The sequence below is a fragment of the Nonomuraea sp. NPDC049028 genome (assembly GCF_043197735.1).
Taxonomy (GTDB): Bacteria; Actinomycetota; Actinomycetes; order Streptosporangiales; family Streptosporangiaceae; genus Nonomuraea.
In genome coordinates this window covers 333,672-391,342 of sequence record NZ_JBICTR010000005.1, presented here as the reverse complement: position 1 = coordinate 391,342, position 57,671 = coordinate 333,672, and the positions used below count along the sequence as shown (strand labels likewise).

General features: G+C 69.7%; 48 protein-coding genes (2 of these 48 cut by a window edge). 27 read left to right on the top strand and 21 right to left on the bottom strand.

Annotated features, from left to right (window positions below; genetic code table 11):
- From ACGFJ2_RS21345 to ACGFJ2_RS21330, 4 genes are all read left to right on the top strand, one after another.
- Positions 1-1,622 carry the 3' portion of a transglycosylase domain-containing protein gene (locus ACGFJ2_RS21345; protein WP_393470679.1) on the top strand. Its footprint begins 532 nt before the window's first position, so 1,622 of the gene's 2,154 nt are visible here — the last part of the coding sequence; its start codon lies off the left edge, out of view; its stop codon occupies positions 1,620-1,622.
- Positions 1,623-1,797: 175 nt separating this feature from the next.
- Entirely contained in the window at positions 1,798-2,769 is a 972-nt protein-coding gene (locus ACGFJ2_RS21340; RefSeq protein ID WP_357938959.1) for a LacI family DNA-binding transcriptional regulator, read from the top strand.
- Positions 2,756-4,213, top strand: coding sequence for a protein kinase (locus ACGFJ2_RS21335; RefSeq protein ID WP_393470675.1), 1,458 nt, complete (start codon positions 2,756-2,758; stop codon positions 4,211-4,213). The genes ACGFJ2_RS21340 and ACGFJ2_RS21335 overlap by 14 nt, the downstream gene beginning before the upstream one ends.
- Positions 4,214-4,344: 131 nt before the next feature.
- A complete protein-coding gene (locus ACGFJ2_RS21330) occupies positions 4,345-5,301 on the top strand; it encodes a Dyp-type peroxidase (protein ID WP_393470672.1) in 957 nt (318 codons plus the stop codon).
- Between the two features lie 35 nt (positions 5,302-5,336).
- On the opposite strand, the gene ACGFJ2_RS21325 is transcribed toward ACGFJ2_RS21330, so the two are convergent.
- From ACGFJ2_RS21325 to ACGFJ2_RS21275, 11 genes are all read right to left on the bottom strand, one after another.
- On the bottom strand, positions 5,337-6,623 hold the full coding sequence (locus tag ACGFJ2_RS21325; protein WP_393470669.1) for an amidohydrolase: 1,287 nt from the start codon (positions 6,621-6,623) through the stop codon (positions 5,337-5,339).
- Positions 6,620-7,717, bottom strand: a complete 1,098-nt coding sequence (locus ACGFJ2_RS21320) for a tartrate dehydrogenase (protein ID WP_393470666.1) — start codon at positions 7,715-7,717, stop codon at positions 6,620-6,622. Before ACGFJ2_RS21320 ends, ACGFJ2_RS21325 begins: the two co-directional genes overlap by 4 nt.
- Positions 7,714-9,243 carry an ABC transporter substrate-binding protein gene (locus ACGFJ2_RS21315; RefSeq protein WP_393470663.1) on the bottom strand — a complete coding sequence of 510 codons (1,530 nt, stop codon included), beginning with the start codon at positions 9,241-9,243 and terminating at the stop codon, positions 7,714-7,716. The genes ACGFJ2_RS21320 and ACGFJ2_RS21315 overlap by 4 nt, the downstream gene beginning before the upstream one ends.
- Positions 9,244-9,371: 128 nt before the next feature.
- Positions 9,372-10,859, bottom strand: coding sequence for an aldehyde dehydrogenase family protein (locus tag ACGFJ2_RS21310; RefSeq protein WP_393470660.1), 1,488 nt, complete (start codon positions 10,857-10,859; stop codon positions 9,372-9,374).
- On the bottom strand, positions 10,856-11,872 hold the full coding sequence (locus ACGFJ2_RS21305; RefSeq protein ID WP_393470657.1) for an oligopeptide/dipeptide ABC transporter ATP-binding protein: 1,017 nt from the start codon (positions 11,870-11,872) through the stop codon (positions 10,856-10,858). Before ACGFJ2_RS21305 ends, ACGFJ2_RS21310 begins: the two co-directional genes overlap by 4 nt.
- On the bottom strand, positions 11,869-12,873 hold the full coding sequence (locus ACGFJ2_RS21300) for an ABC transporter ATP-binding protein (RefSeq protein ID WP_357938943.1): 1,005 nt from the start codon (positions 12,871-12,873) through the stop codon (positions 11,869-11,871). The genes ACGFJ2_RS21305 and ACGFJ2_RS21300 overlap by 4 nt, the downstream gene beginning before the upstream one ends.
- On the bottom strand, positions 12,870-13,685 hold the full coding sequence (locus tag ACGFJ2_RS21295) for a GntR family transcriptional regulator (protein WP_357938941.1): 816 nt from the start codon (positions 13,683-13,685) through the stop codon (positions 12,870-12,872). Before ACGFJ2_RS21295 ends, ACGFJ2_RS21300 begins: the two co-directional genes overlap by 4 nt.
- 113 nt (positions 13,686-13,798) lie before the next feature.
- Positions 13,799-14,719, bottom strand: coding sequence for an ABC transporter permease (locus ACGFJ2_RS21290; RefSeq protein ID WP_393470653.1), 921 nt, complete (start codon positions 14,717-14,719; stop codon positions 13,799-13,801).
- On the bottom strand, positions 14,706-15,641 hold the full coding sequence (locus ACGFJ2_RS21285; RefSeq protein WP_357938937.1) for an ABC transporter permease: 936 nt from the start codon (positions 15,639-15,641) through the stop codon (positions 14,706-14,708). The genes ACGFJ2_RS21290 and ACGFJ2_RS21285 overlap by 14 nt, the downstream gene beginning before the upstream one ends.
- Positions 15,642-15,688: 47 nt before the next feature.
- A complete protein-coding gene (locus tag ACGFJ2_RS21280; RefSeq protein ID WP_358176123.1) occupies positions 15,689-16,963 on the bottom strand; it encodes an FAD-binding oxidoreductase in 1,275 nt (424 codons plus the stop codon).
- A gap of 37 nt (positions 16,964-17,000) precedes the next feature.
- Positions 17,001-17,675: a haloacid dehalogenase type II gene (locus tag ACGFJ2_RS21275; protein WP_357938933.1), complete on the bottom strand. Its 675-nt coding sequence runs from the start codon at positions 17,673-17,675 to the stop codon at positions 17,001-17,003.
- 455 nt (positions 17,676-18,130) lie between these two features.
- On the opposite strand from ACGFJ2_RS21275, the gene ACGFJ2_RS21270 reads away from it, so the two are divergent.
- From ACGFJ2_RS21270 to solA, 6 genes are all read left to right on the top strand, one after another.
- On the top strand, positions 18,131-19,423 hold the full coding sequence (locus ACGFJ2_RS21270; RefSeq protein ID WP_393470649.1) for a cation diffusion facilitator family transporter: 1,293 nt from the start codon (positions 18,131-18,133) through the stop codon (positions 19,421-19,423).
- Between the two features lie 5 nt (positions 19,424-19,428).
- Entirely contained in the window at positions 19,429-19,971 is a 543-nt protein-coding gene (locus tag ACGFJ2_RS21265) for a GNAT family N-acetyltransferase (protein WP_357938929.1), read from the top strand.
- A gap of 54 nt (positions 19,972-20,025) precedes the next feature.
- On the top strand, positions 20,026-20,439 hold the full coding sequence (locus ACGFJ2_RS21260) for a hypothetical protein (RefSeq protein ID WP_357938927.1): 414 nt from the start codon (positions 20,026-20,028) through the stop codon (positions 20,437-20,439).
- Between the two features lie 59 nt (positions 20,440-20,498).
- Positions 20,499-21,761, top strand: coding sequence for an aspartate aminotransferase family protein (locus tag ACGFJ2_RS21255; RefSeq protein WP_393470645.1), 1,263 nt, complete (start codon positions 20,499-20,501; stop codon positions 21,759-21,761).
- 64 nt (positions 21,762-21,825) lie between these two features.
- On the top strand, positions 21,826-23,256 hold the full coding sequence (locus ACGFJ2_RS21250; protein ID WP_393471416.1) for an NAD-dependent succinate-semialdehyde dehydrogenase: 1,431 nt from the start codon (positions 21,826-21,828) through the stop codon (positions 23,254-23,256).
- Positions 23,253-24,443 carry an N-methyl-L-tryptophan oxidase gene (gene solA / locus ACGFJ2_RS21245; protein WP_393470642.1) on the top strand — a complete coding sequence of 397 codons (1,191 nt, stop codon included), beginning with the start codon at positions 23,253-23,255 and terminating at the stop codon, positions 24,441-24,443. The genes ACGFJ2_RS21250 and solA overlap by 4 nt, the downstream gene beginning before the upstream one ends.
- Before the next feature lie 101 nt (positions 24,444-24,544).
- Here solA and ACGFJ2_RS21240 read toward each other — a convergent pair whose 3' ends face one another.
- Positions 24,545-25,930, bottom strand: coding sequence for a cellulose binding domain-containing protein (locus tag ACGFJ2_RS21240; protein ID WP_393470639.1), 1,386 nt, complete (start codon positions 25,928-25,930; stop codon positions 24,545-24,547).
- 259 nt (positions 25,931-26,189) lie between these two features.
- Between ACGFJ2_RS21240 and ACGFJ2_RS21235 the strand changes: the two genes are divergently transcribed.
- Positions 26,190-27,251, top strand: a complete 1,062-nt coding sequence (locus tag ACGFJ2_RS21235) for a lytic polysaccharide monooxygenase (RefSeq protein ID WP_357938916.1) — start codon at positions 26,190-26,192, stop codon at positions 27,249-27,251.
- A 21-nt stretch (positions 27,252-27,272) separates the two neighbouring features.
- Positions 27,273-27,797 (top strand): hypothetical protein, encoded by a 525-nt coding sequence (locus ACGFJ2_RS21230; RefSeq protein ID WP_357938914.1) that lies wholly within the window; start codon positions 27,273-27,275, stop codon positions 27,795-27,797.
- Between the two features lie 313 nt (positions 27,798-28,110).
- Here ACGFJ2_RS21230 and ACGFJ2_RS21225 read toward each other — a convergent pair whose 3' ends face one another.
- Positions 28,111-29,691, bottom strand: coding sequence for a cellulase family glycosylhydrolase (locus ACGFJ2_RS21225; protein ID WP_393470636.1), 1,581 nt, complete (start codon positions 29,689-29,691; stop codon positions 28,111-28,113).
- Positions 29,692-29,766: 75 nt separating this feature from the next.
- Positions 29,767-32,694, bottom strand: coding sequence for a glycoside hydrolase family 48 protein (locus tag ACGFJ2_RS21220; RefSeq protein WP_393470633.1), 2,928 nt, complete (start codon positions 32,692-32,694; stop codon positions 29,767-29,769).
- A gap of 272 nt (positions 32,695-32,966) precedes the next feature.
- Here ACGFJ2_RS21220 and ACGFJ2_RS21215 point away from each other — a divergent pair, with 272 nt between their 5' ends.
- A complete protein-coding gene (locus ACGFJ2_RS21215; RefSeq protein WP_393470630.1) occupies positions 32,967-35,315 on the top strand; it encodes a glycoside hydrolase family 6 protein in 2,349 nt (782 codons plus the stop codon).
- Positions 35,316-35,560: 245 nt separating this feature from the next.
- On the opposite strand, the gene ACGFJ2_RS21210 is transcribed toward ACGFJ2_RS21215, so the two are convergent.
- Entirely contained in the window at positions 35,561-36,190 is a 630-nt protein-coding gene (locus tag ACGFJ2_RS21210) for a PRC-barrel domain-containing protein (protein ID WP_357939749.1), read from the bottom strand.
- A 306-nt stretch (positions 36,191-36,496) separates the two neighbouring features.
- On the opposite strand from ACGFJ2_RS21210, the gene ACGFJ2_RS21205 reads away from it, so the two are divergent.
- Positions 36,497-36,901 (top strand): STAS domain-containing protein, encoded by a 405-nt coding sequence (locus ACGFJ2_RS21205; RefSeq protein WP_357938906.1) that lies wholly within the window; start codon positions 36,497-36,499, stop codon positions 36,899-36,901.
- A 4-nt stretch (positions 36,902-36,905) separates the two neighbouring features.
- On the opposite strand, the gene ACGFJ2_RS21200 is transcribed toward ACGFJ2_RS21205, so the two are convergent.
- On the bottom strand, positions 36,906-37,733 hold the full coding sequence (locus ACGFJ2_RS21200) for a hypothetical protein (RefSeq protein ID WP_357938904.1): 828 nt from the start codon (positions 37,731-37,733) through the stop codon (positions 36,906-36,908).
- Between the two features lie 141 nt (positions 37,734-37,874).
- Positions 37,875-38,354 carry an ATP-binding protein gene (locus tag ACGFJ2_RS21195; RefSeq protein WP_358176135.1) on the bottom strand — a complete coding sequence of 160 codons (480 nt, stop codon included), beginning with the start codon at positions 38,352-38,354 and terminating at the stop codon, positions 37,875-37,877.
- Between the two features lie 301 nt (positions 38,355-38,655).
- Between ACGFJ2_RS21195 and ACGFJ2_RS21190 the strand changes: the two genes are divergently transcribed.
- Genes ACGFJ2_RS21190 through ACGFJ2_RS21170 form a run of 5 tightly spaced genes read left to right on the top strand, consistent with a single transcriptional unit; the run spans position 38,656 to position 45,696 of the window.
- Positions 38,656-39,705 (top strand): polyprenyl synthetase family protein, encoded by a 1,050-nt coding sequence (locus tag ACGFJ2_RS21190; RefSeq protein WP_357938900.1) that lies wholly within the window; start codon positions 38,656-38,658, stop codon positions 39,703-39,705.
- 11 nt (positions 39,706-39,716) lie between these two features.
- Positions 39,717-40,658 (top strand): 4-hydroxy-3-methylbut-2-enyl diphosphate reductase, encoded by a 942-nt coding sequence (locus ACGFJ2_RS21185; RefSeq protein WP_393470625.1) that lies wholly within the window; start codon positions 39,717-39,719, stop codon positions 40,656-40,658.
- A 28-nt stretch (positions 40,659-40,686) separates the two neighbouring features.
- Complete coding sequence (locus tag ACGFJ2_RS21180; RefSeq protein ID WP_393470622.1) at positions 40,687-42,084, top strand: family 2B encapsulin nanocompartment shell protein; 1,398 nt, start codon at positions 40,687-40,689, stop codon at positions 42,082-42,084.
- Positions 42,085-42,136: 52 nt separating this feature from the next.
- On the top strand, positions 42,137-43,510 hold the full coding sequence (locus ACGFJ2_RS21175) for a family 2B encapsulin nanocompartment shell protein (RefSeq protein WP_393471413.1): 1,374 nt from the start codon (positions 42,137-42,139) through the stop codon (positions 43,508-43,510).
- A complete protein-coding gene (locus ACGFJ2_RS21170) occupies positions 43,510-45,696 on the top strand; it encodes a germacradienol/geosmin synthase (protein WP_393470619.1) in 2,187 nt (728 codons plus the stop codon). Before ACGFJ2_RS21175 ends, ACGFJ2_RS21170 begins: the two co-directional genes overlap by 1 nt.
- A 49-nt stretch (positions 45,697-45,745) precedes the next feature.
- On the opposite strand, the gene ACGFJ2_RS21165 is transcribed toward ACGFJ2_RS21170, so the two are convergent.
- Entirely contained in the window at positions 45,746-46,081 is a 336-nt protein-coding gene (locus tag ACGFJ2_RS21165; RefSeq protein WP_357938890.1) for an STAS domain-containing protein, read from the bottom strand.
- A 571-nt stretch (positions 46,082-46,652) separates the two neighbouring features.
- Here ACGFJ2_RS21165 and ACGFJ2_RS21160 point away from each other — a divergent pair.
- Positions 46,653-47,654 carry a C40 family peptidase gene (locus ACGFJ2_RS21160; RefSeq protein ID WP_393470615.1) on the top strand — a complete coding sequence of 334 codons (1,002 nt, stop codon included), beginning with the start codon at positions 46,653-46,655 and terminating at the stop codon, positions 47,652-47,654.
- Positions 47,655-47,884: 230 nt separating this feature from the next.
- Here the strand turns inward: ACGFJ2_RS21160 and ACGFJ2_RS21155 are convergent, their stop codons facing one another.
- Positions 47,885-48,121, bottom strand: coding sequence for a hypothetical protein (locus ACGFJ2_RS21155; protein ID WP_358176144.1), 237 nt, complete (start codon positions 48,119-48,121; stop codon positions 47,885-47,887).
- A 403-nt stretch (positions 48,122-48,524) separates the two neighbouring features.
- Here ACGFJ2_RS21155 and ACGFJ2_RS21150 point away from each other — a divergent pair, with 403 nt between their 5' ends.
- From ACGFJ2_RS21150 to ACGFJ2_RS21135, 4 genes are all read left to right on the top strand, one after another.
- Positions 48,525-49,013 carry a hypothetical protein gene (locus tag ACGFJ2_RS21150; protein ID WP_393470612.1) on the top strand — a complete coding sequence of 163 codons (489 nt, stop codon included), beginning with the start codon at positions 48,525-48,527 and terminating at the stop codon, positions 49,011-49,013.
- Positions 49,014-49,124: 111 nt separating this feature from the next.
- Positions 49,125-49,694 carry an O-methyltransferase gene (locus ACGFJ2_RS21145; RefSeq protein ID WP_393470609.1) on the top strand — a complete coding sequence of 190 codons (570 nt, stop codon included), beginning with the start codon at positions 49,125-49,127 and terminating at the stop codon, positions 49,692-49,694.
- Positions 49,695-49,827: 133 nt separating this feature from the next.
- The gene (locus ACGFJ2_RS21140; RefSeq protein WP_393470606.1) at positions 49,828-51,168 is read left to right on the top strand and encodes an NERD domain-containing protein; all 1,341 of its coding nucleotides are present in this window, start codon (positions 49,828-49,830) and stop codon (positions 51,166-51,168) included.
- The gene (locus tag ACGFJ2_RS21135) at positions 51,165-51,683 is read left to right on the top strand and encodes a GNAT family N-acetyltransferase (protein ID WP_393470603.1); all 519 of its coding nucleotides are present in this window, start codon (positions 51,165-51,167) and stop codon (positions 51,681-51,683) included. Before ACGFJ2_RS21140 ends, ACGFJ2_RS21135 begins: the two co-directional genes overlap by 4 nt.
- On the opposite strand, the gene ACGFJ2_RS21130 is transcribed toward ACGFJ2_RS21135, so the two are convergent.
- On the bottom strand, positions 51,680-54,319 hold the full coding sequence (locus tag ACGFJ2_RS21130) for a BTAD domain-containing putative transcriptional regulator (RefSeq protein WP_358176153.1): 2,640 nt from the start codon (positions 54,317-54,319) through the stop codon (positions 51,680-51,682). The two genes, ACGFJ2_RS21135 and ACGFJ2_RS21130, sit on opposite strands and share 4 nt — an antisense overlap.
- Before the next feature lie 99 nt (positions 54,320-54,418).
- On the opposite strand from ACGFJ2_RS21130, the gene ACGFJ2_RS21125 reads away from it, so the two are divergent.
- Positions 54,419-54,556, top strand: a complete 138-nt coding sequence (locus ACGFJ2_RS21125) for a hypothetical protein (RefSeq protein WP_357938874.1) — start codon at positions 54,419-54,421, stop codon at positions 54,554-54,556.
- 32 nt (positions 54,557-54,588) lie between these two features.
- On the top strand, positions 54,589-56,013 hold the full coding sequence (locus ACGFJ2_RS21120; protein WP_357938872.1) for an N-acetylmuramoyl-L-alanine amidase: 1,425 nt from the start codon (positions 54,589-54,591) through the stop codon (positions 56,011-56,013).
- A 55-nt stretch (positions 56,014-56,068) separates the two neighbouring features.
- On the opposite strand, the gene ACGFJ2_RS21115 is transcribed toward ACGFJ2_RS21120, so the two are convergent.
- Positions 56,069-56,869, bottom strand: coding sequence for an FKBP-type peptidyl-prolyl cis-trans isomerase (locus tag ACGFJ2_RS21115; RefSeq protein WP_393470598.1), 801 nt, complete (start codon positions 56,867-56,869; stop codon positions 56,069-56,071).
- Between the two features lie 103 nt (positions 56,870-56,972).
- Here ACGFJ2_RS21115 and ACGFJ2_RS21110 point away from each other — a divergent pair, with 103 nt between their 5' ends.
- Positions 56,973-57,671: the 5' portion of a DUF2293 domain-containing protein gene (locus ACGFJ2_RS21110; RefSeq protein ID WP_357938868.1), read on the top strand. The gene runs 345 nt beyond the window's last position; the window shows 699 of its 1,044 coding nt (coding positions 1-699); the start codon lies at positions 56,973-56,975; its stop codon lies off the right edge, out of view.

Sequence of the window (57,671 nt, the reverse complement as noted above, 5' to 3'; positions counted from 1 at the left end):
ACCAGATCCTCGAGAAATATCTGAACATCGCCTACTTCGGCGCGAGTGCCTACGGGGTGGAGGCCGCGGCCCTGCGGTTCTTCGGCGTACACGCCTCCGAGCTCAGCCTGGCGCAGGCGGCCACTCTGGCGGGCGCGGTGCAGGACCCCAACGCGACCGACCCCAATCTCGGCAGGAAGTTCCGGGAGCGCCTGGTGACCCGCCGCGACACCGTACTCAACCGGATGGCCGAACTCGGCAAGATCACCCCGGCGGAGGCCGCGGCGGCCAAGGCCAAGAAGCTCGGCTACAAGGGCACCCCGCTGCCCGGCGGCTGCGAGTCCAGCAAATACCCATACTTCTGCGTGTACGTACGCAACGAGATCACCAAGAGCAAACTCTTCGGCAAGACGCCGAAGATCCGCGCCGCGCTGCTCAGCCGGGGCGGCCTGAAGGTCAAGACCACGCTCGACCCCAAGATGCAGGCGGCGGCCGACAAGGCCATCAAGAAGCACGTCTTCGTCACCGACAACCCGATCGCCAGCGAGGCCCTGATCCAGCCGGGCACCGGGGCGATCAAGGCGATGGCGGTCAGCAGGCCATACGGCACGTCCAAGCGGAAGCACCAACTGTCGCTCAACGTGGCGGCCGACGCGGCCCACGGCGGCGGCACCGGCTTCCAGCCCGGCTCGACCTTCAAGACGTTCACGCTGATCACCGCCCTCAAGGAGGGCATGAAGATCAACGACGGCTTCACCGTGGGCAGCACCTATACAGCCCCTTACTACTCCTCCTTCAAGAACTGCAAGGGCGAGAACATCGGTGACCCGACACACGCCGTCAGCAACGACGAGGGCGGTGGCGGCTTCAAGTCGCTGCAGACCGGCACCTGGGGCTCGGTCAACACCTTCTTCCTGACGCTGGAGCAGCGCGTCGGCCTCTGCGACACCGTCAAGACCGCCCAGTCGCTCGGCATCAAGCGGGCCGACGGCGGCAGGCTGCAGGAGTACGAGACCTTCACGCTCGGCATCAACGAGATGGACCCGATCACGGTCGCCAACGCCTACGCCGCCATCGCGGCGCGCGGCAAGTACTGCACGCCAATGGCCATCACCCAGATCACCGACCGCGACGGCAAGGTCACCAAGTACAACCCCAACTGCCACCAGGCGGCCGGCCTCGACCCCGAGGTCGCGGACGCTGCGGCGAACGTCCTGAGCGGGGTGTTCACCAAGGGCACGATGTCAAAGGTCGGCGGCATCGGCCGGGACGCCGCGGGCAAGACCGGCACCACCGACAACCAGGCCACCGCCTGGTTCGCCGGGTTCACACCCGACCTGGCCGGCGCGGTGAGCATCGGCGACATCCGGGGCTCCCAGAAATACAAGCTCAACAACATCACCATCGGTGGCCAGTACTTCCCGGAAGTGTTCGGCGCGAGCGTGCCTGGGCCGATCTGGAAGGACACCATGCTGGCGGCGCTGAAGGACATCGAGCCCACCTCGTTCACGCCGATCAACTCCGCCCGCTTCGGCGGCTGCGGCCAGGGCTGTGCTCCCGTACGGACGCCGACCGACGACGAGAAGAACGACACGGGCCCCAACGACGACGAGCCCATCATCGACAACACGCTCCCCCACTAGCCGGTCCAGCGTCCCGCGTTCCGAGACCGACCAGCCGGTCCAGCGTTCCGAGACCCGCGAGCACGGCGTGCTCGCGGGTCTCGTGCTGACAACACTGTCAAATCGCCCTGTTAACAGCGGCGAAACATTGGTAACGTGGGAGCGCTCCCAGGATCTTTTTCCGCGAGGTGCTCCCATGTCTGAGCAGCCCACACTGGCACAGGTAGCGGCCGAAGCGGGGGTCTCGCCCGCGACCGCCTCCAGGGTCCTCACCGGCTCCGTACGGGTCAGCACCTCGACCCGCCGGCAGGTCTACGACGCGGTGTCCCGCATGGGATACGTACGTCATCGCGCACCCAGGGGAACGGGGGCCAAAGGACCGGCCGCCGGGGTGACGGCGGTGGTCTGTGACCATCTGCCCCGATTATTCTCCGAGCCCTACTACGCCAGGCTGCTGTCGGCCGCCGGTGCCGTACTGGCCGAGCACGGCACGCAGCTCATGGTGACGACGGTGACCCCGACCGCCTCAGTGCTTCCCGAGTTAGGCGGCGCGGTGCTCCTCATCGGCGCCCGCGAACGCCATCCCCTGGCCATCAAGCTCTGCACATCGGGCGTGCCCGTGCGGAACGTCGGCCGCCCCCCGCACGACCTCAAACTCCCGTACGTGGACGTGGACAACCACGACGGCGGCCGGCAGGCCGCCGAGCACCTGCTGCTGTCGGGCCGCCGGACGATCGCCGCCATCGGCGGCCCGCCGTCCCTGCCAGGGGCGCGAGACCGGCTCGACGGTCTGGTGCGTACGCTGCGCACCGCCGGAGCGACGGAGGTGCCCGTCGCCTACGGCGACTTCACGGCCGCCTCCGGCACGCACGCCATGCAGTGGCTGCTGCGGCACGCCCCCGGGCTCGACGCGGTCTTCGCCGCCTCCGACCTGATGGCCGCCGGCGCGGTCCAGGCCCTGCGCCGCGCCGGTCGCCGGGTCCCCGCGGACGTCGCGGTGATCGGCTTCGATGACGCACCCGTCGCCCGGCGTACCGTCCCGGCGCTGACCACGATCCGGCAGCCGGTCGAGGAGCTCGCGATGGTCGCCACCCGATTACTGCTCGCCGGTACGACCGGCATCGACCCAGTCCTCCCCACGGAACTGGTCATCCGTGAGTCGGCTTGACCCGGGTGACGTCCTGGCCCGCAGATACCTGCTGCTGGATCCCCTCGCCCGCGGCGGCATGTCGATGATCTGGCGGGCCTTCGACCAGTCACTGCACCGGCTGGTCGCGGTCAAGGTGCTGACCGCCTCGCTCCAGGCCGGGCTCGGCGAGCGCGTCCGCGTACGCAGCGAGGCCCGCGCCGCCGCCCGGTTCCTCCACCCGGACGTGATCGACATCTACGACTATGGCGAAACCGTGACGGAGGACGGCGAGGTGGCGGCCTACGTGGTGATGCCGCTGCTCGACGGCTCCACCCTTGGCGAGCGCATCGCCGAGGGGCCGCTGCCCTGGACCGAGGCCGCGGCCATCGCCCTGCGGCTGGCGCGGGCGCTGCGCGACGGGCACGCCCGCGGCGTGGTCCATCGGGACGTCACCGCCGACAACGTGCTGCTCACCGCGTCCGGCCCGAAGCTGCTCGACTTCGGGATCGCGGCCGCCTCCGGCGACCCCGACGACGACCGGGGCACCCCTCCCTACGTCGCCCCCGAACGGCTGGCCGGCGCCCCCACCCATCCGGCGGTCGACGTGTACGCGCTCGGGGTGCTCCTGTTCGCCATGCTCACCGGCCGTACGCCCTATCCGGAGACCACCTGGGAGCAGATCGAAGCCGCCCACCGCACCTCGCCGCCGCCCCGGGTGACCGGCGTGCCGCACGGCATCGCCTCACTGTGCCGGAACTGCCTCGCGCACGACCCCGCGCGGCGCCCCACGGCGGCGGAGATCGCGGACTCGCTGGCCGCCACACTCAGGGGGGCCGCTCTCGGCCGGCGGGTACGGCATGGCCTGGCCGTCGCCGGGACGGGTGTGATGATGCTGTCCTCGGTGCTGTGGCTCAACCGCCCGGTCGACCACTTCCCCATCTCGCCCTCGCCCCCCGCCGGCACCACGGCCACGCCCCGAGCGTCCAGCGAGACCCCTGGCGCCACCACCCCGCCGCACGCGTCCGACACCATCCCCGGCACGCGAGCGCCCGGCGATACGGCCGTACCGCGCGCATCCGGCGATGGCGCCGTCACGGCCGGGCCGTCCGCGAGCCCTGCCGTGTTGCCGTCGGCCACCGCGGACCCGGCTCGCACCAAAGGACCGGCTGTCACCGAGGGGTCGTCCACCCACACCGTCCAGCGGTCGGCCGGCCAGGAGCGTACGGCCCGGCAGGCGCTGGCCGGGTTCCACGGAACACTGTCAGGCGCCGCGGCGTGCGAGGCCATCGATCACGACGTCACGCTGGACCTCCAGCAGGTCCTGCAGGGCGTGCTCGACACCCCCGGCCCCATCGAGCCCGGCATGGCGGAGCTGAGGCGCAAGCTGGCCGACCGCGAACGCGAAGGCCGCCTCACACCGTCCTGCCGCACACAGCTCCAGGCCCGTCTCGACGAGATCGCCACCGCGCTGGGCCCCCAATAGGGGTACGACCGGACGCACTCGAGCAGATCGTGTGCACGGCCGCCGCCACGACGCCGGAAAGCCCTGCCCAGGTCACAGTCGTCGGTGCTGAGCAGGGCTACGATGAACGCGAACGCTTGAGGAGGAGCGGCATGGCGGAACCCACGGACGCGCTCCCCCAACAGGTGCTGAGCCCGCTGACCAGAGCGGCGATCTTCATCGTGGCGACGATCGATCCGGGTGGCGGACCGGCGGTCCGAGACCTCCTCTCCGACCTGGACGCGCTGCAGCGGGCCATCGGCTTCCGGGCGCCGGACAGCACACTCAGCTGCGTCGCCGCCATCGGCTCGCACGCCTGGGACCGGCTGTTCGCCGGGCCTCGCCCCGCCGAGCTCCACCCCTTCCGCGAACTTGCCGGAAGCCGGCATCGTGCCGTGTCCACACCCGGTGACCTGCTGTTCCACATCCGGGCGCAGCGCCTCGACCTGTGCTTCGCGCTGGCATCGGAGATCATGGACCGGCTCTACGGCGCGGTGACCGTCCGCGACGAGGTGCACGGGTTCAAGTACTTCGACGTACGTGACCTGCTCGGCTTCGTCGACGGAACGGAGAACCCCATCGGTGCCGATGCGCACAAAGCGGTCCTGATCGGCGACGAGGATCCCGCGTTCGCCGGCGGGAGCTACGTCATCGTGCAGAAGTACCTGCACGACCTGCGAGCGTGGAACGCGCTGACGGTCGAGGCGCAGGAGAAAGTGATAGGCCGCAGAAAGCTGACCGACATCGAACTGGACGACGACAGCAAACCGGCCGACTCGCATGTCGCCCTGACCACGATCGTCGACGCCGACGGTACCGAGCGGCAGATCCTGCGCGACAACATGCCCTTCGGCGCCGTGGGGCGTGGCGAGTTCGGCACGTACTTCATCGGCTACGCCCGCACCCCCACGGTCACCGAGCGGATGCTCGAAAGGATGTTCCTCGGCGCCCCGCCGGCCGGCCACGACCGGATCCTCGACTTCTCGACGGCCGTGACCGGCACGCTCTTCTTCGTCCCGAGCGCCGACTTCCTCCAGGACCTGCCTGATCCGCCGAACAGCGAAGCCTGACCGGACGCGGGCCCCTTCCCCGCGCCTGACATCCCTCAAGGATCCTCCAGGGATCGGATGAGCGTGGCCAGGAGGTCGGCGGCTGGGGTCAGCACGGCCTCGTCCAGGTCGAAGGTCGGCGAGTGATGCGGTCCGTATGTTCCGGCACCCATGAGCAGGTATCCGGCCAGTCCGTCGTGTTCCTGGACGTGCCGCATGAACAGCGTCGCGTCGTCGCTCGCGCGCAAGGGACGCGGCGGCAGTAGACGCAGACCGCAGTTCGGGGCGAGGGTTTCGACCCTGGCGAGGATCGCGCCGTCGGTGGTCGCGCTGGTCGCCCAGCCGGTTCTGGTGATGTCCACGGTGACACCGTGCATGGCGGCCGCGCCGTGGAGGACAGCGCGGGCACGCCGCTCCAGGTCGTCGTGTTCGGCGGCGGCGTCTGCCCGGACCTCGGCGTCGAGGACGGCATGGGCGTTGACGATGTTCGCCGCACCGGGTGCGTGCAGCGCCCCGACGTTGACGCGGGTCGTCGCCGTCGCGTAGCGGGGCAGAGCGTGCAGGCCCAGAACGGCGGACGCCGCCGCCACCAACGCACTGCGGCCCTGTTCGGGCGCTCCGCTGGCGTGGGCGGCGACCCCGGTGAACTCCGCGCGCAGCTTCGAGGTCCCGTACAGCTCGGTCGCCGCCGCGACGCACCCGTCCGGGGTGCCGAAACCGAGGTGGACGGCCAGCAGGACGTCGACGTCGTCGACCAGCCCGGCGGCCACCATGGGAGCGGCGCCGCGGACACCCTCCTCGGCGGGCTGGAACAGCAGCCGTACGGTGCCGGCGAACCGCCTGTCGGACAGCAGGGCCGCGGCCCGCAACGCGATGGCCACGTGCCCGTCGTGTCCGCAGGCGTGCATGGCACCGTCGATGGTCGAGTCGAAACCCTGGGCCGCCGGGTCGTGGCCGCGGTGGCGGCTCTCCTGGATCGGCAGGGCGTCCATGTCCACCCGCAGGGCGATCAGCGGACCCGGGCGGGCGCCCCGCAACTCCGCGACGAAGGCGGTGTTTCCGTCACTGAAGCGCTGCACCGATGACTCCGGCACACCCTGCGTGGTGGCCCGCTGGGCGGCGGCGTCGAGCTCGTCGCGGCTCGGCAGACCAGGGTGATCGTGTACGTCGACGAGGTCGCCGCCGCCGCGTAGCCGCCAGCCCAGATCGGAGAGGATGTTCCAGGCCAGGTCCGCGGTCTCGATCTCGAGGAAGCCGATCTCGGGCCGCCGGTGCAGATGACGCCGGACGGCGATCGCGTCCAGTGGATCCGGCCGGGCCTCGGCTCGCGGGCGCGTGTTCACCGCGTTCCCCCGGCGATGGCGTGGACGACGGCGGTCGTGAACTGCTCGGTGCTCGCCGTACCGCCGAGATCGGGTGTGGCGGTCCCCGCACGGAGGACGTGCTCGAAGGCGGACACGAGCCTGGCCGCGGCCGCGGCTTCGCCGAGATGGTCCAGCATCATGGCCGCCGCCCAGAGAGTGCCGACCGGATTGGCGATGCCCATGCCGGCGATGTCGGGTGCCGATCCGTGCACTGGCTCGAACATCGACGGGTACGTCTTGGTGGGGTCGAGGTTGGCGCTGGGCGCGACCCCGATCGACCCGGCCAGGGCACCGGCGAGGTCGGACAGGATGTCGCCGAACAGATTGGAGGCGACGATGACGTCGACGGACTCCGGCCGCAGCACGAGGCGGGCGGCCAAGGCGTCGATGAGGACCTTCTCCAGCTCCACCCCGCTGCCGTCGGCCACCTCGGCCACCACCTCGTCCCAGAACGGCATCGTGTGAATGATGCCGTTCGACTTCGTCGCCGAGATCAGCCGGCCCGAGCGTCGCCGGGCCAGGTCGGCGGCGAAACGTGCGACCCGCTCGATGCCGGTCCGGGTGAACACCGCCTCCTGGACAGCGAACTCGCCGGGCCGGCCGCGGTTGACCCGGCCGCCGACCTCGCTGTATTCGCCTTCGACGTTCTCGCGTACGACGACCAGGTCGATCGGGACATTCGACCGCAACGGCGTGCGGATTCCGGGCAGGGATCGGACCGGCCGCAGATTGACGTACTGCACGAACTCCCGGCGGATGGGGATGAGCAGACCCCACAGGGTGGTGTCATCGGGGATGTCCGGCGCTCCGACGGCGCCCAGCAGGATGGCGTCGGCGGAGGCCAGTTGTTCGAGGCCGTCGACGGGCATCATGCGCCCGTGCGCCCGGTGGTGGTCGCAGCCCCACGCGCGGTCGCGCCACTCGATGGTGAACCCGAAGGTTCCGGCCAGGTGGTCGACGCAGCGGACGGCGGCGGGAACGACCTCGGTGCCTATGCCGTCCCCCGGGACTACGTCGACGACATAGCGCCGTGTCGTCCCGAGGCCTGCGTGTTCGGGGGTGGTCGTGGTCACGACAGCTTCGTGTCCTTCGTCAGCAGGGTTCGCTCCATCGGGTCGGTCGGCAGGCCCTTGACGGCGGCCGCCACACCCATGGTCAGGCTCTCGTGGACGAGCGGGATGAAGGCCACGTCGCCGGCCAGCTGGGTGGCGATCTGACCGTAGAGGGCGTGGCGCTTGGTCATGTCGCCCGTGCTCCCGGCCTCCTTGACCAGCCCGTCGACCTTCGGGCTGCAGTATCCGGCGAGGTTGAAACTGCCCTTGCAGGTCTCGTCCGAGCGCAGCATGCTGATGGGCTCGGGCATGTCGATGAGGTGGTTGCGGGACAGCAGGGTCGCCTGGAACTTGCCGCTCATGAGGTCGTCCTCGACCGAGGCGTAGTCGCCGGTGCGGATCTTCACGGTGATGCCGGCCTCGGCCAGTTGCGCCTGGATCACCTGGGCGAGGTCGGCGAACTCGGGCCGGTCGGAGTAGGCGATGAGCTCGAAGCCGAGGGAGCCGGGGTCGATTCCGGCGGCGGCCATGGCGGCCTTGGCCGCCGCGGCGTCTCCCTGCACCGGCTTCAGTTCGGCCGGCGTCCAGGGCTCGTCGGGGGTGAACGGGCCGGCCGCCGGGGTGGCGGTGCCCTCGTAAACCCCCTTGACGATGGCGTCGAGTCCGATGGCCTTCTGGATCGCGCGGCGGGCCTCGACGTTGTCGAAGGGGGCTTTGCGGGTGTTGAGGTAGAGGCCGGTGGTGCGGGGCAGTGAAGTCTGCTGAAGGGCGATCTTGTTGTCGCCCTTCAGGGTCGTGAGGGTGGTGACGGGGAGGTTGGCGGCCACCGAGACCTCACCGGTACGGAGCTGTGTGGCGCGGGTGGAGCCGCTCTCGGCGTAGCGGATTTCGGCGCTGCCGAGGGCGACGTCCCCGCCCCAGTAGTCGGCGTTGGCGGTCAGCGCCAGCGACTGCCCCGTTCCGGTGCTGGTGATCTTGAACGGCCCGGTGCAGGTGCCGACCGGGTTGGTGGTGGTGCCGGAGAACGCCTCGGGGGCGAGGATCCCGGTGTTGGGCACGCTGACCCGTAGCGGCAGGAAGTGGTCCTCTTCCGGTGTGTCGATCCGTACGGTCCGGTCGTCGACGGCGGTGACCGCGGAGATGACGCTGGGAGAGAAGCTGCGCGGCGGTGCCGTGGCCTTCAGCAGCCGGTTGAGATCGTCGGCGACGACCTTGGCGGTGAGCGCGGTGCCGTTCTGGAACTTGGTCTCACGGATGGTGAACGTCCAGGACGTGGGCGCCGCCTGCTTCCATTCCGTCGCCAGAGCGGGCTGGGCCTGGTTGTCCTTGTCCACGACCACCAAGGTCTCCAGGCAGCCGGCGCGGGTGAGAGTGAAGGCGTCGTCGGTCTCCAGGGCGTACCCGGAGTCGGGCGCCCACAGGTCGGCGATCACCAGCTTGGAGGTGCCGCTCGTGGTGGCGTCGGGGCTTCCTGAGTCGAACGAGCAGCCGGCGAGCAGGACGAGGCCTGTCGACAATCCGGCGAGGGTATTGAAGGTGCGGGCCATGCTGGTGTTCCTCCGGAACATCGTTGGGGGGAGAGCAAGGGGAAATGGGCACCACGACATGACCCGGTGAGGGCTGTTCGTCCCGGTCGGGCTGGCAGAGCCGATGGATATTTGTCGGTTAGAAGAACTCAGCTGATGGAGGTCAGCCGGGCCGCGATGACCTTGGGTGCGGTCATCGCCACGACGGCGCTGGTGACGCCTTCCCGGCCGATACCGCTGCGGTGGAAACCGCCGAACGGCATGGCGTCGATGCGGAAGTCGGACGTGTCGTTGATCATTACCGCGCCGACTCGTAGCAGGCGGGCCGTGCGCAGGGCCGAGGTGGTGTCGCGGGTGAAGACACCGGCCTGCAGACCGGTGGCCGCGCGGTTGGCCTGGGTCACGGCGTCGTCGAGATCGGCCACGGGCAGCACACTGACCACGGGGCCGAAGATCTCGTCGGTGATGATGGGATCGTCGGGGGCGAGGTCGGTGAGGATGGTCGGCTGATACGTGGCTTCCTGACGCACCGCTCCCGCGCGTACGACCGCGCCGCGGGCGACGGCCTCCTCGACCCGGCGCTCCACACGCCGCGCGGCCGCCGTGTCGATCAGCGAGCCGATGTCGGTGCTCTCGTCGTGCTTGCTGCCGACGCTCAGGTGAGCGGTCGTCCGGGTCAGGTGGCTGAGCAGTTCGTCGTAGTGCTCGGCGACCACGTAGACCCGCTGCACCGACAGGCAGTTCTGCCCCGCGCACCCGAACGCCCCTTCGGCTATGGCCCGCGCGGCTGCCGCCAGGTCCACGCCATGGTCGACGATGACCGGGTTGGATCCGCCCAGCTCCATCAGCAGGGTCCGGGCGCCGGCCAGCCGGGCCACCTCGTCGGCGGTGCGGACCCCGCCGGTGAAGGAGACGACGTCGATGCCGGGATGCGACACCAGCTCCCGCCCGGCGGCCGGGCCGCCCGGCAGCACGGCGATCCGGTCACCGGGAACGCCGGCCTCAAGGAGCAACTCGGCGAGGGCGAGCGCGGACAGCGGCGTCGCCTCGTGCGGCTTGACCGCGATGACGTTGCCGGCCAGCAGTGCCGGGCCGACCTTGTGCGCCACGAGGTTCAGCGGGTCGTTGAACGGGGTGATGGCGGCGACGACCCCGAGCGGTTCCCTGCTGCTCCACCCGAGCCGGTCCGCGCCACGGGAGGTGTCCTCGAACGGCACGCTGGTGCCCTGCAGGGCGTGCCCCGCACCGGCGGAAAGCTGCAAGGTCTCCGCTGCCCTGGCCACCTCCCGGCGGGCATCTCTGATGGTCTTGCATCCCTCGGAGCTCACGATGGCGGTGAACCGCCCGGCGTGCTGCCTCAGCAGTTCGGCGGCGCGGTGCAGGGCCTCCCGGCGTTGCCACAGCGGCCAGTCGGTACGGTCGGCGGTGCCGGCCCGAAAGGTGTCCACCAGCGCGTCGACGGCCTCGCGTACCTCCGCGGCGGTGCTGTCGGCGACCTCGCCGAGGAACTCGCCGGTTTCGGGGTCGGTGATGGTGGTGTGCCGTTCCGTTTCCCGCCAGCGTCCACCGGCGTACGCGTTGCCGGGCAAGGTCCAGCGAGTGGCCGCCGTGGCGGCGCGTCCGGTCATGAGGCTCATACGGGGAGCTCCTCAACTGTCAGCCGGCTCCGGGTCTCCGCCGAGCGGTGACAGCGGACCTGGTGGCCGTCTCCGATGTCGACGAGATCGGGTTGCTCGGTGCGGCATTGGTCGGTGGCCAGCGGACAGCGGGTGTTGAAGCGGCAGCCGGAAGGCGGGGAGACGGGGCTGGGTGGTTCGCCCTTCAGCTGATCCGCCGCACCGGCGTTGACGCGGTGTCCACGACCGGAATGCAGCAGTGCCAGGGTGTAGGGGTGCAGGGCGTCGGTGAAGATGCCTTCGTGCGTGGCCGTCTCCACGACCTGCCCGAGATACAGAACCGCCACCCGGTCGGCGAGGAACTTGACCACCTTCAGGTCGTGAGAGATGAACAGCATGCTCAGCCCCCGCGAGCGACGCAGATCGACCAGCAGGTTCAGGATGGTCGCCTGCACCGAGGCGTCCAGGGCCGACACCGGCTCGTCGCAGACGAGCAGTTTGGGTTCCAGCAGGAGAGCTCTGGCGATGACCACCCGCTGCAGCTGCCCACCGGAGCAGTCGCCCGGCCGGCGCTCCAGGAAACCGTCGTCCAGGCCCACCTCCGCCAGCGCGGTGGCGACTCGCCGCAGGCGCTCCGGCGGCGTACCGATGCGGTGTTGTTGCAGGGGGGCGAGCAGCGATTCCCGCAGCGTCATGCGCGGGTCCAGCGCGGAGTGCGGGTCCTGGAAGACCAGCTGCGCCGACCGGCGCAGCTGCCGCAGTCGGGCGCCGCGCAGCTTGCCGACCCTCAGCCGGTCGACGTCGATCAGTCCGGCGTCGGCTGGTACGAGGCCGAGCAAGAGCCGAGCCAGGGTGCTCTTGCCCGAGCCGGACTCACCGACCAGCCCCAGCACCTCCCCCTCCCGGATGCGCAGGGACACGTCGTCGACGGAGTGCACGTGCGGCCGGCGGCCGAAACCGGTCCGCGACAACGGATAGTGCTTGCTGACATGGTCGAGGACGGCGATGTCGGAGTTCGGGGCGAGGTCGTTCATGCCGGAACCTGTCGTCGGGTGTCGATGGTGACCCAGCAGCGTGAGTTGCGATGGGTGCCGCAGCAGGTGAGGTCGGGTTCCTCGCTGTCACAGTGGGAGCTCAGTTTCGCGTCGCCGTCCGCGACGGCGCAGCGTGGGCGGAATCGGCAGCCGTTGCCGGCGGCGCGTGCCGAGGTGGCGTTGCCGGGGATGACGTGCAGATGACCGGTGTCGTCGGTCTGCAGGGTGGAGCAGCGCAACAAGGCCTGGGTATAAGGGTGCTCGGCGGCGGTGATGACCTCGTCGGCCGGTCCGTCCTCGACGATGCGGCCCGCGTACATGACGGCGATGCGGTCGGCGATGGAGGCGACGGTGGTGACGTCGTGGGAGATGAACAGGACCGACATTCCGGTCTCGGCCTGCAATGCGGCGATGAGACGGAGAATCTGCGCTTGGACGGTGACGTCCAGGGCGGTGGTGGGTTCGTCGGCGATGAGGACGTCCGGGTGAGTGGCCAGGGCCATGGCGATCATGACGCGCTGGGCCATGCCGCCGGACATCTGGTGCGGATGGTCACCGGCGCGGCGTTCGGGATCGGGGATCCCGACGTCGGCGAGCAACTCCACGACCCGGCGGCGGGCGGCCTGCCGGCTCATGCCGAGATGGCGGCGCAGTGGCTCGGCGACCTGGCTGCCGATCGTCGCGGTCGGGTCGAGCATGCGCTTGGGCTGCTGGTAGAGCATGGAGATGCGCTGGCCGCGGATGCCGTCCAACGCCCGTGAGGAGGCGGCGAGCAGGTCCAGGTCGCCCAGCCGCAGCGCCTCAGCGTGCATGTGCAACCCGGTCGGCAGCATGCGCAGCATCGAGTGGGCGGCCATGCTCTTGCCCGATCCTGATTCACCGACCAGGGCCAGCACCTCGCCGGGGTCCAGGGTCAGGCTGACGCGATCGAGGATGGGCGGGGCTTGTCCAGGCCGACCGGCGTGAACGGTCAGGTCACGGACCTCCAGGCGTGCGCTCATGGCTGCTCCCGGGGTTGCGGTGGGGCTTTGTGGTCGTCTCCGTGGCGGTAGCCGTCGGCGTGTTCGTGAAAGATCTGTTCATGCGCCAACGGATCCTGGTGGTGATGCGGCTGCGGTCGAAGGTGGTGCTTGTGCGGCTTGCCCGATGTCGCCGCCTGAAGTTCGCCGACCTCGGCGAAGTGCCGGTCCAGAAGTGCCAGGGCGGCGGACTTGTCACCGCTGGCGATGACGTGCAGCAGTTGCTCGTGCTCGGCCGGCAGCTCGGAACGATCGCTGTAGCTGTCGACGATCAACCGGAAGCACAGCTGCATCTCGTTGGAGATGAGTCCGTACAGCCGATCCAGCCGGGTGCTGCCGGCACCGCTGACCAGCCGGCGGTGAAAGGCGAGGTCCAGGGCGGCCAGTGCGCTCCTGTCCGGGCCGCCGGCGGCGTCCTTCATCCGCGCGACGATCACTTCGAGGTCGGCGACCAGGCCCGCGGAGACCCCTCGGGCGGTGACCCGGCGCAGCGCCTCCCGCTCGATCGCCTGGCGGGCGACGAAGATGTCCTCCAGGTCCTCAATGGTCAAGGTGGGGACAAAGACCCCGTGACGGGGGTAGCTGACCAGCAGACCTTCCTGTACCAGGCGCTGCATCGCCTCGCGCAACGGGCCGCGGGAGACCTCGAAGGAGGCCGCGAGCTCGACTTCGTTCATCTGGGTTCCGGGCGGGAACTCCCCGCTGAGGATGCGGTTACGCAGCAGCCCGGTGACCACCTCCGTCAGCGTGCGCTTCGAGGTCTTGGCCGCCGGGGCCGGGGTCTGAGCGCTCATGGGTGTGCTTCTCCGGGTTTGTGTGCCGTTTCCGCCACTCACAGTCCGCAGGCGCAGGAGGGCGTGAGCGTTTCCAGTCTGATCGCCGCGCGGGTGCAGCGGCGCTCCGCTCATCATGAGGACCCGCCTGTCCGGGCCCGGCGCGTCTCCAGGCCGCGGCCGGCGAGTGTGACGCTGAGGGCGGCCAAGAAGATCGCGGCACCGGGCGCCAGGACCAGCATCGGCAGGCGGTCGAGGTACGGGGTGGCCTCGGACAGCATCGAACCCCAGTCGGAGGACGGCGGCTGGACGCCGAGTCCCAGGAAGGACAGGGCGCCGACGGTGATGAGCTTGTGGCCGAAGCGCAGTGCCGTGTGGGCCAGCAACGGGGGCATGGCGTTGGGAAGCAGGTGGCGGCGGATGATGAACCACCCCGAGCAGCCCAGGGCCTGAGCCGCTTCGATGAAGTCGCGGCCGTTGAGTTCCAGGGCGACACCACGGGCCAGCCGGCAGAACGGGGTCCACCCGCCGATGGTCAGGGCGAGCAGCAGCGTCAGGTCACCGGTGCCGAGGACCGCGACGAGGAAGAGCGCGACCACCATCTCGGGGAAGGCCAGCAGGATGTCGGTGACGCGCATGACGAGGGTGTCGAGCAGGCCGCCCCGCCGTGCGGCGAGGAACCCCACGAGAGTGCCGGTGACGGCGCAGATCACCAGCGTGACCGAGGCGACGGCAAGAGAGAACCGGCCCCCGTCCAGCAGCCTGCTGAGCACGTCACGGCCCAGGTGGTCGGTGCCCAGCAGGTGGGCCGCGGAGATGCCTTCCAGACGGGCGGCGAGGTTCTGCTGAGCCGGCGGATAGGGCGACAGCCACGGTGCCAGCAGCAGGAGCAGGGCGATCACACCGAACATGATGGACCCGGCCAGCAACGCCGGTGGCCAGCTTCCGCGCCTGCGGGGGGCCGGGGCGGTGGTGGCTCCGGCCGGTGACGGCGGATGCTCAGCACCGGAATTGTCGCGACGGGTGTTGTCGCCGAAGACGTCAAGCACGGACACGGCTCGTCCTCGCAGTCGGGTTGATGACGGTGTAAAGCACATCGGTGAGGGTGGTGATGATCACGGCGAGGCCGACGACCGCCACGACCCCACCTTGGATGAGCGGGACGTCGTTGTTGATGACCGCGTCGTACATCTGCCGCCCCACCCCGGGCACAGCGAAGATCACCTCGACGACGACGGACCCGCCGAGCAGGCCGGCCAGCCAGACCGCGAACAGGGTCAGGACCGGCAGGACGGAATTGCGCAGCCCGTGACGCAGCATGGTCTGGGCGAAGCTCAGCCCGCGACCGCGGGCGGCGGTGATGTAGGGCGCCTCGATTACCTCGACCATCGACGAGCGGGCGACCTGGGTGAAGTAGCTCATCGGCCGCAGCGCCAGGGTCAGGCAGGGAAGCACCAGCGACGACGGCCCCTGCCAGCCGGAGGAGGGCAGCACGCCGAGCTGCAGGGCGAACACCAGCACCAGGACCGGGGCGAGCCAGTACTCCGGGACGGCCACGAATGCCTGCGTGATGCCGGTGATCGCCCCGTCGAGCTTGGTTCCACGCCGTATCGCGCAGAGGGCTCCCAGCGGAACCGCGACCAACAGGGCGAGCAGGAGCGCGAGAACGGCGATCGAGGCGGTGACCGACAACGCCCGCATCAGCTGAGGAAGAACCTCCGTGCCATTGGTGAACGACCGGCCGAGATCGCCCTGCAGTGCCGAGCCCAGCCAGGACAGGTACTGCTGGAGCAGCGGCCGGTCCAGCCCGTACTCGAGCCGGAGGCGGGCCAGCGTCGCCGGGTCCTGGACCAGGTCGCCCACCCGGGCGCGCAGGATCCGCGCGGCCGGATCCCCGGAGGTGACGTAGGGGATGAGGAACACCAGGAAAGAGGCGACCAGCAGGGTCGTCACGAGGACGGCGAACCGCCTCAGCATGTACAACACTCGGGATACCTCCGGGTCGTCACACGTTCTCGGATCGATCAGCGCACGGCGTCGAGTGCGCGGTAGAACGCCCCGGCGGCCGGCAGGAACCATGGCGGCCCGAAGTGACCGGGAACCGGCGGGAACGCCAGACCCTGCCACGGGTTGGCCGTGGAGTCGCCGCCGATGACCTCGGCCATGACCTTGCCCATGTGGGTGGCCATCTGGACCCCGTGGCCGCTGTAGCCGACGGAGTAGTGCATCCCGTCGCGTACGCCGGCGTGGACCATCTGATCCATCGTCATGTCGACCAGCCCGCCCCAGCAGTAGTCCAGCCGGACGTCCCGCAACTGCGGGAACACCTCGGCGATGGCCTTGCGCAGGATCTCCCCGCTTTTGAGGTCCGACTGGGCGTCCGACAGGGCGAACCGGGCCCGCCCGCCGAACAGCAACCGGTTGTCCGGTGTGGGACGGAAGTAGTACAGCAGGTTCTTGGTGTCCGACGCCATCCGCCGGTGTGGCATGAGCTGGGCGACGAGGTCGTCCGGCAGGGGTTCGGTGACGACGATGAAACTGCCCACCGGCACGATGCGGCGGCGCAGCCACGGGGTCAGTTTCCCGGTGTAGCCGCTGGTGGCGATGAGCACGTCGGAGGCGGTCAGGGCGCCACGCGTGGTCTGGACCTGGTGCCCCCGGCCGCCGCGGCGGACGCCGGTTACCGCGGCGTTCTCCGCTATCAGGGCCCCGTGACCGACCGCGGCACGGGCCAGTCCCATGACCAGCTTCCCGACGTGGGCGCCCGCCCCGTTCGGGTCGACCTGCGCACCGTAGTAGCGGTCGCTACCCAGCTCGTCCCGCATGCGGCCGCGGGGGACCAACTGAACCGTGCGGCCGACGAGTTTCTCGATCACCCGCGCCGAACGCTCCAGAGCGGCGTAGTGCGCCGGTTTGGCGGCCAGGGTGAGCTTGCCGGAGCGCTCGAAGTGGCAGTCGATCTGCTCCTCGGTGACGATCTTCTCGACGGTGTCGATCGCGTTGTCGTAGGCGGTGAACATCATGGCCGCCCGCTCGGGGCCGTAGCGCTTGACCGCGGCGGGGAGGGAGATGGCCAGGCCGGTCGTGGCCATGCCGCCGTTGCGGCCGGAGGCCCCCCAGCCCACGGTGTGGGACTCCAGCACGGCGACACTGGCACCGCTGCGAGCGAGATGCAGCGCGGCGGACAGCCCGGTCAACCCGGCACCGATGACCGCGACATCGACGTTCTCAGGGAGCTCGGTGCGGCGGAAGTCGCCGGCCGGCTCGGCGGTGTCGAGCCAGTAGCTGGTCAGCTTCACGACTTCCTCCTCTTCATCGGCATCCTCCTCGCGGCCTTCACAGACCCAGCACGGCGGGGACGCCGGACAGGTCGGCGGTTTCGGCGTACTGGTAGAAGGGCGTGGAGGGGTCGTAGCCGCGGTTGACGTAGATCTTGTGCGGGATCCGCAGCTCGTGGGCGGGGATCAGGTCGTACCAGATGTGCGAGGAGACGTGGACGATCTCGTCGCGTTCGCAGCCCAGCTGGTCGAGCATGTACTCGAAGGCCTGGTAGCGCGGTTTGTACGCCCTGGCCTGCTCGGCGGTGAACACCTTGTGAAAGGGGGCGCCGAGCTGGTCGACGTTGTGCCGCACCTGCTCGTCGACGGCGTTGGAGAAGATCACCAGAGGGTAGGCGTCGGCGAGCTTGGCCAGGCTCGGGGGAACGTCCGCGTGGGGACCCCAGGTCGGTACACAGGCCACGATGGCCTCGCCGTCGGAGGGGCGGTAGCCGATGCCCCAGCGTTCGCAGGTGCGCTTGAAGGAGTCCTTGAGCACATCGGGGTAGAGCTTGAACTCGCCGAGCACCTCGTCCATCCGGTACGCGCGGTAGTCCTTGAGGAAGACCGGCATGTCCTCCTCGGAGATCCGGTCGGCGACCAGCGGCTTGACGGTGAGGTTGAGGTCGAAGCTGGTCAGCGTCCCGTAGCAATCGAAAGTGAGGTATTTGGGGCGCACACTGGTCAGGTCCACGAGCAGTTCCTCCGGTGGTGGTATGTCCGGTGGGGGCAGGAGCGTCGGTGGTCGGTCCGGTGAGGGCCGGAGCCCGTCGGTGCGACTGGGCAGGCGGCGAAGCGGCGAGATATCACGCCCGGTGCGAGCCGTCCGAGGCGGGCAGCCAGCGTGGTGTCTGGAACGCTAAGGACCCGATTCTCTGTTGTCAACAATTTCGAGTTGCCCACGTGTAACGAGTACGTTTCCCGGCATTTCTTTGATCTTCATAAGCCGCTTGAACGACTATTTCCAGGTCGTGGGCCTGACTTTCACTGCCGGAGTTTCCCTTCGGGCCACCGGAAGATTGTTGACAACAGTTGACCGCTGCTAGCGGTTGTGCACAAGATGTGGTGACGCGGCAGGCGCCACTCGGCAGCCGGCCGACTCTCTCCCGGCCCCGCGACTCCCTCCCCGCCGGCACGAACGGACTCCCGATGCGAGCTTCCACGACCCCAGACGATCACGGACACGGCCATGGCCACGGTCACGGCCACCCCCACGACGACGCGCCCGCCACCGTCAACGACCACGGGCACGACCACTCCGATCACGCCCACGACGACCACGCGACCGATCACCACGCGACCGATCACCACGCGGCCGAGGCGTCGGCCACCACCGGTCACGGGCATGGGCACGGTCACGGGCACGGCCATGGGCACGGCCACGACGAGGGCCACGACCACGGAAACGGCCTGTGGGCGCGGATCAAGCACACGTTGGTCCCCCACGCCCACGACGCCAACGAAGCGATCCAGACCGCCGAGGAGTCGGCCAACGACGGGATCCGCACGGCCTGGATCGGGCTGGCCGGGATGATGGCCACCGCGATCGGGCAGATGGTCATCGTCGCGATGTCCGGGTCGATCGCCCTGCTGGCCGACACCATCCACAACCTGGGACACGCGGCGACCACGATCCCGCTGATCATCGCCTTCCGGCTGGGCCGGCGCGCGGCGACGAAGAAGTACTCCTACGGTTACCGGCGCGCCGAGGACCTGGTCGGGTTGTTCATCTCCCTGGTCATCGTCGCCTCGATCGGGCTGATCATCTGGGAGTCGATCGACGCGCTGCTCAACCCGCACCCGCCGACCAACCTGTGGTGGGTCTTCGCCGCCGGAGTCGTCGGCTTCCTCGGAAACGAGGTGGTGGCCGTGTACCGCATCCGGGCCGGCCGTCGCATCGGATCCGCGGCGCTGATCGCCGAGGGCCAGCACGCCCGCGCCGATGGCTACACCTCGATCGCCGTCGTCGCCGGCGTGATCGGCGTGTGGCTCGGGTTCGACCGGGCCGACGCCATCGTCGGCCTGCTGATCGCCCTGGCGATCACCGGCATCCTGATCAACTCCCTGGTCATCATCGTCCGCCGTCTCATGGACGGTGTGGAGCCGGCGACGATCGACCGGATGCGCACCACGATCGCCGGCGTCGTCGGCGTCGAGACCGTCGGCGGCGTGCGCGCCCGCTGGTCCGGTCACCGCATGGAGGGAGACGCCGAGATCGGCGTCGACGCCCGGCTGAGCATCATCGAGGCCCACCGCGTGGCCGAGGACGTGCAGCACTCCCTGATGCACGCGGTCGGCAACCTCGACCGGGTCACCGTCCACGTCCACCCCGCCTTCGACGGCGTGGTGCCCGACGACCTCCACGAGTTGTCCGACCACCACGCCTCGAAGGAGGCCCGTGAGGCGTACCGGGCCAAGCTCGCCGCTCAGAGCGCGCGGTGACACCCGTGAACGGCTCGACGGGGTGGTCGATCCACCCGCTGAGTGAGCGCACCCTGCCCGGCGCGCAGTCGGTGATGCGACGCAGCATCGCCGAGGACTTCGGCGACGCCTACGACCCGCTGATCCACGCCGACGTCGACGACCCGCTGACCCACTACGCCCCCGGAGCCGGCCCCTTCCTCCTGGTGGTGACCGACGACAGCACGGATGAGGTCCTGGCCACGGGCGGGATCCGCAGCGGACGGCTGAAGCCCGGCCTCACCCCGCAACACGTGGTCGACCGGTACGAGGACGGCCGGCACGGCCAGCTCGTACGCGTCTACGTCCGCAAGGAAGCCCGCCGCCGCGGCATCGCCAGAGCCCTGGTCCACGCGGTTCTCGAGCGTGCGGACCGGGAGGGGCACTACGAGGCCATCGCTCTGCACACCTACCAGCACTCCCCGGGCGCCGTCGCCTTCTGGGAGTCCTTCGGCGCCCTGCTCATCCACGACGACTCGAACGGAGCCACCGGCGCGGTCTTCTACGACCTGCCGCGCTCCTCGCGGTGACCGCCGCGCAGTCCCCATGCCATCCCCACCACACTGGCGAGACAGGAGAACACCATGTCCAAGCGTCGTGACGTCTTCATCTTCGTTGCCGAGCCCACCAAGGTCGACCAGGCCCGCAACAGCCTCATCGACTGGCTGCGCGGCCTGGAGGGCCACCCCGGATACCTCGGGGGCTCGGTTCTGCGCGAGTGCGCGGGGGAGCTCATCTCGAACACGCTGGTGATGACGCTGGAGTTCGAGAGCACCGAGGCCGCCCGAGCCCTGTGGCCGAAGATCGAGAACACGATCAACCCGCTCTACCCCGATGACAAGTCCGACAAGTCGATGGACCAGGGTGCCGCGTTCTTCACCGGCGCGGACGACGCCGTGGCGCCGGAGGACCTGAAGTTCACTCGCGGCAACGGCCTGGTGGCCCGGATGCTGCACATCCACGCCGAGGTCGTCGAGGACGTCGTGGCCGCCGCCTGACCCACGCCGTTCCCGCCACCACCGGCAGCACTCCCCCCGACGTGATGAGGAGCCTTTTCTTGACCAGCACCAGCCTGTGGCATCCGCAGACCGCGATGTCCACCATCGAGGAAACCCGCACCGTCATCGCGTCGGGGCAGGGAGCCTGGGTACGTACCGAGGACGGCCAGGACCTGCTCGACCTGCCGGCCGGCCTGTGGCACGCCAACGTCGGACACGGCCGAGCCCGCATCGCCGACGCCGTTCGTGAGCAGCTGACCGACCTGGAGACCTACCACCTGTTCCAGGGCATGGCCAACCGCCCCGCCATCCGGCTCGCCGAGCGCCTCGCCGCGCTGAGTCCCATCCCCGACGCGAAGGTCTTCCTCACCAGCGGCGGCTCCGACTCCGTCGACACCGCCTGCAAGCTCGCGCGCCGGCACTGGCAGGTGGCCGGGCGGCCCGGTAAGCGGATCATCGTCTCCCGCGAGCACGCCTACCACGGCCTGCACGGGTTCGGTACCAGCATCACGGGCATCCAGAGCAACCGCGACGGGTACGGCAGCGACTCGCTGATCCCCGAGACCGCCCGCGTGCCGTGGGACGACCTGGCCGCCACCGAGGCGGAGCTCCTCCGGCTCGGCCCCGACAACATCGCCGCCCTCATCGCCGAACCGATCATCGGCACCGGAGGAGTGCTGCTGCCCGCGCCCGGCTACCTCACCGGGCTGGCCGAGCTGTGCCGCCGCCTGGACATCCTGCTCATCGCCGACGAGGTCATCACCGGCTTCGGACGGGTCGGGCAGTGGTTCGCCTGCCAGCGCTTCGGCATCGAGCCGGACCTCCTCACCATGGCCAAGGGCATCACCTCCGGCTACCTGCCGCTGGGCGGCGTGCTGGTGGCCCGGCGCGTCTGGGAGCCCTTCTTCGCCGAAACCTCCGACGCCCCGACCTTCCGCCACGGCCTGACGTACTCGGGCCATGCCGCGGCCTGCGTCGCCGCCGAGGCGAACCTGAGCATCCTTGAGGAGGAAGGTCTGCTGGAGCGCGTCCTGGACCTCGAACCCGTCCTGGCTCAGGCCCTCGCCCCGCTGGCCGACCACGGAGCCGTCGTGGACGTGCGGGCCGGGGTCGGCCTGCTCGCGGCCGTCCAGCTCGCCCCCGACGTCGACGCCCGCCCCGTGCTGCGTGCCGCGCGGGAGCAGGGCGTCCTGACCCGGCTGCTGGCCGACAACTCTCTGCACGTCAGTCCCCCGTTCGTCATCACCGCCGAGGAGATCTCCCGTGCCGCTGACGTCCTCAAGTCCGCTCTCGACCGTGCCCGTGCCCTCGAATCCGCCTGAGCCCACGCCGGCGTCGGCGGACCTCGCCCGGCATCGCGAACTCACGGAGACCGCGGCCGCGTCGCTGCCCAGTGGCTTCCTGAGCGCCGAGTGGACGGCGCCGCGCTCCGGGCGGACCTTCGCCGTCACCGATCCCGCGCTCGGCCGGCCGGTCGCCGCCGTCGCCGACTGCGAACCGGATGACGCCCTGCTCGCGCTCACCGCGGCGAGCGAGGCGTTCCCCGCCTGGGCGGCCACCCCGACCCGGCGGCGAGCTGACATTCTGCACCGGCTCTACCAGGCGATGCTCGCCGACGAGGACCGCCTGGCGGCCCTCATCACCCTGGAGGTCGGCAAGACCCTCGCCGAGTCCCGCGGCGAGGTCCGCTACGCCGCCGAGTACATCCGCTGGTACGCCGAGGAGGCGGTCCGCAGCTCCGGCCGGAGCACCCCGACCCCCGACGGCGGCTGGCACATCGTCACCGTCCCGCGCCCGGTCGGCCCCTGCCTGCTCATCACCCCGTGGAACGTGCCGCTGGCAATGGCCACCCGCAAGGTCGCGCCCGCCCTGGCCGCCGGCTGCACGGTCGTGCTGAAACCGGCGGAGCTCACCCCGCTGACCTCGCTGGCCTTCGCGCGACTCGCCCAGGACGCGGGGGTCCCGGCAGGAGTCCTCACCGTGGTCACCACCACGGATCCAGGGGCGGTCTGCGGTGCCCTCATCGCCGACCCGCGACTGCGGAAGGTGTCCTTCACCGGGTCCACCCCCGTCGGGAAGCTGCTGCTGCGACAGGCCGGCGCGCACGTGCTGCGTACGTCGATGGAACTCGGCGGCAACGCCCCGTTCCTGGTCTTCGACGACGCCGACCTCGACCTCGCGGTCCGTGAGGCGGTCATCGCCAAGATGCGCCTGGGGGGTCAGTCGTGCGTGGCGGCCAACCGGTTCCTCGTCCAGGAACCGGTGGCCGACGAGTTCGCGGGCCGTCTTACCGAGGCCCTCACCGCGATCAGGGTCGGGCTGGGCACCTCGGACGTCGACCTCGGTCCGCTCATCGATGACCGTGCGGTGGCCAAGGCCGACCGGCTGGTCGACGACGCCATCTCTAAGGGGGCGACTGTTCTGGGGCGTTCCGGCGTACCCGACGGACCCGGCAGCTGGTTCGCCCCGGTGGTGCTCGACCATCTCAGCGCCGACGCTCTCCTGCAGCAGGAGGAGGTCTTCGCCCCGGTCGCGGGCATCCGCCGGTTCCGGACGGAGGACGAGGGGGTGGCGCTGGCCAACGACACTCCGTTCGGGCTCGCGGCATACCTGGTGGCGCGCGACAGCGACCGGGTCGCGCGAGTCGCGGGCCGGTTGGACAGCGGCATGGTCGGCATCAACCGGGGACTGCTGTCCCACGTGGCCGCGCCGTTCGGCGGGATCAAGGAGTCCGGGCTCGGCCGGGAGGGCGGCGCCGAAGGGCTCACCGAGTACCAGAACCTCAAGTACCTCGCCGCTCCGGCGCTGGCCTCATGAGGACGGTCGGAACCGCTCGAAGAAGGGCGGCGGTCATCGGGGCCGGAGCGGTGGGGAGCATGGCCGCCTGGCAGCTGGCCGAGCGCGGCCTGGACGTGCATGCCTTCGATCGCTGGGGCGTCCCGCACCACCGCGGGGCCTCCGGCGGGCAGAGCCGCCGGTTCGCGGTCATCAGCATGGGAGACCCGGACCTGCCGCCGCTGGTTCTCCGGGCCGAGCGGCTGTGGCGCCGGCTGGAGGAGGCGACCGGACGACGTCTGCTTGAGCAGACCGGAGGACTGATCCTCGGTCCCGCGGACCGCACCTCCGTCCGGCAGGCCGTGGCCAGCTGCGAGAAGTGGGGGCTGGCCCACCGCATTTTCGACGCGCGGGATCTGCGGCACCGCTTCCCCCAGCACGCCGTCGACGACGAGGACATCGCCGTCCATGACTCCGCGACCGGCTTTCTCCGTCCTGAGCCGGCCATCCTCGCCGCGATCGAACAGGCCACGACGCTCGGGGCGACGGTGCACCATGACACCGAGATCCTCGACATCGACGTGAGGTCCGACACGGTCGAGCTGACCTACCGTGGCACGGGAGGAAGCGCTCGCAGCGAGACGTTCGACGCGGTGGTCCTGGCCCCCGGCGCCTGGGCGGCCACGCTGCTGCCGGATGGGCTGCGGGAGGCGATCGGGGTGACCGGGCTGACCGCCCGCCGGCTGGCGCAGACCTGGTTCGTACCGGACGACCCGTCGCTGTACAGCGCCGAACGCTTTCCGGTCTTCGAACGGGCCGGCCTGCCGGACGGCGCCTCCGTCTACGGCTTTCCCAGCCTGGACGGCGCCACGGTCAAGATCGGCGTGAAGACCCGCCCACACCCAGAGGTGGCCGACCCGGCGCGCCCGGATCCCCACCTCACCGCCGAGCACATGGCGGAGGTCCGCCAGGTCGTCGGGCGCTGGCTGCCCCGGCTCAACCCGCGTCCTGTGCAGACCTCGGTGCACGTGGAGTCGTACACGGGGGACGGCCGGCCCGTCGTCGGGCTGCTCCCGGGCGCCGCGCACGTCGCGGTCGCCGTCGGATTCTCCGGCGGCGGATTCAAGTACGCGCCGGCGGTCGGCGAGGCTCTGGGCGATCTCCTCGCTGACGGTGTCACCGAGGCCAATATCCGGCAATTCGCACCCGGCCGCTCCGCGACGGTGTGAGCGGATCGCCACCGCGCTGGGCCCTCAGTGAGGGGTACGGCCGGACCGCACCCCTCACGCGCGGCCGCTGCCCCTCACGCGCGGTCAGCCGCGATGCGCGGTCAGCCGCAGCCGTACCCCGACGGCGTCTGGGTGTTCCCGTTGGGCCGGCTCGCTTGGAAGCCGAACGTGGTGCTGCCGCCGGGCGCCAGGGTGCCGTTGTGCGAGAGGTTTTTGGCCGTCACGGTCTGCCCGCTGACCGTGAGGGTCGCGTTCCACGAGCCCGTGACGGTGTGACCGGCGGGCAGCGTGAAGGTGACCGTCCAGCCGTTCTTGGCGGCGGTGCCGGTGTTGGTCACGGTCACGGGCTGCACGACGTAGCCGTTGCTCCAGGCGTTCTGTACGGTCCCGACGGCCGAGCAGCCGCCGCCCCCGCCGCCGGTCGAGGTGGTCACGCTGACCGTGTTCGACACCGGTGACTGGTTGTTCGCGCCGTCCCGGGCCCGTACCTGGTAGCGGTAGGTCGTGGCGGCGCTCAGGCCGCTGTCGGCGTACGAGGTGGTGGTGCTGGTGCCGACCTGGGCGAAGGCGCCGGTACCTGTCGCCCGCAGGATGTCGTACCCGGCCAGCCCGCTGCCGCCTGAGTCGGTGGAGGCGGTCCACGACAAGCTTGTGCCGCTCGACGTGGTGCCCGAGGCCGTCAGGCCGGACGGCGCGGTCGGCGGCGTCGTGTCGGTGCCGCCTCCCGAGGTGGTGTACGAGAACGCGTTGACGGCCAGCCCCGTCCCGCCGACCCAGGGCTCGAACCCGGCCTGCACGCTGGTGAGATACCACGACCGCTGCGCGTACCCGCGGCTGATCGCGTCGGCGAGGAAGGTGTCGATGGCGAAGTCCAGCGAGGACGTGGCCGAGGTGCGGACGTAGGAGATCACGTTCCAGCCGGTGTTGCCGAACCAGACCTGCCAGGTGCCGCCCGCCAGGCTCACCGTGCCGACGGGCGAGCCGACCGGCTGGATGGAGCCCTGCTTGTTGAGCCAGACCATGATCTCGGCCCCGGTGTTCTGCCCGTCGGTGCGCGGGGTCGGATCGAACCAGATGTCATAGGCCGCGTCCCAGACGCCCGCGCTCGGGTAGCTCATCCTGACGCTGGTGCGCAGGTTGCCGAAGCCGCTCGCGTCGGCCCGCATGGGCAGGCCGCTGCCGGTCGTACAGAGGGTGTAGTGGCAGCCCGCGAAGATCGACGGGTAGGAGGCGGGGGCGCCGTTGGTCGGCTTGTTGTGCGCCGCCTGGGTGATCGTGAAGCCGGCGGCGGCCTGGTCGACGTCGATGCACTGCGCCGTGTCGGCTCCCCAGATGTTGTTCTGGACGATGTACTTGTTGCCCTGGATGCTGGTGGAATCTATCTTCCCGCAGATCACCGGGGCGGCCTGGGCCGGAACGGCGAACAGTCCCGCGGCGAGGATCGAGCCGATCGCCGCGATGATCAGGTTGATGTGCACGCGCCTCATGGCATGTTGCTCCCGCTTCTCTGACAAGGAGTATTGGGAGCGCTCCCACAACGCAGCATCATGGCCGACGCGGTCTCCCGGCAAGCGCCCGCCCGTGCCACCGCCCGCAGTGAGGCGAGCGACCAGGCAAACCCTGACCGGGACGGGGTGAAAGTTTCATGCCGCGTTGTCGGCCGGGTCGGCGCGTGGTTCAATCCGTCTAGCTGCCGGGCGGGCAGGTCGTGGGCGGGATCTCTGTCGCACGAACAAGGGAATCCCCATGAGATTCATCCGGTCGGTGGCCTTCGCCGCCGCGCTGGTGGCGACATTACTCGCCTCCGCCCTGGTGGCTCCCCAGGCGCAGGCGCATGGCGTCACGATGTTCCCCGGCGCCCGTACCTACCTGTGCTGGAAGGACGGTCTGCGGGACAACGGGCAGATCATCCCCTACAACCCGGCCTGTGCGGCGGCCGTCGCGCAGAGCGGCGCCACACCGCTGTACAACTGGTTCGCCGTGCTGCGCTCCGACGCCGGCGGCCGTACCAGCGGCTTCATCCCCGACGGGCAGCTCTGCAGCGGCGGCACCGGCGGCCCGTACGACTTCACCGCCTACAACGCCGTCCGCTCCGACTGGCCGCAGACCCACCTGACCTCGGGCGCGAGCATCCAGATGTGGCACAGCAACTGGGCCCAGCACCCCGGCACGTTCGTCTACTACATCACCAAGAACGGCTGGAACCCGAACGCCCCGCTCAAGTGGTCCGACCTGGAGTCGTTCGGCAGCGTCACCAACCCGCCGGCCACCGGTGGGCCCGGCGCGCTCAACTACTACTACTGGAACGTCCAGCTCCCGTCCGGCAAGAGCGGGCGGCACATGATCTACGTCGACTGGATCCGCTCCGACAGCGCCGAGAACTTCTTCAGCTGCTCCGACGTCGTCTTCGACGGCGGCCACGGCGAGGTCACCGGCGTTGGACCCAACGGCGGCAGCACGCCCGACCCCACTGTCACACCGACTCCCCCAACACCCGGCGCCTGCTCCGCCACCTGGCACGCGACCGACAACCCCGGCTGGCCAGGACACTTCCAGGCCGACGTGACGGTCAAGAACAACGGCACCACCGCGCTGAACGGCTGGACGGTCAAGTGGACCTTCAGCGGCGGGCAGGGCCTCGACGGATCGCCATGGAACGGCGTGCTGAGCGCGCAGCCGCCCAACGTCTCGGTCAAGAACGCCACCTACAACGGGCAGCTCGCGCCGAACGCGACCACCTCGTTCGGGTTCAACGCCACGGGCACCGCCCCCAGCCCCGCACCCACGCTGACCTGCACCAGCCCGTAGGTCATGCGCATTCCGGAAGAGGTGAGGACCAGAAGGGCCGCGGCGATCGCCGTCGTGGCCCTGATCCCCGTCGCCGGTGCGGCGCTGTTCATGGGCCTGCACCAGGCGGGGCGATCGGACCTGCGCGACCAGCTCGCCGCCCAGGTCACGGACATCCTTGAGAGATCCACGCCGGCCGAGCACCACGACCACGGGCACGAGTTCGGCGAGCAGGCCGGCCGGGTCGTGTGCGCGGTCGACCCGTTCGGCTTCGACCCGCCGACCGCGACCACGATGACCCAGGTGAAGTGGGTCTATGCCCGCCACATGTGCGCCATCACCGGGCCGGGCGCCGGGTGGGCCGTCTCGGTGCGCGCCTCGGGCCCGATCGCCGTCCGGCTCGGCGATCCACCTCTGGTACGGGTGCCCACGCCGGGCGCCGGTTACCCCGAGCGGGTCCGGCAGGTGATACCCCAGCGGTATCAGGAGGAGGCGTTCGGCGAGTTCGCCGACGAGGACGCGATCGAGGCGGCCCGCCAGAGGTTCGCCCTGGTGACGGCCCGATGACCTGGCGGCGCCCGATGAGCGGCGCTCGGCCGAGTGGTGCTCGAAGCGAGCGGCGCTCGACCCGAGGGGCGCCGCCTGGCATGCGGACGCGGCCGGCAGGAGGGGGAGGTCTCGCGGCCGGCCGCGTCCACGCCATCCGGGCGGGATGGTGACATGGAACGGTTGCACCAGTGACGGTTGTCGGCACCACCTCCTCATCGACCGGCCGGATCGACCGGCCGGGCTCGTCAACCTGCCGGATCGACCGATCCGGCCGCTTCGTGGCGTTGACCGGCCGGTGTGGCGCAGTCGCCGCACCGGCCGGTCTCGGGGTTCAGTTCGCGCAGGTGTAGCCGGACGGCACGGTGGTCTGGCCGTTCGGCCGGCTGGCCTGGAAGCCGAAGGCGGTGCTCGCGTTCGGCCCGAGCGCGCCGTTGTAGCTCAGATTCCTGGCCGTCACGGTCTGCCCGCTCACCGTCACCGCGGCGTTCCAGGAGCCGGTGAGCACGTGCCCGGCGGGCAGCGTGAACGTCACCGTCCAGCTGGTCTTGGCCGCGCCGCTGGTGTTGGTCACGGTCACGGGCTGAACGATGTACCCGCTGCTCCACTGGCTCTGTACGGTCGCGACGGCCGTGCAGCCCCCGCCGCCACCACCGCTGAGGGTGGTGAAGGTGACCTGGCCCGACTGCCCCGAGACGTTGCCCGCCGCGTCCCTGGCCTTCACGTAGACCTGGTAGGCGGTCGCGGGGGTCAGCCCGCTCAGCGTGATCGAGTTGGTCGCCGACTGGCCGAGCAGCGTGCTCGGCGCCCGGTAGACGTCATATCCGGTCACGCGGACGTTGTCGGTGGAGGCGGTCCAGCTCAGCGTGGCCCCCGTCGAGGTGACGCCGGAGGCGACCGGGGTGCCGGGCACACTGGGCGGGGTCGGGTCGGGGGTGCCGCCGCCGTACACCGACGCCTCGCGCGAGGTGGCGGCGATGCCGTTGGCGCCGTTGAAGAGCCGCTGGCCCCATGAGGTGAGCTGGTTGACGTCGAAGTTGGTGACCTGGTCGAGGTACTCGACGCCGCCGCCGTTGCCGCTCCACGACCAGCCCAGGTAGCCGAGGCCCCGGCTCACGGACTGGGCCATGATCGTGTCCTCGTCCGGGTCGCCGTCTGAGTGGTTGAAGCCGAACTCGCCGATCACCAGCGGCAGCCCGGCGGTCCTGAACGCCTCCAGGTAGGTGGTGATCTCCGCGGCCGTGTCGTACACGCCGTACATGTGCACCGAGAAGATCGTGTTCTTGGCGGGGTCGGCGTCGAAGACGGTCCGCGCGGTGTTGCGCATGACGTTCTGCCAGTCCTGGCCCCAGTTGGGCGCGTCCACCATGAGCGCGTGCTCGAAGCCGTTGGCGCGCAGCTTCTTGACCGCGTTGGCGGTGGCGGTGGTCCAGTCAGGGGTGACGGCGTTGTTGCCGACCGGCTCGTTGCCGATGTTGACGATGACGTAGTTCTCCTGGCCGGCCAGGGCGCTCTTGACGCTGATCCAGTAGTCGGCCGCCTGGTCGAGGGTGTAGGCGCCGCTCTGCTCGCCGTACCCGGTGGTGTCGTGGTTCTCCAGGACGCAGATCAGCCGGTTGGCCTTGCAGCGGGAGACGACGTCGGCCACGTCGGAGACGCTGTTGGCGGTCCAGCGCCCGCCGCTGAGCACGACTCGGACGGTATTGGCGCCCAGGGACTTGATGTCGGCGAACGCCTTGGTCTGGGTGGGGTACCAGGTGTGCGCGTGGCTGGTGCCGCGCATGACGAACTCCTGGCCGTTCGCTTCGAGGATCTTCGTACCGCTCACATGAAGGCCGGTGGCGGCGTGCGCGGGGGCCGAGAGGAAGAGCAGCGGGAGTGACAGCGCGGCGAGCACCGCGAGCCGGGTTCTCATGGGCGGCCTTTCGATGGTGACCCGCCCCGCCGACGTGGCAGGACGCGGCGGGGCGGGGCGATCATGCGGGACGGATCACGGGAAGAGCCGTCCGTACTCGGCCAGGGCGACGGCTACGTCCACCTGCGCCCAGAACCGGTGATAGTTGAAGACCGGTGCCGGGCCCGTGCCCTTGAGGAAGGCGTCGACCCTCGCGTAGTCGGGGTCGTTCTTGTAGAAGGACCTGATCGACAGGAACGTCGAGCTGGAGTTGATCGGGTCGCCGTTCGGCATGGTGCCGCTCCAGCCCGGCGGGACGTACACCGGGTCGCCGACGCGCTTGTAGTCCGTCTTGGTCTCCGGCACCGACACGCCCTTGGCGTCGCGGTACTTCCAGACGCCGTCGAGCAGCGCCTTGGCCGTGGTCCTGGCCGCCGTGTGGTTGGCCTTGGCGGCGTAGTACATCAGGGCCTTGGCGTAGGCGCCGGTGACGCCGACGTCCTGCGTGTAGTCCACGATCGACACGTGCAGGCCCGGGTTGGCGGCGGGCATGCCGCTCGTGGAGCTGAAGTCGCTCGCGGGCTGGCCGGTCCAGTGCAGCGTGGACGGGATCTGGTAGCTGCCGTCCGCGTTGACCGTGGTATTGGCCAGCGCCCAGGTGACCCACTTGTCGAGCAGCGTCTTGGCGTTGGCGTTGCCGGTGGCGTAGTAGTACTCGGCCACCCGCTCCATCGTCCACGCCTGGAAGCCGAACCACTGGTTGGACGGCGGGTCGTGGTAGACGGGCTGCCAGTCATAGGTCATGCCGAAGAACTTGGGCAGACCGGCCGGTGGCGTCCCGTAGTGGCCTTCCCAGCTGTTGGTCGCGCCACCGGCGATGGCGCCTTCGGCCGACTGCAGCCAGGTGTAGAACTGCAGTTGCCGGGTCAGGCTGGTGCTCCAGTCGGTGGCGCCGGTCGAGCTCTTGGGCTTGAGCTCGGCGACGTTCGCCAGGGCCCAGGCGGCCAGCGGGTTCTGGTAGCCGGAGTGGTTGTGGCTGGAGCCGATCCGCCAGGCCCATCCGGCGTTCGCGTCGGTCGCGCCGCCCCAGGCGTAATACCAGGACAGCAGGTAGTTGGAGGCGTCCTTGCCGGTGCCCGCCGCGCAGGACGGGCTGGTGCAGCCGGGCTTCTTGAAGTACTTGTCGTACATCGCGTACCGCAGGTAGTCGCCCATCTTCGCGGCCTTGGCGACCGACCCCGAGATCTGCGACTCCTTGCCCTGCGCCTTGGCCCAGGTCTGCGCCCAGTACGCCGCCTGCACGGCCCGCGCGTCGGCGTCGGGAGCGTTGGTGTACTTCCACTGCTTGGCGTACGAGTTGTCCTTGACGAACAGGTCGAGGTAGCCGTTGGGCCCGCCGAACTTGAACTGGTCGCAGGACGGCTGCGGGATCGTCTCGAAGACCGACTCCTCGGGGCCGCGCTGGTAGGTGTTGATGTAGGCGGGCTTGGTGGTGCCGTCGCCGCAGCGGCCGAAGCCGTAGGTGTTGTCGACGTCCAGCAGCCAGTGCATGCCGTAGATGTCGCCGGTGCCGTAGGCGCTCTTCAGCTCGTTGGCGATCGGGTCGGTGCCCACGCTCACGCTGGTGTCCAGCGGTGACGGGTAGTTGTTGATCGAGGTGGACTCCGGGGCGTACGTGGCCGGCTTCGACGGGGAGTAGAAGGAGTTGGTCGGCTGGTCGGCCGTGGCCGGGATGATGTACTTCTCCATCGTCGCCCAGGCGGTGTTGAACTTGGCCCAGTCGCCGGTGATCTGCCCGTAGACCGCCTCCAGCCACAGGTAATAGCTGAACGCCTCCGACGTGGTCTCGTGCCCCTGGTCGGGTGCCTCGACCATGAAGGTCTCCAGCGAGTGGTACGGCACGCCCTCGGGCGAGAAGTAGCCGTTGGCCGGGTCGTGCAGCTCGTTGTAGAGCTCGGTGAACCGCCTGACGTACTCGTTGTCGCCACCCGGCAGGTCGTCGTCGGCCTCGGTGGCGGTGACCGTGATCGGGCTGTAGCCACTGGCGCTCACCGTGAACGTGGCCGAGCCGGCGGTCGTGTCGGTGTCGTCGGCGGCGGCCAGCGTGACGTTCTGCGCGGTGTTCCAGTTGGCGGTGGTGAAGGTCAGGCTGCCACCCGAGCTGACCGTGAGGTCGGTGTCACCGCTGGTCCGCGCGGTGGCGACGGTCACGTTGCCGGTGGGCGCCCTCGACAGCCGGACGCCGAACGCCGCGGTGCCCTTCTCCGGCACGGCCAGGCTCGTGGGGCTCACCACGAGCGCCGGCGTGTTGTCGGCCGTCACGGTGATCCCGACGGGCGAGGAGGTGGTGGTGGCGCCGAGGTTGTCGGTGGCCCTGGCGGTGATCGAGTAGCTGCCGGCGGGCACGTTCGGCCAGCTGTAGGCGTACGGGGCGGCGGTGTCGCTGTTCAGCAGCGTGGTGCCCTGGTAGAAGTCGACCTTGGCGATCGTGCCGTCGGAGTCCGCGGCGGTCGCGGCGATCGGCACCGTGGCGGGCGCCGCGAACGTCTGCCCGGCGCTCGGCGAGGTCAGCGCCACGGTCGGCGGCTTGTTGACGCCGGCGCCCCCGCAGGTGACGCCGTTGACGGTGAAGGCGGTGGGCTTCGGATTGCTGCCGGTGAAGGTGCCGTTGAAGCCGATGTTGGTGGAGGCGCCGGTGGCCAGGTTGCCGTTCCAGTCGAGGTTCTTGGCGGTGACGGCCTGGTTGTTCTGCGCCCAGGTGGCGCTCCAGCCCTGGCTGAGCTTCTGCGTGGTCGTGGGGAAGCTGAAGCCGAGCGTCCAGCCGTTGATCGGGTCGCCGGTGTTCTTGATGGTGACGCTGGCGGTGAAGCCGCCGCTCCAGTCATTGGTGGTGTACGTCACCTCGCAGGCGACGGCCGCGCTGGCGGGCGTGGCCGTCAGCGCGGTGGTCGCCCCGGCTATGAGGACAAGCGCAAAAGCCGGGGCAAGCCGCCTTCTCAGGCGCGCGAGCATTGTGTACGACACGAGGTCTCCATGGGAGTAGTGGGTGGGAGCGCTCCCAAAATGGATTGTGGGTGGCCATATGGAGATGTCAACGGAATGCCGTCCCGGTAACCCGCATATTTCCTCTCACCTGGCTGCGTGGCATGAAAGTTTCATGGACGTTCCGCGACATTCGGCGAGCATGCCGGGTCGCGGCGCAGCCGCTCTTCACCGCACGCTGTACACATCCGTGAGCACGGCTCAGTATGGGAGCGCTCCCACACATCAGCTCTAGCTCCTGGAGATGATTGCTCGTGAAACTCCACCGCGGCCTGCGCAGATGGGCCGTGACCGCGACCGCCGCCTGCCTGGCGACCTTAGGTCTCGTCGCCGGCCAGACCACGGCCGCACAGGCCGCGGTCGCCTGTGACGTCGCCTACACGCCCAACACGTGGACGACGAGTCCGGGGCAGGGCGGCTTCACCGCGAACATCACACTCAAGAACCTCGGTGACCCCCTCACCGCATGGACGCTGGCCTTCGACTTCCCCACCGCCGGACAGAAGTACGTCCCCAGCGGCTGGGGCGCCAACTGGAGCCAGACCGCGACCCGCGTCACCGGGCAGAACCTGTCGTACAACGGCAACCTCGCCACCGGCGCCTCGACCAACATCGGCTTCAACGGCACGTGGAGCGGCAGCAACCCGAACCCGGCCTCCTTCAGCGTCAACAACGTGACCTGTGGCGGCGGCAATCCGACGACGCCCTCGGTCGTCACCTCCGCGAGCTCGGTGTCCGTCAACGAGGGCGGCACGGCGACCTTCACCGCCAAGCTGTCGGCCGCGCCCACCGCCAACGTGACCGTCGCCACCACCCGGACCAGCGGCGACACGGACCTGACCGTGAGCTCCGGCGGCTCGCTCACCTTCACCCCGAGCAACTGGAACACCGCCCAGACCGTGACCCTGGCGGCGGCCCAGGACTCCGACACCGCCAACGGCACGGCGGCCTTCAGCGTCGGCGGAACCGGCGTCACCGCCGCCACCGTCAACGCCACCGAGGTCGACGACGACACCACGCAGACGCAGTCGCTGGTCGTGACCCCGACCGCGGTGACCGTGCCCGAAGGCGGCAGCGCCACCTACACGGTCAAGCCGGCCATCCAGCCGTCGGCGAACCTGACCGTCACCTCCACGGCCGGCAGCGGCGACGCCGACCTCACCGTGACCTCGGGCGGCTCGCTCACCTTCACCTCCGCCAACTGGAACACCGCCCAGACCGTGACCGTGGGCGCGGCCCAGGACTCCGACAGCACCAACGGCACGCGTACCTTCACCGTCGCCTCCAGCGGTCTGACCAGCCGGACGGTCACCGCCACCGAGGCGGATGACGACGGTACGCCGACCCCCGGGCACGTCGACAACCCGTACGCGGGCGCCACCGGCTACGTCAACCCCAACTGGAAGGCCAAGGCCGCGGCCGAGCCGGGCGGTGCCGCGGTGGCCAACACCTCCACCGCCGTGTGGCTGGACCGCATCGCCGCCATCGCCGGCAGCTCGTCGGTCATGGGCCTGCGGGCGCATCTGGACGCGGCCGTCACCCAGGACGCCGCCAACGGCTCCGCGCCGCTGACCGTCCAGTTCGTCATCTATGACCTGCCCAACCGCGACTGCTCGGCGCTGGCCTCCAACGGCGAGCTGCTCGTCGCGGAGAACGGGCTCAGCCGCTACAAGACCGAGTACATCGACCCGATCGCCGCCATCATGAGCGACTCGAAGTACGCGAACTTGCGGATCGTCACGATCATCGAGCCCGACTCGCTGCCCAACCTGGTCACCAACCTGAGCTTCCCCAAGTGCGCCGAGGCCAACTCCACCGGTGCCTACGTCCAGGGCGTCCAGTACGCGCTGAACAAGCTGCACGCGATGTCGAACGTCTACACCTACATCGACGCCGCCCACCACGCGTGGCTCGGCTGGGACTCGAACTTCAACCCGTCGGTCAACCTCTTCTACTCCACCGCGGCCGGCGCTGCCGCCGGAGTGGACAGCGTGGACGGATTCATCGTCAACACCGCGAACACCTCCGTCACCAAGGAGCTGTACTTCAACATCAACACCACGGTGAACGGCACCTCGGTCCGGCAGTCCAAGTGGGTCGACTGGAACTGGTACGTGGACGAGACGTCCTTCGCCCAGGCCCTGCGCACCGCGCTGATCGGCAAGGGCTTCAAGCCGGGGCTCGGCATGCTGATCGACACCTCGCGCAACGGCTGGGGCGGCAGCGCCCGCCCGAGCGGCCCGAGCACCTCGACGGACGTCAACACCTTCGTCGACCAGTCACGCATCGACCGGCGCATCCACGCCGGCAACTGGTGCAACCAGAGCGGCGCGGGCCTCGGCGCGCGGCCGACCGCCAACCCCGACTCCGGCCTGGACGCCTACGTGTGGGTCAAGCCCCCCGGCGAGTCGGACGGCGCCAGCACGGACATCCCGAACGACGAGGGCAAGAAGTTCGACCGGATGTGCGACCCCACCTACACCGGCAACGACCTCAACGGCCACAACCTGACGGGCGCGCTGCCCAACGCGCCGCTGTCCGGCCAGTGGTTCTCCGCCCAGTTCCGCCAACTGCTCCAGAACGCCTACCCGCCCGTCTCCTGACGAGCACCTGCCCGTCCGTCTCCTGACGAACGCTTACCCGTCCGTCTCCTGACGAACGCCTACCCGTCCGTCTCTTGACGGCCGCTCGTCCGCCGGTCCCCTGACGAACGCCTGCCCGTCCGTCGCCCGGCGGCCATGACGAAGGCCCAGGCCGATTCTTCGGCCTGGGCCTTCGCTCAACCACCCGCTCAACCGCCCGCTCACCCTGCGGCTGTCGTCTTGGTGCGCGTTCGCCCGCGCCACTGTCAGGGGGGCGGAACGTCGTCGTCCTGCTCGTTCGCGTAGTCGCCGCTGTCGAGCGGCATGCGATCCGGCTCCCGCTCCGCCTCGAACCGCTCACCGCGGTACTGGCCGGCCACCTCCGGCCGCTTCTTCCCGCGGCGGCTGCGCAGGTAGTCGACAGGGCTCGTCGCCGTCTGGTCCCCTTCGAGCGGCACGGGCTCCTCGGCGACCTCGACCTCCACGTACTTGTAGATGTGCACCTGGGCCGTCTCCTCGCCCTCGTCACGCGTCTCGTGGCCGCCGAACCCCGTGCCCGGCTCGGCCGTCCGCTGCGACGGCACGCCCGTGGGCCGGATGCCGTAGTGCCGGTAGAGCCTGGCCTCTTCCTCCAGCGAGAGGCGGCCGTCGATGTCGATGTTGGGCGCGTCCTTGATGGTGTCCTTGTCGAAGGGAACGCGGATCTCCTCTCCCGACCGGCGGGCGTTCATCAACGGGACGAATGTCTGCCTCATCCCGAAAAGCCCTGTGCGTACGGTCACCCACTCGGGCTCCCCCGTGCTGTCGCTGAGATAGACCTGCCCCACCTTTCCGATCTCCTCGCCGTCCGCACCGATGACACGGCTGCCGAGCAGGCTGCGGATCTCTGTTTGCATGGCCACGGCGATCCCCCCGAGTCTCGTCCGTCTGCCCGGCGGGCGCACCGACCGGGCTCAAAGTGAACGAATACCCCCAAACCTCGCAAAACCACACCTTCTACGCGAGGTTTGGGTCCACCTTGGGTACTGCTTTGGACGGATAAATAGCTAAAGAGCGGGCGAATTACTGTTCGGAAAAAGGGAGGCATTCAGTCGCCAGTAAGGCGATATCCCGCCACGAAACGACTATCGTGCAGGCATGGCGAGCTATCCCCCTATGCAGCCGGGTCTGGCCGCTGCCATGCATGGCCAATGGACCACCCCATGTCCTGGCTGACCTACGCCTGCCAGCACCTGCCCGGCGCGACGGTGATCGCCGTCGGCGGCGAGCTGGACGCCACGAACGAGGGCAGGCTCGACGCCTTCATCCGGGAGTGCCGCCAGCGGCCCGGCGATCACCTCGTGTTCGACCTCGCGGAAGTGCACTTCATGGACAGCGCCGGGCTCCGGCTGCTGCTCAGCACCTATACCTTCTCCCGGCAGCACGGTGGCAGCGTCCGCCTGGCGGCACTGCAGCCCATGCCGGCCCGGATCGTCGAGGTCACCCGGATAGGCGAGCACCTGCCGGTCCACAGCACCCTCCAGGACGCTCTCACCGCCGCGCTGTCCCCGCCGGAGCCTCCCCACCGTCGTCCCCTCACGGGCAACGGCGGCTCCGGGGCGGCATGATGGGTCAGCTCTTCTTGGGCTTGGTCGCCTCCTCGTCCTTGACCAGGCTCCCGCAGGTGTAGCCCGGCTCCCGCTCGGGATCGAGGCGGATGTCCCCCAGGTTCGTCGACTCGGCCGGTCGACGGAAGGTGGTCATGTAGTCGCAGTCGTAGAAGACGTACGTGCCGTCGCTCTCGCCGAGCAGCATGAGGTCGCGCCCGTCGTACAACGGCTTGTCGTCACCGTCCTTCACCACCACCCACTGGTCCTGGAACCCCACCAGGCCCAGCAGATCGTTGGCCTGCCCGGTCGTCCGTACGTCCGCCGCGCCCATGAGCAGCCCGACGAGCAGGACCATACCCAGCCCGATGCCGGTGAGGGCGCCCACGAGCACCTTCATTCCGGCCCGGCCGACCGGCTTGCGGCGCAGCAGCCGGAACGGCACCACGAACGCCAGGACCCCGAGCACCAGGGCGCCCAGCACGTGCAGCGGCGAGATCTCCATGGTGAACAGGTAGATGGTGCTGAGATAGGTCACCCCGCACCAGGCGGCGGCGATGACCGCCGCGATCCATGGCCGCCGCCTGACGGCCTGGACGAGCCGGTTCACCGCGCCGCCCGTCACCTTGTCGAGCAGCCACCCCACCGCCACCAGGACTCCGATAACGGGCAGCAGGAGGAGCAGGAGCATGATCAGCGTGCCCATGAGCCGCCCTAGCAGGACGGACTGGTCGATCCCCGCTTGTTCGGGATTGATGTCGAAGACCCAGTACATCTGCTGAATGCCCAGGTACAGCATCGCGTACAGCCCGACGCCCACCGGGACCACCACGGAGCCGATGAGCTCCAGCATCCCCACGACACTGCCGGACGCCTCCTCCTCCGCCGGAGGGCGAGGGGGGATATCAGTTGGCTCCTGAGAGAGCTGTTGCGTAGTCACAGAGGATGACCATGCAGTGAGATGGTTGAATTTTGGTTGATATCGGATAAATAGTTACGCCCGAAAACCGTGGTGCTGCTTCTTCTCGCTCCCTGCCGCCACTCTGATCCGCCTGATCGGCGCGCGCTGCAGCGCTATGTGGGCCAGGCGCGGCAGCCACATCGTGAGCCGGACCGTGGTGCCCTTGGGGCCGGTGTGGAAGCTGGCGCCGTCGCACAGGGTGCGGATGAGATAGATGCCCCGGCCGGTGGGCGCGATGTCGGGCGGCCGCCGGCGCTCGTCGACGTACTCGTCGGGGATGCCCGAGCCCTCGTCGAGGGTCTCCGAGCGGAGCATCCGGTCGCCCGTCCACAGCGTGAAGTGCCCGCGCCCGCCGCCGTGCTCCACGGCGTTGATGATGCTCTCGTGCACGGCGAGGATGTAGTCCTCCAGCCGCGCGCCGCTCAGCCCGCAGTCCGCCGCCCGCTCCGCCACGGACTGGCGTAGCCCGGTCACTTCATCGATGGTGAAGGACTGGGCCAGCAGGGTGCGCATGACAAGCTCCTCATCTCCGCCGGGCGGAGGACCACGTCGAATGACAACCCTTCGCCCTGCCCGCCACTCCGCGCATTACACCGTCAACCGGCATTCGTCCAGGAAACAACCCCGGTTATCCCGTGGCGAGCTCCCCCTCCGTGCCGCGAACGCGGTTTCCGGGGTCGGTCAACACGCCCGACGAGGCGGGCGGATCGGGCACCTCCCGTCGCTCCAAGAGCCAGCAAAAAGGCACTTTACACTCTCCGTATTGGATGAGTAACTATTGGTGGCGGACGCTTTACAGAAGGAGCCCTGCAGCATGGCGGTCGGCGGATGGCAAGACCCCGTGGGACCTCGCATCGACAAGCGCCTCAATGGATTCCTGGACGACTGGCGCGCGCCAGTGTCCGATCCGGACGTGGCGGCGGCGTACGAGCTGCTGACGAGCTTCATCCTCAGCGGCGGCAAGCGGATCCGCCCGCAGCTGTGCTACTGGGGCTGGCGGGGAGCCGGAGGCGACGACTGCGACGAGATCATCAGTGCGGCGGCGGCGCTTGAGCTCTGCCACGCCGGGCTGCTCATCCACGACGACATCATGGACGGCAGCGACATGCGGCGGGGCCGCTCGACGATCCACCGCAGCCTGGCCGACCTGCACGAGGGGCCGGGCGCCGAGGCGTTCGGCCAGGCGGGCGGGATCCTGCTCGGCGCGCTCAGCCTGGCCTGGTCGGACGCGCTGCTGTCGTCGTGCGGCGTGGAACCGGCCCGGCTGCACGGCGCCCACCACGTGTTCGACGCCATGCGCACCGAGGTCATCAGCGGCCAATATCTCGACATCCTCGGCCAGCTCCGAGCGGGGGCCACGGTGTCGGCGGCGCTGACGGTGATCCGCTACAAGACCGCCAAGTACACCGTCGAGCGCCCCCTGCAGATCGGCGGCGCCCTGGCCGGCGCGGAACCCGACCTGCTCGACTCCTACTCGCGCTTCGGCGTGCCGATCGGCGAGGCGTTCCAGTTGCGCGACGACGTGCTCGGCACGTTCGGCTCCTCGGCCGACACCGGCAAGTCGGCACTCGACGACATGCGTGAGGGCAAGAACACCGTCCTGATCGCGCATGCCCTGAGACGGGCGACGCCCGCGCAGCTGTCCTACCTGCGCAGCTGGCACGGCAACCAGGAGCTGACGGAGGAGCGGGCGGCGGAGCTGCGCGGGATCCTGCTCGACACCGGCGCGCTGGCCGAGGTCGAGGACATGATCGACCAGCGGGTACACGAGGCCGCCAAGGCGCTGGAGGCGGCGCCCATCACTTCCGAGGCGCGCGACGCGCTGACCGTGCTGGCCGGCCAGCTCGCGCACCGGGACCGGTAGGAGCGAACATCATGGGACGAGTACTTCTGGCGGCCCCGCGCGGCTATTGCGCGGGTGTGGAACGTGCCATCGACACCGTCGAGGAGACCCTCAGACGCTACGGACCGCCCGTCTACGTGCGCAAACAGATCGTGCACAACACCTATGTGGTCGACGACCTCAGTGGCCGGGGCGCGATCTTCGTCGACGAGCTCGACGAGATCCCTGAGGGCGCCCTGGTCGTCTTCTCGGCGCACGGCGTCTCGCCCGCGATCAAGCACGAGGCGGCCGGTCGAGGTCTGCGCACGATCGACGCGACCTGCCCGCTGGTCACCAAGGTGCACAGAGAGGCCGTACGCCTGGCCGAGTCGGGCTACGAGATCGTGCTCATCGGCCACGCGGAGCACGAGGAGGTGGAGGGCACCGTCGGCGAGGCGCCCGACCGCATCCACGTGGTCGATCCGGCCCGGCCCGACGAGCTGACAGGCGCCGGCTCGGCCAGGATGAGCTGGCTGTCGCAGACCACGCTGGCGGTCGAGGAGACCATGGACGTCGTCGCCCGGCTGCGCGAGCGCTTCCCCCAGCTCATCGACCCGCCGAGCGACGACATCTGCTACGCCAGCCAGAACCGCCAGGAGGCGATCACCAGGATCGCCGCCCAGTGCGACCTGGTCATCGTCGTCGGCTCCGCCAACTCCTCCAACTCGCGGCGCCTCGTCGAGGTGGCCGTGAACGCCGGCGCGCGGGCGGCCCACCTGGTCGACCGGGCCGGCGACGCCGACGAGCGCTGGCTCGACGGCGTACGGACCGTCGGCGTGACCTCGGGCGCCTCGGTCCCAGAAGAGCTGGTCGGCCAGTTGCTGGCCTGGCTCGCCGCCCGCGGCTACGCCGACGTGGAGCCGGTGACGCTCGCCGAAGAGACCCTCAAGTTCTCCCTCCCGCCCGAACTCCGAGCCACTCAAAACCCCGGCTAGCAAACCCTCTAAAGATTGGTGGTGCACGATGACCGAAACGACCGAGTCGACCGAGGCCAACGGCCAGCAGCTCAGCCTCAGCACCGATGCCGCCAAGAACCTGGCGACGACCACGAAGACCGCCCCGCAGATGCAGGAGATCACCTCCCGCTGGCTGCTCAAGCTGTTGCCGTGGGTGCAGACCTCCGGTGGCGTCTTCCGGGTCAACCGCCGGCTGACCTACACCCTGGGCGACGGTCGCATCACGTTCACCACCAGTGGCGCGGACGTGCGCGTCATCCCGGCGGAGCTCACCGAGCTGCATCAGCTGCGCGGCTTCAGCGACGGCGAGGTCCTGCAGTCGCTCGCCGACGGGTTCAGCCAGCGCGAGTACGAGTCGGGCGAGGAGATCGTCCGTGAGGGCGCTCCCCTCGACCAGCTGGTCCTGATCGCCCATGGCCGGGTGGCCAAGACCGGCCGCGGCGCGTACGACGATGAGCAGAATCTCGGCGTGCTGGCCGACGGCGACCACTTCGGCGAGGAGTTGCTGGGCGAGCCGGGCCAGTGGGGGTTCTCGGCGACGGCCAAGACCGCCTGTACCGTGCTCACGCTCTCGCGGCAGAACCTGCAGGCGGTCCTCGACCGGTCCCCCGCGCTCCGCGCCCACCTGCGCAGCACCCGGGACGTCGAAGGACGCTCCCAGAACGCCTATGGCGAGGCGGCGATCGAGCTGGCCGCCGGACATACCGGCGAGCCCGCACTGCCCGGCACGTTCGTCGACTACGAACTCAGCCCCCGCGAGTACGAACTGAGCGTCGCCCAGACCGTCCTACGGGTGCACAGCAGGGTCTCCGACCTGTACAACCAGCCGATGAACCAGCTCGACCAGCAACTCCGGCTGACCGTCGAGGCACTACGCGAACGCCAGGAACACGAGCTGATCAACAGCCGCGAGTTCGGGCTGCTGCACAACGCCGACCTCAGCCAGCGCATCCGCACCCGCGGCGGCGCTCCCACGCCCGACGACCTCGACGACCTGCTGTCCACGGTCTGGAAGGAGCCCGCCTTCTTCCTCGCGCACCCGCAGGCCATCGCGGCCATCGGCAGGGAGTGCAGCAAGCGCGGCATCTACCCGCAGGCCAGCGAGGTCAACGGGCACCGCATCCCGGCCTGGCGCGGGGTGCCGATCTTCCCGTGCAACAAGATCCCGATCACCGGCACCCGGACGACCTCCATCCTGCTCATGCGCACCGGGCACGAGAACCAGGGCGTTGTCGGCCTGCACCAGACCGGCATCCCCGACGAATACCAGCCCAGCTTGTCGGTGCGTTTCATGAACATCAATGAGAAAGCCGTCATCTCCTACCTGGTCACTGCCTACTTCTCCGCGGCCGTACTCGTTCCTGACGCACTCGGCATTCTCGAAGACGTCGCACTCGGCAGCTGAGCGCGGATCGGTTCACCCGGCCCAATGATTGGCGGTGTTTCGGTTGACGGAATTGGACCAGCGGGACTCAAGGCAGAGCCTGGGCACGGAGGCGGCACGCCGGCTCGCCACCACGACCAAGACTGCCCCGCAGATGCGGGAGATCTCTTCACGCTGGCTGCTGCGGGCGCTTCCGTGGGTACAAACCGCAGCCGGCACCTACCGGGTGAACCGCCGGCTCACCTATCAGGTCGGCGGCGGCCGGGTCAGCTTCGCCCGCGCGGGCGCTGCGACGCGGGTGATCCCGCCCAGCCTGACCGAGCTGCCGCTGCTGCACGGGTTCGACGGCGACCCGCTGCTCGACACCCTGGCCGGGGAGTTCGAGCAGCGGGAATACGCGCGGGGCGAGACGATCGTGCAGGAGGGCCGCCCGGCCGACGCTCTCCTGCTCCTCGCGCACGGCAAGGCCGACAAGCTGCAGACCGGCCCGTACGGCACCAGCGTCCTGCGGGAGACGCTGGCGGACGGCGATCACACGGGCCACGACCTCCCCGAGCGGGAGGACCGGTGGCCGTACACGCTCAGGGCCGCCACCACCTGCACGGTGCTGCTCCTGCCCTGGGCGGTGTTCCGCGCGCTGACGGCGGTCTCGCCGACGCTGCGGGCGCAGATCGAGGCGCATCGGGACCGGCGGGCCCGGCCGCAGAACAAGCACGGCGAGGCGGCGATCGAGCTGGCCGCCGGACACACCGGCGAGCCCGTGCTGCCCGGCACGTTCGTCGACTACGAACTCAGCCCCCGCGAGTACGAACTGAGCCTCGCCCAGACCGTCCTACGGGTGCACAGCAGGGTCTCCGACCTGTACAACCAGCCGATGAACCAGCTCGATCAGCAACTCCGGCTGAGCATCGAGGCACTACGCGAACGCCAGGAGTACGAGCTGGTCACCAACCGGGACTTCGGGCTGCTGCACAACGTCGATGCCCGGCAGCGGATCTCCACGTACGGCGGCCCGCCTACGCCCGACGATCTCGACGAACTGCTCAGCCGCAGGAAGAAGACCCGTTATTACCTGGCCCATCCCCGCGCCATCGCCGCCTTCGGCCGGCAGTGCAACGCGCGCGGGGTCTACCCCGACACCGTCCAGCTCGACGGCAGCAGGCTGACGGCCTGGCGCGGGGTGCCGATCCTGCCCTGCGACAAGATCCCGATCAGCCCGGAGGGCACCACCTCGATCTTCGCGTTCAGGACCGGCGAGGAGGACTCGGGCGTCGTCGGCCTGCATCAGACCGGCATTCCGGATGAGTACCAGCCGGGGCTCAGCGTCCGCCTGGCCGGCGTCGACGGGAAGGGGATCATGTCGTACCTGGTCAGTGCCTATTACTCGGCCGCGGTCCTGCTACCCGACGCGCTGGGCATGCTCGAGAACGTCGAGGTGATGGGCTGATGACGCGTTCCGTGGATGGGGAGTCGGCCCAGCCATTCGAGCTGCCGGACTTCTACCTTCCGTATCCGGCCCGCCTCAACCCGCACGTCGAGGAGGCGCGCGCGCAGTCCAGGCAGTGGGCGCGCGGCATGGGCATGCTGGAAGGCTCGGGCATCTGGGAGCAGGCCGACCTCGACGCCCACGACTACGCCCTGCTGTGCGGCTACACCCACCCCGACTGCGACGGCGCCGAGCTCTCGCTGATCACCGACTGGTACGTCTGGGTCTTCTTCTTCGACGACCACTTCCTGGAGGCCTTCAAGCGCGGCCACGACCGTGAGGGCGGCAAGCGCTACCTGGACCGGCTGCCCGCCTTCATGCCGATGGACCTGTCGTGCGCGACGCCGGAGCCGACCAATCCGGTCGAGGCGGGGCTGGCCGACCTGTGGGCCCGTACGGTCCCCGCCAGGTCGCTCGCCTGGCGGGAGCGCTTCGCCGAGAGCACCCGCAACCTGCTGAACGAGTCGCTCTGGGAGCTGTCCAACATCAATGCGGGCCGGGTGCCCAATCCGATCGAGTACATCGAGATGCGGCGCAAGGTCGGCGGGGCGCCATGGTCGGCCGGGCTGGTCGAGCACGCCGTGGGGGCCGAGGTCCCGGCGCGCGTCGCCGGCTCCCGGCCGATGCGGGTGCTGCGCGACGCCTTCGCCGACGCGGTGCACCTGCGGAACGACCTGTTCTCCTACCAGCGGGAGACCCAGGACGAGGGCGAGCTGAGCAACGGCGTCCTCGTGCTGGAGAAGTTCCTCGGCTGCACCACGCAGGAGGCCGCCGACGCGGTCAACGACCTGCTCACCTCGCGGCTGCAGCAGTTCGAGCACACCGTGTTCACCGAGTTGGGCCCGCTCTTCGTGGAGCAGGGCCTCGACCCGCTCTCCTGCGCGGGCGTGCTGGCCTACGTCAAGGGGCTGCAGGACTGGCAGTCGGGCGGCCACGAATGGCACATGTCCTCCAGCCGCTACATGAACGAGCGCGCGACCCGCAGAACGCTGGGCACGACCTCGATCGTCGACCTGCTCGGCGCGAAGCGGATCCGCAGCTTCACCCACGTCCCGCACACGCCCGTCGGCCCGTCGCGGATCCCCGACTTCTACATGCCGTTCGAGGTCAGCGGGTCGCCCCACCTGGAGACCGCCCGCCTGAACCTGGTCGCCTGGGCGCGCGCGATGGGGATACTCGAAGCGCAGCCGGGCGTCACCGGCTCGGCCGTCTGGGACGAGCAGAAGCTCGTCGACTACGACTTGGCGCTGTGCGCCTCCGGGCTCCATCCCGACGGGACCCTGGAGGAGCTGGACCTGGCCTCGGCCTGGCTGGCGTGGGGGACGTACGGTGACGACTACTTCCCCGTCGTCTTCGGCCGATCCCGCAACCTGGCCGCCGCCCGCGCCACCGTCGACCGGTTCGGCGCCTTCATGCCGCTCGACGGCTCGGCTCCCCCGGCGCCGATGACCGCTCTGGAGCGGGGGCTGTCCGACCTCTGGACCCGTACGGCTGGGCCGATGAGCATGACCGCACGGCGCAGGTTCCGCGCGGCCATCGAGGACATGTGCGCGTCGTGGCTCTGGGAGCTGGACAACCAGCTGCTGAACCGGGTGCCCGACCCCGTCGACTACATCGAGATGCGGCGGCTGACCTTCGGCTCCGACCTGACCATGAGCCTGTGCCGCCTGACCCGCGAGGATGAGATCCCGGAGGAGGTCCATCGGACCGGGTCGATGATCTCGCTGAACAACGCGGCTTCTGACTACGCCACCCTGCTCAACGACGTCTTCTCGTACCAGAAGGAGATCGAGTTCGAGGGTGAGCTGCACAACGGCGTGCTGGTCGTCCAGAACTTCTTCGACTGTGACTACCCGGTGGCGCTCGGCATCGTCGCCGATCTGATGACGTCCCGGATGAAGGAGTTCGAGCATGTCTTCGCGTACGAGTTCCCGGTCATGTACGACGACCTCCGGCTGGACGGGGAGGCCCGCGCGGCCGTCGACGGCTACGTGGCGGAGCTGCGCGACTGGATGGCGGGCATCCTCAGGTGGCATCGCGACTGCCATCGCTATGACGAGGCGTCGCTACGGCGCCACCACCGGCCGCCGGAGTGGCGGCTGGGCGGGCCGACGGGCCTGGGCACCTCGGCGGCGATGATCGTCTGACCCGGCTTGTGTCGTGTGGGCGGCGTGTTTCGGGTGTGCCGTGCGGGTGTCAGTGCCATCCCAGCAGGTTCAGGAGATGTCGCTGGAACGGCGTGAGGTTACGCAGGTGTATCCAGCGCTCGGCAGGGTCGAGCATCGGCATGGCCAGCACGCGCAGACCTGACAGATCGATGAACGTGAGCTCGCCGGTGTCGACGATGATGTGCGTCTCACCCTCGCGGGCGGCCGCCAGGGTCCGGGCGAGAGCGCAGCTGTTGGTGATGTCGATCTCGCCGCGCAGCGCCAGCGCCGGAACCTCGCACCTGGCCCGCTGGGAGATGCGCAGCTGGTCGTCCTCGTACAGCAGGCGCTCCGACGTTTCGGCCGCCTCGCCGTTCACGGTCATCGCACCCCCCAATCAGACCTCACGCATGGGGGTTGTCGTCGACACGAACCCGGTCTCACATTACACGAAGTATGTTTCACCACCTGATATGCACGAAAATATGGTCGTATTACAGCTAAATCATGAACCATCCGGCACAGGATCTTCCGCCGCCCGGGACTCGCACCAGCGACTGCGCGACCTGCTGGCTCCCCGAGCGGAAGGTCACGCAGTCGGTCGCGGCCGATCTAGAAGCGCTCGGCGACACAATCACCACGGCATTGGACCGCCCATCAGGTAAATTGATCAGCCCGTTCAGGCGGTCGAAGAATTGTCGAGAGAATGGCATTATCAACGCGCTTCACAAATAACCATCCGACGAATTTACACTCGCCTCCGACCAGCCCTGAAGCGAGCCCTCTATTCAAAGTCTTTAGCACTTGATCACCATTCGCGCCAAATGTCCGACCAGTCACGATTTATCGACATATCGCCGTGTGGACAAACTTCAGCTTATAGCCATATGTGGGCCCCGCCTGGCTAAAGGGCGTTTTATCCCCCAAGGGAATGAGGAACGCTCCCTGGAGTGAACGTGAAACGGGCCCTGCTGCTGACGGTCCTGGCGTGCGGCTCGCTCGCGACGCCGGACTCCGGCACCGCGACGGCCGGCGTCCGGCAGGCGTGCGAAAAGGGCACCGGGCGTTGCCCGCAGGCGGCAGGGACCGACCGCGCGGCAGCTGGAGGCGCAGCGGCCGGACGCGCGGCAACTGGCGGCGTGGCAGCTGGCGGTGCGGCGGCTGGAGGCGTCGCCGTGCGGGCCGCGCTGGGGATGCTCGGCGTCCCCTATTCGTGGGGCGGCGGCGGGCCCCAGGGCCCCGGCTACGGCATCGGACACGGCAAGAAGACCAAGGGCTTCGACTGCTCGGGGCTCACGGAGTACGCCTGGGCGAGCGCGGGCGTGTCGATCGGCACGACGACGCACGAGCAGTGGCGGTCAGGGGCCAGGGTGCCCAAGGAGCAGGTCGCGCCAGGGGACCTCGTCTTCTACGACAGCAAACCGCGACGCCAGGGACCAGAGCACGTGGGGCTGGCCGTGGACGGCACGCGGATCGTCGACGCTCCGTTCACCGGGGAGGTCGTCCGCCTCGACCCGCTGAACAAGCCGCATTTCATGGGGGTGATCCGTCCCGGAACCGTCCATCCCGAGACCGTCTACCCCGAGACCGTCCGTCCCGAGAGCGCACGTCCTGGCAGCGCACTTCCCAGCAGTGGACGTCCCAGCAGCGCGCGTCGCAGCAGTCCGCCGTCCAGCAGCGCGCGATCCACCAGCGGGCCTTCCAAGGGCGCGCCTTCCGCTAGGCGCGGGCATTCCGGCAGACACGGCGGCTCCGCCAAGGGCGGGCACTCCGCCAGGCACGGGCACTCCCCCAAGGGCGGGCACTCCGGCAGGCACGGGCACTCTGGCAGACACGGCGGCTCCGCCAGGCACGGGCACTCCGCCAAGGGCGGGCATTCCGGCAGGGGCAGGCATTCGGCCAGGCGCGGGCATTCCAGCAACCGGCGGAAGGGGAGCACCTCGCGGCCCGGGTCGTGATCGCGATCGTGACCCGGGCCGCTCGGCGTTCCGTCTCGGTGCGCATCCGAGCGGAGTCCGTGGCCTCGCGAGTATCCACGGAGATGGTTCAGGCGGATCGCCCAAGCGTCGATCCGGCGGAAGGTGCGGCCGGCAGCCCTACGGCATGTGCCCGTGGGGCCCTACGGCATGCCGGGCGGCATGTGCCCGTGGAGCCGGGAGCGGACCTTCCCGCCTATGCCGCGATGGTGTCAGCGGTTGTTGTTCAGCAGGTGAAGGTTGACGTCCTGCAGGTTCGCGGTCGTCGGAACGTTCGTGTACTTGGCCGCGTCGCTCACCCCGGTGAGGTTGTCCAGGGTGCTGAGCTGGCTCAGCAAGGACGGGGCGCCGATGTAGGGGTTCGGGCCGACGTCGGCCGAAGCCGCAGAGACGCAGAAGCCGAGAGCGGCGCCCGCGATGGCTGCACCAGCGAGAATGCGACGGATCATGTTTGTTTCCTCCGTTTGATGGGCGCGGAATTCCCGGCGCCTTAGTCGTTTTGTGCAGGGCTGTGAAGGTGCCGCCAATAACAATCGCGGCAGCCGATCGATGTCGCAACCCAAAAACGCCTGCTCGCGGTCAAGGAGGCGCCTCGTTTTCTTGGCATTCGACTTTCCGAGCTCACCGGCCGGCGAACTGCATATGCGCTTGCCTCGTACACGGCTAAACGAGTTTCATTTATCCGCGCATCGAGAATGATTGGCTTATCGCGCGGGCCGGTTTAGCAAGGATCACCCCGGGCTTGGCACCACTACACCGAACGATGTAGCGCGACCGCCGCCCGTTGGGGGACGTCCGGGACGAATCCACCGATCAAGATGGGCCGGAGTCCGCGAATCCGGAGGTCGAGCGGTGGTCGAGATAACAAATCGGGTCATACGGCCGCGCGTACGCAAGGGCGTGCTCGTCGTTCACGTCATCGCGTCGGTCGCGTTGCTCGGCGAGGTGTGGGGGCTCGTCGTGCTGAACACCGTGGCGACGGTGACGGACGATCTCGGGCTCGCCCACGCGGCCTACCGGCTGATGCCGAGCCTGGTGTTCGCGGGCGGCATCCCGCTCAGCCTCACCGCGCTGGCCACCGGGATCACGCTCGGCCTGACCAGTCACTGGGGGCTGGCCCGCCACTACTGGGTGCTGGCCAAGCTGGTGCTGCTGGTGTCGGTCATCTGCCTGGGGATGTTCCTGTTCGACCCCGAGGGGATGGCCGCCGCGACCGAGGGCGCGACGCGGCCTGCCGAGGGCCGTCAGTGGGGACAGGTCGCGGTACTGGGCGGCCAGCTGGCCACGTTGCTGACCGCCACCACGCTGTCTGTGCTCAAGCCACGGGGACGGGTGCGATAAGTCCGCGCCCACAGCGGCGGGACACGTCCGATAAGTCCGCGCCCACAGCGGCGGGACGGGTCCGATAAGTCCGCCCCAAAGCTGCGGTAGCGGGTGCGATAGGAAATGGCCATGAATGATGATCTGCCGGAACTCGTGCGGGCGGCCCATGAGCGGGCGAAAGCGGCCGGGTTCGACTACTCCTGTGACCCGGACGTCGGGCGGCTGCTCGCCGTACTGGCCGCCCAGGTGCCGGAGGGTGGCCGGATTCTGGAGATCGGCACCGGCCTGGGGGCGGGGGTCGGGTGGCTGGTCAGCGGGCTGCGGCCGCGGACCGACGTCACGGTGACGACGATCGAGAGCGACCCCGAACGGGCCGGGCTCGCGGCCCAGGGCTGGCCGGAGTTCGTCGACCCGCGCGTCGGCGACGCGCTCGAGTCGCTGGCCGGGCTGGGCACCTTCGACCTGATCTTCGCCGACGCGGGTGCGGGCAAGCAGGTGGGGCTCGAACGGACGATCGCCGCGCTCAACCCCCGTGGCGTGCTGCTGGTGGACGACATGGTGCCCTACCCCGGGGTGACCTGGGAGGAGGAGTTCGTCCGCAGGCAGGAGGGTGTGCGACAGACCTTGCTGGACCACGATCGGCTGGTCGCGGTCGAGCTGGCGCACGGCTCCGGCGTCATCCTGGCGACGGCCCGCTGAACCATCCCAGAAACGGCGGTCGGCTCAGTCGCACCAGGGAGGAACTTGCGGACCTTGCGGGCGAACGGCTCAAGGTCGCCGCCCAGGTCCCACAGGTCCGCGCCGGGCAGGGCGAACGTGGGAGGATTAGCCCATGGCAGAGATCGTCGGAGGGGGACGTCCGGTCAACGACGCCGAGCGTCGGGTGATCTCATTCCTGCGCGACCACGCACCCGCCGACTGGCTGTTGCTGCACAACGTCGAGCTCCCGCGCGGCGACGACGTCTTCGAGGTGGACCTGCTCGTGCTGACCGGCCACTCGCTGGTCGTCGTCGACGTCAAGGGCACCCGTGGCCGGATCGAGGTGTCGGGCACGCGCTGGTTCCCGCCGCGCAGGGAGGCGTTCGGCTCTCCCGTGACGAAGCTGCGGGGCATCGCGAAGGCGCTGAAGGGGCTGCTGGTCTCCAAGGACACGCGGCTGGAGCGCGTCTACGTCGACAGCCTCGTGGTCCTCACCTCGCCCGACGCCGAGCTCGTCGACCCGGCCGGGCGCGACGCGGTCAACGTCACCACCCTCGATGGGCTGCTGGCCACGCTGAGCGACATCTCGCGGGTCAGGCGCGGGTGCAGTCACCGCATCAAGCCGTACCTCACCGGGATTCTCGACTCGCTCAACCAGACCGTACGCCGGAGCACCGCGCCGCCCAGGTTCGGCAACTGGGAGGTCGAGGAGCAGCTCGGCGGCGACGCGAAGGTGACCGAATACCGGGCCTTCAACGCGACACTCCCGGGCAGCGAGACCGTGCTGCTCCGGGTCTACCAGGCCGACCCGCTGGCCGATCAGGAGTCGCGGGCGGCCGAGCGGCAGCGGATCGCCAACGCCTATCAGACGCTGGCCCGCATCCCGCCACACCCGTGCGTGGTGCGCTCACGTGACTTCTTCGCCATCGACGACGAGAGCCGGTTCGTGCTGGTGCTCGACGACGTGCACGGCGAGGCGCTGCACCTGCGCCTGGGCAGCGGCGTACGACTCGGCGTGATCCAGGACATGCTGCGCGGCCTGGCCCACGCCCACGCCCACGGCGTCATCCATCGGGCGCTGACCCCGGCCTGCGTGCTGGTGACCGACGGGCACGCGGTGCTGACGGGGTTCGACTACGCCAAGCCGGGAGCGCGCAACTACACGGTCGCCCACGAGCTGGGCAACGTGCTCGACGCCCACTACGTGGCCCCCGAGTGCCACGAGCGGCCCGAGATGATGACGGCCGCCTCCGACGTCTACGCGGCCGGGGTGATCGCCTACCAGCTGCTCACCGGCGAGCTGCCGACCAGCTCCGACACTCAAGGGCCCGACGTTCCCGACGTGGTGCGCCGGATGCTGGACCACTCTCCCGCCAAGCGCCCGAGCGCGGCCGAGTCTCTTGAGGCGCTGGCTGGAATGCCGCAGCGATCCCGCCTCAAGCGATTTGTCCGTCGCATAGTGTCTGGATCATGACGAGTGAGCTCCGTCCCGTGACCGAGGACGATCTGCCCTTCCTCAACCGGCTGTTCAACGACCAGGAGAGCACGGGCCTCCATCAGTGGTACGGCTGGCAGGATCCCCACCGCCTCCGCCGGCGCTGGGAGGACAACGGGATGCTCAACGCCGACGGCGGCATGGTGTTGATCACCGAGGGCGAGGACCGCGTTGGTTTGATGACCTGGAGCAAGCAGATGACCTCCAGCATCTCCTACTGCTGGGATATGGGGCTCATCGTGGCGCCCGAGTTTCGCGGCAAGGGCCACGGCACGCGGGCCCAGCGGCTCCTGGTGCGCTACCTGTTCGACCATTCGCCGGTCAACCGGGTCCAGGCGTCGACCGAGGTGAGCAACCTGGCCGAGCAGCGCTCCCTGGAGAAGGCCGGGTTCACCAGGGAGGGCGTCCTGCGCGGATGTGCCTTCCGCGCAGGCGAGTGGCACGACGGCGTGCTGTACAGCGTGATCCGCGCGGACCTCGGCCCGCGGGGCTAGGCGGGCAGGCTGCGGCGCAGCACGGTGGCGTGGTTGAGATAGTCGAGTGCCAGCCCGGTGCGCCCGGCCGAGTGGTGCACCTCGCCCAGCATCTGCGTGCTCGACGCCTCCCCGCTCCGGTCTCCGAGTGCCTGGAAGATCTCCAGTGACCGCTCAAGCCCCGCGGAGGCCGGTGCCCACTCCCCACGGGCCGCCTGCAGCCCGGCGAGGCTCTGGAGGGCGTACGCGCCGCAGTGCCGGTCTCCGAGCGACTCGAAGATGTCGAGCGCGTGCCGGTGGAAGGACATGGCCTTGTGCAGGTTGCCCATCTGCAGGCAGACGCAGCCCTCGCGGTGGGCGTCGCCGAGCTCCTGAGCCAGCCGCATGGCCTGGCCCAGCGATTCCGATGCCAGGGCCAGGTCGCCCGACTTGAGGCAGACCCGGCCGATGGCCTGCCTGGCGAACGCCTCGCCGTGCGGGTCGTCCGCCGCCAGGAACATGGCCAGGGCGCGCTTGAAGTGCCCGAGCGACTGGGCGTGCCGGCCCCTGAACTGGCTCACCGCGCCGAGCCCGCAGATCGAGGTCGCCTCCGCCCGCAGGTCGCCGATGTCGTGGAAGAGCCGCCGGGATCGGGTGAAGTCCTCGACGGCCTCCTCGTACCGGTCCTGGTAGAGAGAGACCTGGGCCAGGCCGCGCAGCATGGCGGCCTCTCCGTACGTGTCGCCGGACGCGCGGGCGGCATCGAGAGCGACGGTGTGGGTACGCTCCCACGTGTCGAGATGGCAGTGCAGGTCCAAGTAGGGGACCATCGCGGCGGCCAGCCCCCAGGCCGACTCGGCCAGCCCGGCCTCCGCGGCGACGCTCACGGCCCCGACCAGCGTCTCGTGCTCGGCCTCGAACCACCCCAGCGGGTCGGAGGTCAGCCGGTCGAGCGTCTGCTCGGGCAGCCGCCAGCGCGGCGCCCTGGCGGCGGTGAGGCTGAAGACGGTGGTGGGCAGCCGGGCCATGGCGTGCTCGGTGGTCGCGGTCCAGGCGGCGAGCACCCTGGTCAGGCCGGTACGGTCGGAGCCGCGTTCGAGCGCGTGGCGGCGGATCAGATCGGGCACCCGGTAACGCGGCTGGCCCACCGGGTCGGTGCCGACCAGCTCCAGCAGGTTGACGTCCACCAGCAGGTCGGTGACGTCGTCGGCGCGGTGCCTGTCGAGGGCGGCGTCGATCACCCAGCCGGGCTGGGCCACGGCGCCCAGGAGGCCGAGCGTGCCCAGCGTACGGGCGGCTTCGTCGGGCAGGTGGCGGTAACTGCGGTCGAGGCAGACCCGCACCTCTTTCAGCTCGCTCAGCCGGTCGTCGTCCAGCCGCTGTCTGAGCACCGAGAGCGACCAGCCCGGCCGGCCCGCCAGGCGCGATCCGGCGCTGCGCACGGCCACCGGCAGGCGCCCGCACGCCTCCACGATCGCCAGGGCCGCCTCGTGCTCGCGGGACACCCGATCCGTGCCGATGATCCTGCCGAGCAGCGTCAGCGCGTCGTGCGCGGACAGCTCTCCGAGGTCGACCTGGATCGAGCCGGGTAACTCCGTGATCCGGCGCCGGCTGGTCACGATGACGGCGCAGTCGTTTCCGGGCAGCAGCGGCCGTACCTGGGCGGCGTCGAGCGCGTCGTCGAGCAGTACGAGCATCGGCTGCTTGGACAGCATCGACCGGAACAGCGCCGAGCGCTCGTGGATCGTCGGCGGCGGCGTCTCCACGCCGAGCGCCCGGAGCGCCTCGGCAAGCAGGTCGGCCGGCTCCCTGCCGTCGAGTTCGAGATAGAGCTGCCCGCCGGGGAAGGCGTCGCGCAGGCCGTGGGCGGCGTGTACGGCCAGCGCCGACTTCCCGGCCCCCGGCGAACCGGAGACGACCGCGATGGAGAAGGGCTTGGCCAGCAGGGCCAGCTGGTCGGCCCGACCGGTGAAGTCGGGCAGGTCCGGCGGCAGCTGCCGGGGCGCGACCGGTGGGGCCTCGTCGGCCAGGATCGACTCGTGGGCGCGACGCAGGTCGGCGCCCGGTTCCACGCCGAGCTCGTCCACCAGCTGGGCGCGGATCGTGGCGTAGGCCCGCAGCGCCTCGGCCTTGCGGCCGGCCCGGTTCAACGCCAGGACGAGACGGCTCCACAGGTCTTCCCGGTAGGGGTGCTCCACCAGCAGCCCGCGCAGCTGGGTGATCGCCCCGGCGTGGTCGCCGCTCTCGATCCGCTGGCCGATCAGCTCTTCGGCGGCGCGTAACCGTACCTCGTTGAGCGGTTCGAGGCGGCGGTCCCAGAGCGGGCTGCCCGGCAGGTCGGCCAGCGGCGCCCCGCGCCAGAGCGCGAGCGCGTCGGCGAAACGGGCCTGCGCGACCAGCTCCTCGAACGCCAGCAGGTCCAGCGCGCCGTCCGGTACGTCGATGGCGTAGCCGGAGCCGTCGCCGCGCAGGTACTCGGCGCCGAGGTCTGTCCGTAAGGAGCTGACATACGTGCGTAAGTTCGCCTGTGCGGAGCGTGGCGGGCGATCGTGCCAGAGCACCTCGACCAGCTGGTCGGCGCCGACGATACGGCCGCTGTCCAGCAACAACGTGGCTAGCAGGATCCTCGGCTTCTTGCCGGAGATCCGTACGGACCGTCCCGACGATCGGACTTCCAACGGCCCAAGAACATGAAAGGTGACCGACATGGTGCATCAGCTCCTCTTTAGAGGCCTGACCACCTTTTGTATCGGTTCTGGACGATTCTTGTGCGGCGAATGCCGACCCTAGTCCCACAGATCCCATCCGAAAAGGATCACAACTCCGGCAACTTCGCCTCCTACGCGGGCCCGGTGACCGCCGCGGCGGCCGGCGAGTGCGTCAAGTGGGGCGGCAAAGCCGGCGTCAGCGCATAGAACAGTCCCTCCGAGCATTGCGGGTCCTGATCATGATGAAGAAGCTCCTGTTAGCCGGTGTGCTCATCGTGGGCGCCCAGCAGGCGGTCCTGGTGGGCTCCGCCCAGGCGACCTCCGCGCAGGCGACCGCCGTCACCCTCTCGGCCGCCTTCGACAAGGCCGCCGCCACCTACGAGGTGCCGCGTGACCTGCTGGTCGCGCTCGGCTACGCGGAGACGCACCTCGACGGCCACGGCGGCGAGCCCAGCGCCAGCGGCGGCTACGGCGTGATGCACCTGGTCAGCAACCCCACCACGAAGGCGCTGGAGGACGCGGCCAAGATCACGTCCCAGACCGCGGCGAAGCTCAAGACCGACGACGCGGCCAACGTGCTCGGTGGCGCCGCCGTGCTGCGCGCCAAGGCCGACAAGCTCGGCCTGACCGCGGCCGAGCGCAAGGACCCCGCCAAGTGGTACGAGGCGGTCGCCGCGTACGGCGGCGCGGCCAACGCGAGCACCGCCCGGATCTACGCCGACGCCGTCTACGAGGTGCTGGCCAACGGCGTCAACACCGCGGGCGTGAAGGCCGCCGCGAAGGTCGTGGAGCCGGACCGCGGCAAGTACGACAACGCGGACCCGCGCACGCTCGCGGCCACCACCGACTACCCCGGTGCCCTGTGGGCCGCGGCCAGCTCGTCGAACTACGCCGTGTCCAACCGGCCCACCGACGAGAAGATCGACCGGATCATCATCCACGTGACCCAGGGCTCGTACGCGGGCACGATCTCGTGGTTCCAGAACTCCGCCGCCAAGGTGTCGGCCCACTACGTGGTGCGCTCCTCCGACGGGCAGATCACGCAGATGGTGCGGGAGAAGAACCGCGCCTTCCACGCCGGTGTCAGCTCCTACAACCACCGCTCGGTCGGCATCGAGCACGAGGGCTTCATCAACGACGCCTCGTGGTTCACCGACCAGATGTACCGCTCGTCGGCCGCGCTGACCAGGAACATCGCCGACCGGTACGGCATCCCGAAGGACCGCAGCCACATCATCGGCCACGTCGAGGTGCCCGGCTCGGACCACACCGACCCCGGTTCGCACTGGGACTGGAACAAGTACATGAGCTACGTCGGCGGCGGCTCCGGCGGCGGCACCAACCCGTACACGGCGGAGAAGGTCTGCGGCACCGGCTACAAGGTGATCGACTCGCAGGCCCTCGGCACCTCGGGCACGGTCTACCTGCTCTACAACAGCACCAACGCCAACAACTGCGTCGCCACGCTGAAGAAGACCTCGCTCGGCAAGGCCAGCGCGGCCAGCGCGTTCCTGCAGGTGGCCGGCAAGACGAAGGTCAGCGACTCGGGCAGCTTCACCTACTACGCGGGTCCCGTCAGGGCGGCCGCGGAGGACAAGTGCGTGAAGTGGGGCGGCTCGGTCGGCACGGCGACCTACGAGAGCCCTTCCGAGCACTGCGGCTGATCCCCCTCGGCTGCGGTGCGACGGCCCTGACATCCCCTCCGGTGTCAGGGCCGTTTTATTTGGTTTCGAGTACGTCGAGGATGTCCACGACGTACAGGAGGGGACGGCCCGCCTCCTCGGCGGGGAAGGCGACGCGGGCGCCCACGCGCTGGCCGGCCAGACCGGCCACCCAGCCGGGCGGCGCCGCCTCCGGCCCGAGCGTGAAGGCGCTGGGGCCGCCGCGCAGGTACGACGAGTCGACGACCCGGCGGCCCGGCCACTCCACCGCGACGTACTGGACGATGACCTTCGCGCCCGCCCGCACCGCGGGGCCGGAGCCGCCGATGAGGACGCGGGGCGCGCGGTCGTTCGGTACGTCCGGCAGGGTCCGTCCGACGAGGCGGGCGTCCGGTGGGTAACCGCCCAGGATGTCGAAGACCAGCACCAGCGTCTCGGCCGGGCGGGTCCCGCCGAGCGGCGGCCCGGGGCCGTACGAGAGGGCCGCGGGACCGACGAGCATGACCCGGCTGCCCGCCGACCGGCCGATGAGCGCCTCGCGCCAGGAGTCCGGCACGTGCCGCCCGTCGAAAAGGACCCTGGCGGGCCGATGGTCGTCGTACGTGTTCGTGTACGGCAGATTGCCCGACCACCGGCGGACCTCGACGTCCGCCAGCACCACGTCACCCGGCATGGTCGGCCGCCCGCTGCCCACCGACAGCACCGTCACCCGCGGCAGGGGATCCGGCACGCCGTCCGGGATCGTGATGACCGGCCGAACGCCGAAGGCCCCCGTCACGACCGGCAGCGGGCCCTGCCCGATCGGCCCGCAGGCGGCGAGGAGCACGAACACGAGCACGCCGAGCCAGAGCAAGCGCACCGATTCCCCCCATATCCTGATCCGCCTGACTACTTACCTGGACCGGCACGAGGAATGCGTCCGACCGGGCCATCTCCCGGCAAAGGCGCGGGAGACTGGAGCGATGAGCAAGCCGAATCTGGCCCGCAGGGTCGCGGACGCCGCCGAGATCGCGCTGGCCAGCCGTAAATACGTGACGTTCATCGACGTGGTGACCGGCCTGCGCTGGGTGCAGTCGCGGCACGTCGACACCTGGCGGCAGGGCCGCGCGGCCACGCTGGCCGAGCTGGCGCCTGTCGACGACGACCGGCTGGTCATGGCCGCCGCGCTGCTGAAGGACTGGGCGACCGCCAAAGGGCTCCGGCCGGTGGAGACCCCCTACGTCTCCGGCAGCCGCGACCGCCGCGAGCTGCGCTTCACCGCCGACCACGGGCAAGAGGCGTTCCGCGTCCACTGGCTTTCCCCCGACCTCAGCGAGGCTCGGGTGCGGCAGCTCACCGAGCGGCAGAGCAAGGCGCCCGACCTGGTGGTGGTGGCCCCGCTCAACGCCTGGACGTGCGCGACCTGCGGCGACACGGGCCCTTATCTGATCATGGAAGAGGACGAGCCCCACTGCCTGACCTGCGCGGACATGGACCATCTGGTCTTCCTGCCGTCGGGCAACGCGGCCCTCAGCCGCCGGGCGAAGCAGGAGAGCGGCCTGTCGGCGGTGGTCGTTCAGTACAACCGGCGGCGCAAGGTCTACCAGCGCCAGGGGCTGCTGGTCGAGGAGCAGGCGAGGGCGGCGGCGGAGGAACGCTGCCTGGCCGACGAGGAGGTGCGG

Bases quoted from the DNA above. Each gene is read 5' to 3' on its own strand.
- ACGFJ2_RS21340 (WP_357938959.1), top strand. From the start codon at position 1,798: ATGTCTGAGCAGCCCACACTGGCACAGGTAGCGGCCGAAGCGGGGGTC.
- ACGFJ2_RS21330 (WP_393470672.1), top strand. From the start codon at position 4,345: ATGGCGGAACCCACGGACGCGCTCCCCCAACAGGTGCTGAGCCCGCTG.
- ACGFJ2_RS21315 (WP_393470663.1), bottom strand. From the start codon at position 9,243: ATGGCCCGCACCTTCAATACCCTCGCCGGATTGTCGACAGGCCTCGTC.
- ACGFJ2_RS21310 (WP_393470660.1), bottom strand. From the start codon at position 10,859: ATGAGCCTCATGACCGGACGCGCCGCCACGGCGGCCACTCGCTGGACC.
- ACGFJ2_RS21305 (WP_393470657.1), bottom strand. From the start codon at position 11,872: ATGAACGACCTCGCCCCGAACTCCGACATCGCCGTCCTCGACCATGTC.
- ACGFJ2_RS21300 (WP_357938943.1), bottom strand. From the start codon at position 12,873: ATGAGCGCACGCCTGGAGGTCCGTGACCTGACCGTTCACGCCGGTCGG.
- ACGFJ2_RS21295 (WP_357938941.1), bottom strand. From the start codon at position 13,685: ATGAGCGCTCAGACCCCGGCCCCGGCGGCCAAGACCTCGAAGCGCACG.
- ACGFJ2_RS21285 (WP_357938937.1), bottom strand. From the start codon at position 15,641: ATGCTGAGGCGGTTCGCCGTCCTCGTGACGACCCTGCTGGTCGCCTCT.
- ACGFJ2_RS21270 (WP_393470649.1), top strand. From the start codon at position 18,131: ATGCGAGCTTCCACGACCCCAGACGATCACGGACACGGCCATGGCCAC.
- ACGFJ2_RS21260 (WP_357938927.1), top strand. From the start codon at position 20,026: ATGTCCAAGCGTCGTGACGTCTTCATCTTCGTTGCCGAGCCCACCAAG.
- solA (WP_393470642.1), top strand. From the start codon at position 23,253: ATGAGGACGGTCGGAACCGCTCGAAGAAGGGCGGCGGTCATCGGGGCC.
- ACGFJ2_RS21240 (WP_393470639.1), bottom strand. From the start codon at position 25,930: ATGAGGCGCGTGCACATCAACCTGATCATCGCGGCGATCGGCTCGATC.
- ACGFJ2_RS21235 (WP_357938916.1), top strand. From the start codon at position 26,190: ATGAGATTCATCCGGTCGGTGGCCTTCGCCGCCGCGCTGGTGGCGACA.
- ACGFJ2_RS21225 (WP_393470636.1), bottom strand. From the start codon at position 29,691: ATGAGAACCCGGCTCGCGGTGCTCGCCGCGCTGTCACTCCCGCTGCTC.
- ACGFJ2_RS21210 (WP_357939749.1), bottom strand. From the start codon at position 36,190: ATGCAAACAGAGATCCGCAGCCTGCTCGGCAGCCGTGTCATCGGTGCG.
- ACGFJ2_RS21205 (WP_357938906.1), top strand. From the start codon at position 36,497: ATGTCCTGGCTGACCTACGCCTGCCAGCACCTGCCCGGCGCGACGGTG.
- ACGFJ2_RS21200 (WP_357938904.1), bottom strand. From the start codon at position 37,733: ATGCTGGAGCTCATCGGCTCCGTGGTGGTCCCGGTGGGCGTCGGGCTG.
- ACGFJ2_RS21195 (WP_358176135.1), bottom strand. From the start codon at position 38,354: ATGCGCACCCTGCTGGCCCAGTCCTTCACCATCGATGAAGTGACCGGG.
- ACGFJ2_RS21190 (WP_357938900.1), top strand. From the start codon at position 38,656: ATGGCGGTCGGCGGATGGCAAGACCCCGTGGGACCTCGCATCGACAAG.
- ACGFJ2_RS21185 (WP_393470625.1), top strand. From the start codon at position 39,717: ATGGGACGAGTACTTCTGGCGGCCCCGCGCGGCTATTGCGCGGGTGTG.
- ACGFJ2_RS21180 (WP_393470622.1), top strand. From the start codon at position 40,687: ATGACCGAAACGACCGAGTCGACCGAGGCCAACGGCCAGCAGCTCAGC.
- ACGFJ2_RS21170 (WP_393470619.1), top strand. From the start codon at position 43,510: ATGACGCGTTCCGTGGATGGGGAGTCGGCCCAGCCATTCGAGCTGCCG.
- ACGFJ2_RS21165 (WP_357938890.1), bottom strand. From the start codon at position 46,081: ATGACCGTGAACGGCGAGGCGGCCGAAACGTCGGAGCGCCTGCTGTAC.
- ACGFJ2_RS21155 (WP_358176144.1), bottom strand. From the start codon at position 48,121: ATGATCCGTCGCATTCTCGCTGGTGCAGCCATCGCGGGCGCCGCTCTC.
- ACGFJ2_RS21145 (WP_393470609.1), top strand. From the start codon at position 49,125: ATGAATGATGATCTGCCGGAACTCGTGCGGGCGGCCCATGAGCGGGCG.
- ACGFJ2_RS21140 (WP_393470606.1), top strand. From the start codon at position 49,828: ATGGCAGAGATCGTCGGAGGGGGACGTCCGGTCAACGACGCCGAGCGT.
- ACGFJ2_RS21135 (WP_393470603.1), top strand. From the start codon at position 51,165: ATGACGAGTGAGCTCCGTCCCGTGACCGAGGACGATCTGCCCTTCCTC.
- ACGFJ2_RS21125 (WP_357938874.1), top strand. From the start codon at position 54,419: ATGCCGACCCTAGTCCCACAGATCCCATCCGAAAAGGATCACAACTCC.
- ACGFJ2_RS21120 (WP_357938872.1), top strand. From the start codon at position 54,589: ATGATGAAGAAGCTCCTGTTAGCCGGTGTGCTCATCGTGGGCGCCCAG.